We start from the raw sequence: 57,671 nt of genomic DNA on the forward strand, positions 1-57,671 counted from the left end.
TTAGCCGCTCATGCGGTGGAACAATGGCAAAAAAACTAACGCTGTAAATTAAGCTGTTTTGGTTGCATTTTTTCAAGACCTTGGTTATTATGTTCCTTTGCTGAAAATAAATAGCTCAGGAGGAACAGATCATGCCAGTTGTTTACCTCAAGAAAGTTCAACTAGAGCAATTAGATCAAGTGATTGAAATTATTGAAGAAGCGAAAACAGTTTTAAAACAACGCGATATTAATCTGTGGCAAGATGGCTATCCTGATCGGGATGTTTTAGTGAGTGATATTAAACGAGGTATTGCTTACTTTTTAATCAAAGACGGTGACATTGCCGGTGTAGCTGCTATTGAAGACCAGGGTGAAAAGTTTTATGAAGAATTGATTGAAGGAAGCTGGGCCCCTGAGTCTCAGCCGCATTATGCCATTATTCATCGGGTAGCTATTAGTCAACGTCATCAGGGTGAAGGCTTAGCGTCTGTTTTTATTCAACATTTACTCTCGATAGCTGCTTCCAAAGGTTTGACAGATATCCGGATTGATACGCACGTGGATAATGTACCGATGCAACATGTGATTTTAAAAAATGGCTTTGTTCAATGTGGTAAATTATTCAATGCCAGTCATACTCCCTGTGTAGCTTTTCAAAGATTTATTTAAGTTCTTTCTTGCTGAGTGTCCACTAGTAGGAGCTCAGCTTTTTAATAGGAAGAGGAGGGGATCAAGATGCTGCAGCAGTGGCCTTTTCGTCATTTCAAACAGCCCGGTCTTTATACGATGACGTTTTTGCAACAACCTTATACTTTACAGGTGAGTGCGAAATCCCAAATTCTCTGGCCACATGTTGGCGATCGGTTTTACTATCGCCTAGCATCCAGATCCTGCTGGCAGACTATCAATTTAGCACCCCGCTCATTTGTCCAAGCTTACTTGCAGCAATGGACTACCAGGGTGCAAGCTTTGTTACCGCCACAGTCGGTTACTCTGGGCTTAATTACTGACACGCACATGAAATTTGTTAATAGCCGTAGTTACTATGGTTTAAATGGTTTGCAGCATCTGATTGAATGGCTGGAGTTACCACAACTGCTTCCTTTAGATTTGATCGCACATTTAGGTGATATTGTGGATGGTAGCGATGAACCTTTAACTGATCAACAGCTGCTTTGGCAAGCTTCTCGGCGCTTGGAAAAACAAGCGTGCCCTTATTTTATTGTGAAAGGGAATCATGATGACCATGATAAATATGATGAGCATACGGCCCAGCATTTACCAACCTTTCAAGCCCAGACTTTTTCAAAAACGATGTGGCAACCCATGCAACAACAAACCGCGATAACCACTACGGCAATGGCAGGTGTCGGTTATTTTGATAAGGGCTTAGTACGTTTGATTTTTTTGAATACTTCCGATGTTTCTTTTCAAACCGATGCGCACGGCCGGCGCCGCTATGATCATAAAAAAGTACTCGCATTGAGACAACAACAGTTGCAAGCGTTAGTGGATCTGTTAACCGCCACGACAGCCCCTTTGGTTATTATTTTGGGTCATGCCAACTTGGTGAATTCCCGGGGGCAAAATGCTTTGCAGTATAACGGCAAAGTGGCGCACGATCTGATGAAAGCCTACAACCAAGGCCTCAAGGGCCAGGTGAAAGCACATTATGCCGATAGTGAGTTTAATGTGGATCTAGCTTTTGATTTTCGACAGCACCCAACCAGCCGCATTGGTGCGTACTTGTGCGGTCACCAGCATGTGGAAACCCAATATTTAGTAGATGGGATTCAATATATTTTGTTGAACGTGTCAGCCCTAATGGGTAAAAAGCATTTTTTAACCACGAAGTACAATCGAGCTTGGGAGCGGCAGTATGGCACTTTGCAAGAATTTGCCGGGTATGTATTAAACATTGATCCCCAAAAGCGGTTGCTCAATCTGTGGGGATATGGCGCAGCAAGTCCGTGGCGCCAGTTTAAAATTTGATTTACTTTATAAAAACTTAACTAATATTTGACAAACTTTTGATATAATAGCTTAGAAGAGTAAGGAAAATCGATTATAGATTAATAATGCAAAGGAACGTGAATTATTATCGCTAATCAAAATTTACCTCAATTTACGCCCATTCTCTTAGGAAGCGACATTAATGCCTATGGTTTTGCGCGTTCATTTTATGAAATTACGCACCAGCCAGTGGAAGCCTATGCGGAGGTGCCTTTGGCTGCAACTCGCTATTCCAAAATTATTAATATGAATTTTTACAAGGGTTTTACCGCAGATCCGGTATTTATTGAAACCATGCGATCCGTGGCTCAAAAATATGCCCACCAGTCCCAACCATTGGTTTTACTAGCGATGGGTGATGGTTACGCTGAGTTAATTGCCAAACACCGCGAGGAATTAGCACAGACTTTTATTTGTCCGGGAGTTGATTACGCGCTTTTACGGCGATTGAATAATAAAGAATCTTTTTACCAAGTTTGCGATCAGTATCATTTACCACATCCCAAAACCAAAATTATTACCCGAGCTATGTATGAAAAAAAGACCGATTTGACGGTTCCTTTTGAATTTCCTGTCGTGTTAAAGCCCGCGAATAGTGTGGAATGGCTGCAAATTGATTTTAAGGGCCGCAAAAAAGCCTTTACTCTTCATGCACAAGCGGATTATGAAAACATAGTGGCGCAAATTTATGATCATGGCTACCAGTCTGATTTGATTTTACAAGAATTTATCCCTGGTGATGATTCGCATATGCGGGTTTTGAATGCCTATGTGGATCAGCATCATCACGTCAAAATGATGTGTTTGGGGCATCCCTTACTCGAAGATCCTACCCCGCAGTCAATTGGGAATTATGTCGCTATTTTGCCGGAATACAATCAAAAAGTTTATGATCAATTACAAAAATTTTTAGAAGATATTGAGTATACTGGATTTGCGAACTTTGATATGAAGTTCGATGATCGGGATCAGGAGTTTAAATTATTTGAAATTAATTTACGTCCGGGGCGCAGTAGTTTTTATGTAACTTTAAATGGCTATAATTTGGCTCAATTGGTCGTTGATGATTATGTCACGCAAACTTTAGATAATCAGGATACAGTTTATGGTAATAAAAACAAAGCACAACATCAGCTCTGGTTGGGTGTTACGAATGGCGTCTTTAAAAAGTATGCTTTGGAAAACCGCTACAAAGAAGACGCTTTAGAGTTGTTGCGGCAAGATCGCGTCGGGACTACCTTATTATATAAAGGTGATTTAGGTTTGCGCCGCTGGTTGTTGGTTAATTACTTATATTATCAATATCGTGGACGCTTTAAACAATATTTTGAGGAGAATAAAGGTCAATATATTAAATCCGAAGCTAAGGAGTGATTTTATATGGCTAATAATCAAAATGACAAACAGTTACAAGATTATCACGTTAGTGAAGTTCAATATCAACGTATTTTGGTTGCCATTGACGTAGATGATTTTACTTCTTCGGATCAGGCATTCAATTTTGCCTGTAGTTTAGCAAAACTTTATGATGCTCAGATAGCAATTACCACTGTTGTGGAAAGCAAAGATATTAATATTTTTGATAGTCTATCTCCTGCCAAAATGGACGATAAACGTTTGGAAGCCTCCCATTGCCTATTGACTTATGTTAAAAAAGCGCAAGAATTTGGCTTAACCAAGGTTAAACCGATTTTATCGGAGGGGACGCCGGATAAAGCAATTTTAGAAGAGGTCATTCCAAGCTTTGAGCCGGATTTAGTTGTTTTAGGTTCTGAGGCGCAAAAAGTTACGGGCAAAACCATTGGTTCCCAGGCAGAGGGAATTATTGAAAAAGCTCCGGTGAGTGTGGCAGTGGTTCGCTAATTATTTTAGTTTAAAAAACGCAAAGATAGTTGAGTATCTATGCGTTTTTTTTGTACCATCGAGCCGGTATCAGGTCAAAGAAATCATGATATAATTGGATATAAAGAGATCGCTTTCTTCCCACCAGGCAGGGGCTTGCGAGAGTAAGATAATTTTGTGAATAACATCCTCACTCATTGAGGTGATCTGAAAATAAAGGAGCTGTTTTGCATGAAGTTAATAGGGATTGTGGGCACCAATGCGCAACATTCTTATAATCGATGGTTGTTGCAATATATTCAGCAGCATTTTGCCGCACAATTTGCCCTTGATATTTGTGAAATCAAAGCTATTCCGATGTTTAATGAAAATCATCCAGCAGCCGATCCCGACTCCGTTACGCAGTTGGCGCAAACAATTGAGGAAGCTGACGGCGTTATTTTTGCTACGCCTGAGCATAATCATTCCATTCCTTCGGCTCTGAAAAGCGTGATTGAGTGGCTCTCTTATCGCAGCCATCCTTTGGCAAATAAACCGGTCATGATTATTGGGGCTTCTTATCATCCTCAGGGGTCTTCAAGGGCCCAATTACAGTTGCGCCAGATTTTAGACTCACCGGGGGTCAATGCCCTGGTTTTACCGGGAAATGAATTTTTAATGGGTAACGCAAAAACCGCATTTGATGCTCATCGCCAAATTAAAGATCCCGCAACGATTGATTTTTTGCAGCAATGTCTAACTGAATTCTTAAAGTTTATTCAAACTAATACCCAAGCCGACACTACCAGCCAGACAGCAGCAACGGTTATCCACAATGAGCCCTTGGAGACTGCTTCTTTGCATTGGGACGCAGTGTATGACGTAGTGGTTCTAGGTTTTGGAGGTGCCGGAGCGACCGCAGCGCGATTTGCGGCTGATGAAGGAGCCCGTGTGTTATTGACGGATGCTGCGCCCCAAGGGCATGAAGGCGGCAATACCCGATACGCGCATCAATTAATTGGCTCCGGGACGGATTTGGCTCAATTAAGGGCCTATCATCAACAATTAGCCGCACCTTTACACGTAGATCCCGCGGTTTTGGAGGCCTTTTTAGAAGGCTTAGTGGGGATGCGTTCTTATCTCCAAAAATATTTAAACATAGAACCATTTAGCATTAAACAGCAGTGGACCGGATCCACAGGCGTGAAAGCAATTGCGCAAGAGTATCCGGAGTTTGCCGGTTCACAAAGTTACGATTTACTGACTGTGCATGAGGGAGTGGCAGATGCTGCTCTCTGGAAAATTCTACGACAAAAAGTCTTAGACCGAAAAAAGCAAATTGACGTTTGGTATAACGCACCGGTACGGCATTTAATTCAAGATCCCGTGACCAAAACGGTGATCGGTGTCCAAATTGAACGTGAACATGTAGTACGGCAAATTGGCGCGCAAAATGGCGTGGTGCTGGCTACTGGCGGGTTTGAAAATAATCAACAAATGATTGAGGATTATTTACAAGAACCTTATTTGGCGCCCGTAGGGACAACTTATAATCAAGGCATCGGAATTAAACTCGCACTAGAAGCAGGTGCTAATTTGAGTCATATGCGTAGTTACGAATCGTTAGGTCAATTTCATGGTTTGTCGCCGCGACTGCCGCAAGGACAACGCAGTCAACATGCCACCAACATTAACTGGCCGGCGTTATATACTGGTAGTATTTTGGTAGTTGGTGATGATGGGACCCGTTACTTTAAAGAAGATGAAATTAACCGTCATGGACATATTTTCAATCATGGTTTTTGGCGTGTTCCTTTAGCGCAGCAGCGTCCAACGTTAATTTTTGATCAGGTTCAATACGAACAAATTCACCAAGAGCAGCATAACGCCAACGGCTTCCCCGAATTACTAGCGGCGGCCACTAGTGCTTCGACTTTAGCACAATTAGCCCAACAAGTTGGCTTAGATCCACAGCGTCTGCAGACTACTGTAAAACAATTTAATCACGATGCGGCGGCAAAAGTAGATCCGGAGTTTCATCGTGCAGCGGCTACTTTGCGGCCTTTAAGCCAGCAGGGTCCTTATTATGCAGTGGTTTTACGGCAAAATCTGTTAAATACACAAGGCGGAGCTCAACGAAACGCGCGATGTGAAGTTTTAGCTCCTAATGGTCAAGTTATTGGGCACTTGTATGAAGCTGGAGAATTAGGCGCCCCTTTTGTGAATCAATATGTAGCGGGCGGAAATTTAGCTGATTGCTTAATTTCGGGAAAAATTGCCGGCCAAAATGCGGCTCAAGTAAAAACTAACTCTCAGCCTGGCACTCGCTGGATGGCCACTAAGCCAGCAGGGGCAGCGACCACCAAAGACTTAGGCAGTGATCTCGATCAAGCCACAGATTTTACTACTCAAGCCCATCAATATTTAGGACGTAGTACGGTGGGAATGGGCGATGAACTGATTGTGCGCATTACTGTCGATGCCAAACAAAACCTGCAACGGGTGGAAGTTTTGCAGCAAAATGAAAGTGCTGATGTTAGTCAGGAAGCTTTGCGAGTTTTACCTCAACAAATGGTGACTCAAAATACTTATGATGTTGATGTGATTTCAGGAGCCACGGCCACCAGCAAGGCTTTAAAAGCAGCGGTTCAAGATGCCTTGAAACAAATGAAAGCTGAGGTGAAATAATAAAATGAAATTAATGGCTATCGTGGGAACTAATGCCGATTTTTCATATAATCGTATTTTGCTGCATTATATGCAGCATATTTTCAAACCGCAAGCTGAGATTCAAATTCAAGAAATTAAAGACTTCCCCCCTTTTTGCGAAGATGATGCGTTAAATAACCATCCGGATTTACAACAATTGCAGCAAGATATTGCTACTAGTGCGGGCGTTATTTTAAGTAGTCCCGAATATGATCATGCGATTCCTGCTTGTTTAAAGAGTGTTTTGGAATGGATGTCATATGAAGTCCATCCATTTCGGGGTAAACCAGTGATGATTGTGGGAGCTTCTTATGGGCCGCAAGGTTCTGCCCGCGCCCAGTTGCAATTACGCCAAATTCTAGCTTGCCCGGAAATCGATGCTTATGCATTGCCCGGCAATGAATTTTTATTAGGTCATGTCGTTCAAATGTTTGATCAAAAAGGTAATTTAACGAACCATACCCAACAACAAACATTACAAAACTGTTTTGCCGACTTTTTGGACTATATTCATAATTTAGCGCGTTGAGGTGCCCCAACTTTCAAAGCTCTTCAGGTGTAAGCTGAAGTTGGAGAAGATGTATTTTAAGAAGAGCTAGTCCTAATTACAAGTAAGAAAATAAAAATCCAAGCTGGTTCCAGCTTGGATTTTTTAATTAGAAAAGTGTAAATGATAGTGGGGATTCAACAAGTGAATATGTTCCGGTTTCAGTTTTTGGACAATTAATTTGTGATCTTTAGTGACAAAGACCGCACCGTAGAGATCGGAACGGGACTGCCCCCAATTTTTTAAAGGACCCCCGGCAAAAAAGAGGCGGGCGGTTTCGATTTCACCGTCGATAGATTTTTTAGAGAAAACGGTGACACTAGCCAGTTGATTAGTACACGGATAGCCTGTGCGCGGGTCTAAAATATGATGATACGAATGCCCCGCAACCTCTAAATGGCGCTCATAAATACCACTTGTCACCGCCGAACAAGCTGGTAAATGGACACTAGCCAGAGCTTGTCCGCGGGGGGCTTTAGGATCTTGAATACCAATGTTCCAGCAGTGATCCGTATGCATGGGTGCTGGTCCCATTAACATTAAGTTGCCTCCTAAATCGATGGAGCCGCTGATTTTGCCGTAAGCGTGCCACAAGTCTTGAACACGATCGGCAATATAGCCCTTGGCAATGGCTCCTAAGTCTAATTCCATGCCGGGCAGATGCAGATAGATTTCACGGTTCTGATCGTTATAGGAACAATCTTTTGGATTAATTAAGGCTAAGCGGATGTTAATTTGTTGAGGAGAGGGCACTTGTGCATCGGTGAAACCAATTTTCCATAATTTGACCAAGGGCCCAATCAAAGCATTAAAGCCAAAATCTGCCCGACTAACTTCAATGGCTTGGCGGGCAATTTGATAAGTAGCATCGCTGACTGCTACCGGATGCTGGCCGGCGGCATGATTAATCGCCATGATTTCAGATTGTGGACGATTGACAGTTAATAAATTTTCATAAGTTTGAATGAGATGGGCGGCTTGATCGAGGTCAGCATTTTGTGACGAGCCAAATAAGCTGAGGGTAATGAGCGTTCCCAAACCGTAATATTGTTTACTGAGCCGATTCATATTCAAATACTAATCGATTAACGATTGACCATAGGTTGTCACGAGGGTTTGACCATCACGACGTATAACTTTGGTCAGACTAGAATTATCAGGACTAGTCCGTGCTACAAACGAACCATCACCGTATTTATTGGCAATGGATTTAATGGTATTGCCATGAGTAATTAATAGAATTTGCGCGTTATCATGAGCGACTTGATCTAAATATTGAAAGCCGGCATCAATTCTCTGCCAATATTCTTGGGCATTTTCGGCGTCATGAAAGGGATCTGCAGCCTTCATCCAGTCTTTACTTTGGTCTAAACTAAATTTTGTGCCTGCCTCACTGATTTTGCTGAAACCGTGCGGACCTAACACCAAGTACCAAGCTTCCTCACAATTCATGCCTTCAAAATAACCATAAAAGCATTCCCGAAAGGCTGTTAAAGTTTGCATTGACAACTGTTGGCGATTAATATTAGCGTCACAGATGATTTGGCACGTATTGACTGCACGACGTGCATCCGAAGCAAACGCTAAATCAAAAGGTACCGCAGCCAATTTTTGGGCTGCTAATTGGGCTACTTTTTCACCTGCGGGGGTGAGAGGTGTATCAGACCAGCCTTGCATTTTTTTGTAGCGATTATACCAAGTTTCGCCATGTCGAATCATGTAAATCGAATACTGCATTGTAAAACCTCCTGCTTTCATTTTAGCAAATTTCCGAGGGGAGATTGGAGGAATCTATAGAATTGATAGCCTAGCGTTCAAATTAGTTGTAAAGTGGGTTTAGCAATTACTGAAAAAAGCAATCAGCATAATCATGCAATAGATCAGTTCAATTTTTACACAATATTGAATAAGTCTTGTTGGTTGCTAATTTTGCTTGCTGGTTAAATTTTCTGTTTTTTCCACCCCTAAGGAACTATCCCCCCAGCTTCAGAACAGCTCAAGTCCGCCTTTGTCAGTCGAAGGTCTGTGAGCGCTCAGGCGGCACTAGTTCTTTGCAGTCAGTGCTGGCGGGGGAGATAGAAACAATTTTTATTATTGGGAGGAGCCCCAAATGAATGCGCGATATGTTTTTCAACCTACTTCTGTGCAACAATTGCGAGATCACTATGATCTAATTATTGTTGGCTCCGGTGCTGCCGGCTTAACTAGTGCTTTGCAGGCGGCGGAATTGGGACTGCAGCCTGTCATTTTAGAAAAAATGCCCCGTCTGGGTGGCAATAGCTCACGTGCTTCTTCCGGGATGAATGCCGCGGAAACTTTAGTCCAATTACAGCATCATATTGTGGATAGCTATCAGGATTTTTATCAAGATACCTGGCGCGGGGGTGGTCAGCAAAGTGATCCGGGCCTGCTCCATTATTTTACTGAACATGCGGCTGCAGCACTGACTTGGCTTTCTGCCCACGACATCAATTTGACAGATTTAACCTGGACGGGAGCAATGGCGGTCCAGCGTACCCACCGTCCGGCCTCACAGGCGCCGATTGGCAGTTTTTTAATTACGGAATTGTTAAAGCAAATTGAACAAGCTCAAATTCCAGTGTTTACTAAAAGTGTAGTTCAAAAACTGTTGATGTCCCAGCAGTGCGTAACGGGTGTGCGGGTCCAAATCGATGGCACGACCCACCAGCTGCACAGTAAAGCGGTCATTTTAGCCACGGGGGGCTTTGGCGCTAGCACGGACCTGTTACAAAAGTATCGACCGGATTTGGTAACTTTAGCTACCACGAATCAACCAGGAACAACAGGCGATGGTTTACAGTTGGCGCAACAAATTGGCGCCCAATTGGTCGATATGCAACAAGTACAGGTACACCCGACCGTAAACCAAGAGGGCTCACATCCCTATCTCATTGGTGAAGCAGTGCGGGGAGAGGGTGCGATCTTAGTCAATGCTCAAGGGCAGCGTTTTGTGAATGAATTAGCGACCCGTAAACAAGTTACGGCGGCAATCAATCAACTGCCTGGAAAAACAGCAACGCTCATTTTTGATCAGCAAGTGCGCCAACGTGTACCGGCAATTAATTTTTATGAGCAGATAGGTTTAGTGCAAACCGGCAATTCTTGGGAAGAGTTAGCACAACATTATGCTTGGCCTGTGCCGACTTTTTTACAAACTATTGCTACTTGGAATCAGGCCGTTACTAAGAAACAAGATCGGCAGTGGCAGCGGACTACTGGTTTGAGCGTTCCTTTAACCCAAAATCCGTTTTATGCGATTAAAGTAGCGCCAGCGGTGCATTATACGATGGGCGGTCTGGCGATTACTCCCCAAACGCAAGTATTAAACCAACAACAGCAAGTAATTCCCGGTTTGTTTGCGGCGGGAGAAGTGACGGGGGGATTACACGGTAATAATCGGCTGGGCGGAAATTCCATTGCAGAAACAGTAGTCTTTGGCCGCCAAGCAGCTCAGCAGGTATTTAAATATTGTCAGCACTGGGCCAAGCCCAAATAAAAAAAAAGCCCTACCCAAGACAGTGCAAGAGATCGGGTAGGGTTTACATAAAGTGGCAGGGAAATTGGAGTTTATAAAAGATAGGTGAGCCAAATGGAGTTTACAACCACAGATGGGGTGCGGTTACATTACACTGATCAAGGTTGCGGTCCGGTAGTAGTTTTATTAGCAGGGATCGGCAGTTTTAGTGTCGTATGGCAACCCACAATCGACTTTTTACTACAACAAAATTACCGGGTATTAACTTTAGATGCCCGTAATCAGGGCTTGTCGGAACATACGGCACAGGGATTAAGAATCAGTCGACATGCGATGGATGTCGCAGAATTGCTGGCATTCTTAGATATCGCCAATTTTATTGGTATCGGGCACTCAATGGGCGCGGCAACATGGTGGGCGTATGCCAGTCTTTTTGGCACCCGGCAGATGCAAGCCTTAATTGATATCGATCAAAGTCCGAAGATGATCAATGATGCACGTTGGCCTTATGGTTTTAAAAATTTAACGCAAAATAATTTTTTTACTCTCTTGCAAGCGCCTTTTGGCCGGGCAACAGTGCAAAATTTACCGGATTCGGTTTATTATCAAAATCGAGCCTTACAAGCTAGCCATCCATATGATCCCGAGCTAAACTATCCCTTTTTATTGGATCATGCTTTACAGGATTGGCGCGATGTTATTATCCATTTGCAGTGTCCATTTTTAGTGGTCAATGGCGGACAATCGCCCTTTTTTGCACCGCGCTTTGGTCCCGTCGTAGCGGCTCTAGCGCCCAAAGGCCACCATTGTGTGATTGAACATAGTGGGCATCTACCTATGACCGAATGTCCGCAAGCCTTTCAAAGGCAGTTGCAGCAGTTTTTACGACAGCTAAAATGAATTATCCCACCGCCAACACCCGCTGGGCTACAGCCTCAGTCATAATGACTTCGGTTAATAAATGTCCTCTTAGAGCCCCTAAGAGGGCATTAACTTTAAATTTACTTTGAACAATGGCTAGCCGCTGAGGAATATGTTGAATTTGGTCTATACTTGCGCCAAAAGCTTTATCATGTTGCTTATTTAAAATATGTCCTTGCGAATCATAAGGCCGTCCAAAAAGCAAGCCGGCTACTTGTTGAAAATCAACATCTGGGAAAATCTCTCTTTGATGTTGCTGCCATAAAGGCACATTGTGAAAAGAAGCAGCTGTTCCCAAGCCTGTAAATAAAAACTCAGCTTGATTTAAAGCCGCCAAAGGAGCATGCAGCGCCGGCTCTAAGGCTAATTGTTGGCGTGTAGTATCGTTGAGAAGATATAATGGAGCTGGCAAGGTATAGTATGAACTATGATACTTAGCCGCGGCTTTTTGGGAGAGGGGGGTAGCTCCGGCAAAAGATTCAGATTTGAGACTTTGGCCCATCAATGGGATAAACAAAAGGTCTTCTTGCACGTGGGTTTGAAATTTACTAATTACTTGGGCCACGGTTTCACCCCAAGTCATGGTGACCACGTGACAAGCGGCAATTTGGGTTTGAATTGTTTCCGCTGCAAAAGTGAGCAGGTTTTGCTGGCTGTCACCCAGACAATCGGCATCTTTAATAATGAAAACGTTATCTAAAGCGAATTTATGACTAATTTTTGATTCTAAGGTCCAATTACGAGCAATCGGAGCCTGAATATTAATTTGCACAATTCCTTGTTCGCGGGCCTGTTTTAAATATTTGGTGATTAAATAGCGGCTGATTTGATATTTTTGGGAGATTTGACCAAGGGTTAATTGAGCTAAGTAATAGTCCCGCGCTATTTGAGTAATAAGATCGGCTTTGGCTTTCATACTTTTGATTTCCTTCTCTCTGGCTTAAATTATGCCATGTTATGATTCGTGGTGCTAGTTTCATCGGTGGATAGTGGAGGTCTTAAATTTAAATTTTTAAAAAAATAGCGATTATTTTGAAAAATTACTAAATTGCAGTACACTGACTGTACAAAGTAATCATTCACTCAAAGGAGTACAGCCGCCATGTCAGATACAGAAAAGGATCGAATTTTCCAATTGCATGCCCATCACACAGGGGTCTTGAATATTCAATCCCAACTGGAGGTGCATAATCGTCAGGATTTGGCACGAGCTTATACGCCCGGCGTAGCATTTTTATCACAGGAAATTGCTAAAAATCCACGCTTAAAACGACAATATACTCTAAGTGGGAAATTAATTGTACTCATTACAGATGGGTCAGCCGTGTTGGGTTTAGGGAATCTGGGCCCAGCTGCCGGCTTACCGGTCATTGAAGGTAAAGCCCTTTTATATAAGGATTTGGCGAAGGTGAATGCCTTACCCTTAGCCCTGGATCAAGTCCCAGTGGATGAAGCTGTAACCACCATCAAAAATATTTCTCAAACATTTGCCGGCATTCATTTAGAAGATATTGCAGCCCCGCGCTGTTTTGAAATTGAAACCAAATTAAGCCAAGCGTTATCCATTCCGGTGTATCATGACGATCAGGAAGGAACGGCGATTGTGGTGCTGGCAGGGTTGTTGAATGCCGTGCAAGTCGTTGGCAAAGAACTGACCCAAGCACACATTGTTATTAATGGTGTCGGGGCTTCCGGCTATGCGACGGCGCGGTTATTGCATGCCATTGGTGTACAGCATTTAACCTTAGTAGATATCCATGGCGTCATTACCCCGGACGATCGACGTTACAATCGCTACCAACGCCAATTAGCTCAGGAGTTACACACGGCACCAGCACAAAAAGGGCAAACATTAACAGATGTTATCGCGCACCAGGATATTTTTATTGGCTTATCGGATCAAAATGTTTTACAACCAGCTGATGTGCAGCAGATGAACAAGCAACCGATCATTTTTGCTCTTGCCAATCCAGTACCGGAAATTGCTCCGGCAAAAGCTGTCCAAGCAGGGGCGGCGGTGGTTGCAACGGGTTCAAGTAAATATCCTAATCAAGTGAACAATGTGCTTGTCTTTCCTGGATTATTTAAAGGCTTATTGCAGAGTTCTTTGGAGCAAGTGGATTATGGTTTGCAGTTGCTGGTGGCACAAAAGCTCGCGCAGTTAACTGCCCAACCAGATGCAAAACATATTATTGCGGATGTCTTTGATCCACGCGTCGTAGCTGCAGTCAGCCAAGCAGTTGCGCAGTATGCGCAAAAAGGAAAATGAATAAAAGAAGGTGATGCGATGGCTAAAATCGTTACTTTAGATTTACAGAATCCGGATGTGTTGCCAGTTTGGCAACGACTATTACAGACGTTAGGCCTTCAGAATTTTACTCCGGCAGAAGTGGCGCATCTGGATTTTACTTTGGGATTATACGAGGATCAGCAATTAGTCGCCACGGCCTCTGCCGCGGGCAATGTAATTCAATATGTTGGTGTCAATAATGAAGATCAAGTTAGTGGTTCGCGTTTTAATACCATTATTAGCGCGGTAACTAATCGACTATTTCAAAAGCAGATTTTTCACATTTTTGTGTTTACTAAGCCCCAATATTCCCGTAGTTTTCAGCATGTTGGTTTTCATGAGTTGACTCGCTCGCCGCAGGCAGCTTTTCTGGAAACGGGGACGCCCGACGTCCATGATTATTTAGCTCAAATTCCGGCCTTTCCCGCTGCAGTCGGAGCAACCATTGCGGGCATTGTCATGAATGCTAATCCGTTTACTTGGGGCCATCGTTATCTCATCGAGCAGGCTTTGCAAGCCAGTGATGCGGTTTATGTGTTTGTTGTGAATACCGATGCATCCTTATTCACGACTGCAGAACGGCAACAGTTAGTCGAAGCCGGAACGGCTGATCTGAAAAAAGTTATCGTGGTCAATGGCGGTGACTACATGGTCAGTTATGCAACGTTTCCGGCTTATTTTTTACCATCAACTGAGGCAACAATCCAATATCAAACCACTTTAGATGCCCAAATATTTCGCGATATTATTGCTCCTGCTTGTCATATTAAGGTGCGTTTTGTCGGTACGGAGCCATTATCCAAAACAACGGGTATTTATAATCAAGTATTAGCTGAAATATTGCCTCCCCAAGTAGCCTTGAAAGTAATTGATCGTAAAAAGGATGACCAGAATCATTATGTAACGGCTACACAGGTGCGCCAACAAATTGCCGCCGGTCAATTAGACGATCTGGCATTCTTAGTGCCGCCGTCTACTTATCAATTTATTCAACGTCATGCCCAGGAATTACACCAGCGTATTCAGAAAGGACAACAAATTCATGGAAATTAAAACAACTGCAGTGGCAGGAACCGTCGAATCTTCTGATATTCAAATTATGCTTTCTGCGGGTCATCAAGGAATTCAAATTGAATTAGAATCCGATGTGGAAAAAGTTTTTGGTGCACAAATCCGCCAAACCATTACCACCACGTTGCAACAATTAGGTTTATCGCAAGTTAACGTGAAAGCGGTAGATAAAGGCGCACTGGATTGTGTCATTAAAGCCCGGACAATTACCGCGGCCCAACGTGCTTGCCAAACTACAGACACGCCCGCTTGGGAGGTGCTTTAAATGGTGGCAGAACAAGAACGGCTGCGTCGAACAATGATGTTTGTACCAGGCAATAATCCATCGATGGTTAAAGACGCTGGTATTTATGGGGCAGATTCTATTATGTTTGATTTAGAAGATGCGGTGTCCCTGGCGGAAAAAGATGCTGCCCGAAATTTGGTTTATGAAGCACTTCAAACCCAAGATTATGGCACGGCCGAATTAGTAGTCCGGATTAATGGTGCGGATACAAATTTTTATACGAATGACATTAAAGCCATGGTTAAAGCCGGAATTGATGTCATTCGCTTGCCGAAAACTGAATCAGCCGCCATGATTCAACAACTGGAACAAGATGTACTAGCAGCCGAAAAAGAATTTGGCCGCCCGATAGGGTCCACACATTTGATGGCGGCAATTGAAAGTGCCAAGGGAGTTTTAAATGCACCGGCGATTGCTGCTGCGTCTTCACGAATGATTGGCATTGCTTTATCGGCGGAAGATTATACGACAGATATGAAGACTCATCGCTATCCGGATGGCGCCGAATTAGAATTTGCCCGCAATATGGTTTTGCATGCGGCTCGGGCAGCGGGGATTGCCGCTTTTGATACGGTCTTCACGGATATGAACGATACCGAAGGTTTCTATCGCGAAACCCGTTATATTCATCAATTAGGTTTTGATGGTAAATCGCTAGTTAATCCGCGTCAAATACCTATGGTCAATCAAGTGTATGCGCCCACACATTCGGAAATTGATCATGCTAAAAGTGTTTTGCAAGCTATTCAACAAGCCCATGCTCAAGGTTCGGGGGTAGCGGCTTTAGATGGTCAAATGATCGATCGACCGGTGGCTTTGCGGGCACAACGAGTTATGAAATTAGCACAAGCATCACATATTGTGGATGAGGAGGGCAATTATCTTGAAAAATAATGTGAATCGCGAGTTGCCGGAGAAGTGGATGCAAAAATGGGATTACCAAGGATATCAAAGCTCCCAAACTGGTAATCCCGTGATCCAACGAGTGGCTCCCAAAGTGCACGTTTCCACTGGCGATGGTAAAGTAGTTGATTCTTTGGAACAATTAGTTCCCAAGCTGGTTCATAATGGAATGACTATTTCTTTTCATCATCATTTTCGTAATGGAGATTTTGTGTTTAATCAAGTTATGCGCGTAATTATTGACGCGGGGATTCAAGATTTAACCTTAGCCCCATCTTCATTGACTGATGTCATGAATGACATTGTCATTGAAGCCATTCAAAAGGGGACAGTGACACAAATTACGAGCTCCGGCATGCGCGGTTCTTTAGGCGACTTTGTTTCGCACGGGCACTTAAAAAATCCGGTCATTTTTCGATCCCATGGTGGCCGGGCGCGGGCGATTGAGGATGGCGATCTGCGAATTGATGTGGCTTTCTTAGGGGTACCCAATGCCGATCGCTTAGGAAATGCCAACGGTATGGCCGGACAAGCAGTTTTTGGTTCTTTGGGTTACGCTTTAATGGATGCCCAATATGCGAATCAAGTGGTGTTATTGACAGATAACCTGGTTGCTTATCCCAATACTCCTGCTTCGATTAAACAGACTCAAGTCGACTACGTTGTTCCCGTGGCGCAGGTGGGTGACCCTGATAAAATCGGTTCCGGAGCGACGCGATTTACCAAAGACCCTAAAGAACTCAAAATTGCTTCTTTGGTGAATGAAGTGATTACACATTCACCCTATTTTCAGGATGGTTTTTCCTTTCAAACGGGGTCCGGTGGAGCTGCGTTAGCCGTAACCCGCTATTTACGTCAATCGATGTTAGATCATCATTTTCAGGCAGCTTTTGCTTTAGGTGGGATTACCAAACCGACTACTGATTTGTTAAATGAAGGTCTTGTCCGTAAAATTATGGATGTCCAAGATTTTGATCGCGGGGCCGCGGAATCTATGCAAACCAATCCCAAGCAACAAGAAATTGATGCTTCGTGGTACGCGGATCCCAATAATAAAGGCGCTATGGTTGATCAATTGGACATCGCCATTTTAAGTGCCCTGGAAGTCGATACGCAGTTTAATGTCAACGTAATGTCCGGCTCGGATGGCGTCATTCGCGGAGCCATTGGTGGTCATCAGGATGCTGCTCATGCCAAATTAACGATTATTTGTGCTCCTTTGGTGCGCGGACGTATTGCCACCATCGTGCCAGCAGTCACTACAATTGTGACTCCTGGAGATTCCATTGATGTGGTGGTGACCGAATATGGCATTGCAATCAATCCGCGACGTTCCGATTTAATGGCTGCGCTGCAACAAATACCCGGAGTACCGGTTTTAAGTATCGCTGAATTACAAGCTTTAGCCCAAAAGAAAGTGGGCCAACCCCAGCCGTTAACTTTTACAGAGCAAACGGTAGCGTTAATAGAATATCGGGATGGCACCATCATTGATCAGATTAAGGCGGTACAGGATTAATTGGGTAAGACCGGAGTTAATAAAGGTAAAAGCGTGCTTAATAATGTATTTACTGCGGGCATTCCGCAAACGATTACCGCTGTTTTACAACAACGGGATTTGCGTGCGGCGACCCAAACTTATTGGTTAAATCACTGTCCGCAGGCCACCTTGATTGACGTTAAATTGAATATCCCCGGACCTATTAAAAATAATTTAGCATTAAACTTTTTATTTAATCAAGGACGGTCTCGCTGGCTACAAGGGGAGCCTGCTTTGCACTTAGTGGTGGAGTGGAATTGTCCTAGTGGCAATGAGGCTCTCTATTGGACAACGCAAGAGGCGGTCGCTGTGAAACAACGGGCCATTGTTTTTGAAGAGCAAGATACTTTAGGCCGGTTATTTGATATTGATGTTTTAAAAGCACCCGACGTACATCTCAGCCGTCAAGATTTACAGTTGCCTAGTCGACGTTGCCTAATTTGCCCGCGTCCGGCCAAACAATGTGCGCGTTCTCGCCAACATAGTATTAAGGAATTACAATTATGGATTAGTCAATTATTCCTACAAGAACAAAGTTAGGACCCAAAGGTGAAAGATCAAATAGCTCAGATTGTCACAGATGCTGTCAAAGCAATGTTGTATGAAGTCAGCGTTAATCCCAAACCCGGTTTAGTGGATCCGTTATCAGCAGGACCCCATGGCGATATGGATGTCTTTTTATTTATTGATAGTGCCGAAAGTTTGCGGCCTTACTTGCAGCAGTGTGCTCAAGCAGGCTTAACAGCACAATCTACAGCCTTACCGCAATTGTTTAATCAATTGCGAAGCTATGGTATTCAAGCGGAACAGACAATGTTGCGGCAAACCCGCGGCGTTAATACCCATAAAGGGGCGATATTTTCTCTAGGGATTGCCGTCGCCGCAAGGGCCTATTTAATTGATCGCCCGCAATCAGGTTTTTCAAAAGTTGTACAGGGCATGCTGACCGATCTATTGACCGCAGATTTTAGTCAGGTGGCTTCTTTGTCCCCCGAGCAATTAACTGCCGGTCAAAGAGAATTTCAACAGTATCATTTGACTGGGGCTCGCGGTGAAGCGGCAGCAGGTTTTCCTACGGTATTTAACTGTGGGTTACCGATGCTGCGTCAAGCCACCGGGACTTTAAATGAGCGCTTACTGGATACTTTAATGATCATTGCCGGTCATAGTCAAGATTCGAATTTAGTTCACCGTGCACAAGATCCCCAGATTCTGACTTGGATTCAAAATCAAGTGGAGCAATATTTTGTTTTAGGTGGCAGTCAAACTGCGCAAGGAAAGCAATTTCTCCAAAAGTTAAATGCTGAGTTTGATCGACGGCAGTTAAGTCTGGGTGGTAGTGCAGATTTGTTGATTGTGACGATTTTTATGGCTTTGCAGACTGGAATTCTATAGAACAACTCTGCTGATTGCAGAATTGTGACTGAAGATTTTAAGTTTTTTAAATGATAGTGGTCAAAAGAAAGCGAGCAGATAGTGGAGACTACCTGCTCGCTTTATATATATTGGAAAAGATCCATAATCAAAGACTTAACGTGGTCGTTCATCTAAATTAGCCGCTGCAGATTTTTCTGCTTGAGCTTGTTTTAAAATTTCCGGATTTACTAGGCATTCGATCACGGTTCTGGCCATAGCCTTAGCCGCACGCGTAATGGCCTTATGGGTCACCTCGGTACCTGCTAATTTTTCATATTCAGCTGTATGCAGTGATAGCCGTGTTTTATGCAAACTAAAATACGGATTTGTGGTAGGCATAACTTGACTAATATTACCGAAATCTGTGGAACCAAAATCATCAGGGAATCCGGCTAGTACCGGTTCTCCTAAATCTTCCAAAGCTGTGCGACAGATATTACCTAAAGTTTGATTATAAGTCCGGGCTCCATAGCCGCTTTTTTCCGTAATTTGAACTTCACAGCCAGTAGCTAAGGCTGCTGCTTGGGCACAATTTTTAATCTTAGTAATGAGTCCCGGCAATTCACTTTCTTCTAAACACCGTAAGCTATATTTAATCTTGGTGTAATCGGGAATTACATTAGTCACGTTACCGCCATCTACCAAAATACCGGATAAACGAACATCCGATGTTAGTTGTTGACGCAGTAGTCCGACCGCAGTGAAAAATAATGTCGCAGCATCCAGCGCATTTTTACCTTTGAAGGGCTGACTGGCAGCATGAGCACCTTGTCCATGATATTCAATGGTCATGTCGTGTGTGGCTGTGCACCGGCCGGCAATTCGGGTAGTACCAGATGTGGGATGCACCATGGTAGCCGCATCAATATCTTGAAAAGCGCCCCGATCTAATAATTTAATTTTGCCACCGCCGCCTTCTTCGGCCGGGGTGCCCATGAGAGTTACTTGTCCAGCAATGTGGTATTTTTGCATGGCTGTTTGACAGGCTAAAAAGGCTCCAATCGCTGCCGTAGCAATCACGTTATGTCCACAGCCGTGGCCAATTTTCGGCAGGGCGTCATATTCCGCTAAAATAGCAAAATTCGGATGACCTTCTCCATAAGTTGCGTGAAAAGAAGTCGGAATATCAAAAAAGTTATCCTGTCCTTGGACTCCTTGTTCTTGCAAATAAGTGAGAATTTTTTGTACTGTTTGAAATTCATGGTAGCCTAATTCCGGATGATCATGAATATCTTGACTCAGTGCAAATAATCCGGCCTTTTTTTGATCCACGGTTTGATTAATTGTCGCAATGATTTGTTCTTCCATAAAGTCTATCTTCTCTTTTCTGCAAGCCACATTTTAAAAGAGTTTTATAGCAGCACCTAGTAAGGAGCAAACTAAAACACCAATTAAGATAGTAGTATATTTTACTTTTTTCTTAGTGATTAAGTAATAAATTAAGAAAACAATTGCAATTGGTAAAAGTCCGGGAATTAATTGATCAAAGTATGATTGAATCGGTTTCACGGCTTTACCAACCTGAATTTTAGGTTTCAGTGAGAGCTTGACGTATTGGGCCGATAAGACTCCCATCATGAACATTCCTAAAACGCCGGCGGCAGTAATAAATTGATTGATTTTACCGTTTTTCAAAACTTGTAAAATACTGCGTTTCCCAAAACTGTAACCAAAATTCCACAAGTAATAACTAATAACTGTGGAAATCGTACTGCAGATGATAAAGGGTCCAATACCAGCTAACCAGCTACCGGCTGAAGCCAACGGTAAAAACAAACCCACGACAATTGGCCGGATAGTACCCCAATCAACCGTATCGCCGATACCTGCTAAGGGACCCATCATTCCGGTTTTCAAACCCGTGATCATTTCATCCGTAATTTCTGCACCTTGGGCTTTTTCTTCTTCCATGGAAATGACAACGCCCGGAATAATACTGCCCCAAATACCTTCGGTATTAAAGAAGGTTAAGTGGCGCTTTAAAGCAGCAGATAATTGCTCGCTGTCTTTATATAACTTCTTTAAAATAGGCGAGAGGCAAGCGGCAAAGGATAAACTTTGAAGTCGTTCATACGAATTAGACAATTCACAAGTACCGAGCCACAACATCCACGATTTCACTAAATCTTTTTTAGATAGTAACTTTTTGTTATTAGCGACCATTTGGGCATCTTGGGCGGCATTGGCAGCGGATTCGGTTTTGTTCTTGGTAAAAGTAATGTGTAAGAAAGCCAAAAAAGCACCAAATAAAGCCAAGGCAATCATGTTGATTTTGGAAGCATATTGGAAGAAAAAGAAACCAAAGATAAAGTAAGGAATCAAATCTTTACGACCAATAACTGAAATGGTGATGGCAAAACCTAAGGCCGGTAAAACACTACCGGTGACTTTCAAACCTTCCATGATCCAAGCAGGGACGGCTTTCATGAAAGTATTAACTGCATGCGGTCCGAGATAGACAGCTAAAGATACGGGAATGATGTAAATAAAAATTAATGAAAGCGGCGGATACAATAAATGTGCCCGCATTACACCGTTAGCATTGCCCTTTTCCGCGTAACTATCAGCCATATGTACCCAAACAGCATTAATTGTCCGGCGAATATAATCCAACAAAACGCCCAACAAACCCACGGGCACCGCAAGACTAACTGCTACAGCCGGGGACATTTTAGATAGGAGGGCTAATGGAACTGCCACAAAGGTAGCTAGCACTTCATCGGTTGGAATATTACCGCCCGGTTGAATAACCGCAATATATAAAGCTTGGATCGCAGCCCCAATAATCATTGCTCGCGGTACATCTCCTAAAACGATCCCAATAAGCAAGGCTCCAAAAAGAACAATATTTTTAGGCCATGTATAAAGAATACCCATACGACAAAAGCAAAATAAAATTCCTAAAATAATTGCTTGAAAGATTGTCATATCTTGCAACCTCCAATGTATTAACTTTTAAACTTTTTAGCGATACTTTCTAAACTGGCTTCTTTATCTTCCGGAACAGTTTGTAAGTAAATATGCTTGCCTTGGTCTTGCCAATGCTTAAGCTCTTCGTATTCCTCGGCTGTCAAGGTAATATTTTTGTAAACCACAGTCCGGTTATTACCGCCACCAATGCCGCCAATTTGGACATCGGTGAAGGGCAGCCCTAATTGAAAGGCTTTGATGAGTGACGGAATACTGTTAAACAGAATAATCGAATTTTTTAAGGAACTAGTGCCTAAAAATTGAATACTCTCAGCGTCGATCGGTTTGACAATTAACTCAACGCCTTCCGGTGCCGCCATTTTGAAAACTTCGATCATAAAATCGTCTTGGGCAAGGTTATCATCTAAAATGATCACTTGCTGCGCCTCAACTTGTTTGATCCAGCGGGTAACTACTTGTCCATGTAACAAGCGGCTGTCGACTCTGATCAAGCCTACTTCTTCATTCATGATGTTCCTCCAGTGATGTGCGCAATATACTATGTCGCAACGAATTAATATTTTCTAACAGTTGATAACTATAAAAATTAACATTATGCTATCTTCTATCAGGATGATATCTAAATTAAATATATTAAAATTTTTTAGTTTGTCAATATGAATAATTGAAATTTTTTAATTAAAGGATACGAAAACGATGTCAAATGAACTGAAAGTTAAAATCAATTCTAAATTAGCTTCCCTGAGTGCCAAAAAGAAACGAGTAGCCTATTATTTACTCGAACATACTGAACAAGCTAAAAAAGAAACCATTTCGGAAATTGCCGAGAAATGTCAGGTTTCTGTGGGCACCATTTCCTTGTTTGCCCAAGATTTAGGTTTAAGTGGTTTTAAAGAACTGTCGGTCTTATTAAGTAATTCCAATCAAAATTTTTCGACGGTCATTAATGACCATAGCCGCATGGAAGATATTGTCCAACAAACAATTCAAGATAATATTAATAACATTCAAAGTACCTACCAAAATTTAGATCTCCAAAAACTGAATCAAGCGGCCCAGTTGATTTTTAAGTCGCGGGAATTAGTCTTTTTTGGCTTAGGTGGTTCGGCAGGGGTAGCTTATCAAGCTTTTAATAATTTTTTAAAGACCCCGATCAGTGTAAAATTCAATCCGGACTTCCATTTACAATTAGTTATGGCTGGCAAAATGACCTCGCAAGATTGTGCCATCATTATTTCACATAGCGGAATTAATCAAGATATTCAAAGAATTGTCAACATAATCAAAGAAACACAAGCAAAGATTGTGACCATTACAAGTTTTGATGATACGCCGCTGACTCAGGCTTCTGATTATTACTTTTTGTCGTTGACTGATGAGTTTGAATATAATGATGTCCCGGTATATTCCCGTCGAATAACGCAGATTCTCTTGATTGATCTGCTATTTACGTTAGTTATGTATCAGGATAGTAAAGTTACTTTGCCTAATTTAAAAGTTTTGCGTAATGCTTTAAAATATACCAATACGACCGAATTATAAGTCATGATTATTAGCCCATTGGATGGTCTCAACTGATAAAAACCCCCCTCGTTGACTGCAACGGGGGGGAGCTTTTGGGGATTAATCCTTAAAGGTGCCATTTTCAACATCAGAAATAAATTGTTTCAGATGTTCAAAGTAAACAGGAGCGTTATCGATCATATGATGATGGCCGCCGTTTGGAGTGGTTACTAAACGGGCATGTGGAATTTTGGCTTCCATTATTTTGGCAGTCTCTAGAGGCATAGTTTCATGTTCGCCAAAGGTTAATAAAGTAGGCACTGTAATTTCCTGTAAGTGCTCACGAAAATGCCAATCTTTGAGTTTGCCGGTAATCACAAATTCGTTGTCCCCTTGAAAAACGTTATAAACATCAGTCGCCATCGTGGGAACTAAGTGGCGAATAGCTTCGGGTTGTTTGCGATCAACGTATTCTTGATTCAATTGTTCCACATAACTTTGATAGGTGGGGTCGGCTAATTGATTGGTGGCTTCAATTTTTTGCATATAAGCGACTTTATCAGGACCGAGAGTTTGAAGGCGGCATTGATTAACATGTTTGACGTAATCGTCAATTTCATCCACCATACTCGAGATGATGGCACCTTTTAAATGTTGTCCATACTTGGCAGCGTAAAGTTGAACCAGGACCCCACCCCAAGATTGACCAATTAAATAAAAATTATCCAAACCTAATTTTTGGCGTACTTCTTCGACTTCACTTAAAAAGTAGTCGTAAGTTAAATACTTTTTAGCAATCTCGGGATCTTGATAGTTCGGTTGATCGGAGTAAAAAGAGCCCAGTTGATCATACATAGAAACTTGGACACCTAAATCGGCCAGTTCGTCCCCAAAATTTTCCCAATATTCATGAGTTCCGCCAGGGCCACCGTGTAGACATAATAAGTGGATATCTCCAGTCCCAACGGTACGGGTCCATAAATGATAGCCGTTGTCTAAAGTAATAATCGTCGTTCCTTGTTTCATAATCATCCTCCTTTTCTTACTTCCTATCATACCAAAAGTTGCGTCGGCACATGGCGTTGAATAAGACCATTCTCAAATGAGAAGCACTCAGACTATAATAGAGGTAGAAATTTTGTATTCCGCATTCAGTTTAGCAATAAATTTAAAAACCATCTTGCTACCCGCTGAGGGTAGGATTAGTTTTTTACGTAGGCCACAAAAAAAGCACTCTTCTGGCGAGTTGTTTTCAAAAAGAGTGCTTTTTTGTTAGCAAGAGTGTTTTCAACCTAAAGCGGCTGAACTACTGACCAGCATGCACCCTATCGGGCGCTCGGTTTAGTTTACTTTGTCAAGTAAGCTCTTGTATAATCATCTAAGCCCACCGGATGGCGAACAACGCCTTTAAAGTGGGGATTCACTAGATGACTTTCTACCATTTGGTAGAGGGGAATATTCGGAACCGTTTCGTTCAGCCGCTGTTCCATTTGCCGTAATAAAGCCCAGTATTGAGTCGGGTTGGTAGCATTAGTATTGGCTTGTTGATAGAGCTGATCAAAAGTCGGATCTTGGTAATGACCGTCATTTTTAGTGCTGTTGCTGGTGGCCGTCCCCATAAAACTGATTGGATCGGAAAAGTCCGCTAACCATAAAGTTTGATGGGCATCAAAGTTGCCTTGACGGACAGCTGTCGTAACGGTTTTGTCGGGAACATTTTTCATAGTTACTTTTAATTTGGGCAAAGCTTTTTGCAGATCTGACTGTAAAAATTCGGCTACGTGTTTGGTGATCGCATCATCATTGCCGCTGAGTTCTAAGTGGACAGTACCTTGTAAATGAGCCTCTTGACGTCCTTGATTCCACAATTTTTTGGCAAGGGTGACGTTATGTTTTTCTGTCGGTTGCGTTTCACTGCCAAAATCTTTTTTCGTGATCGGATCACGGGCAACATTTTTGGAGGTATAAGTGTAAGCAGGTACCGAGCCATCTGCGAGAATATCTTTCGTTAAGCTGCGACGATCAATCGCTAAACTCAGTGCTTGGCGCATTTTGGTATTCGCTAATGGGCGACCATTACGCAGATTAGCTCGTAAAATGTAAGTTCCACCCTTGTGGACATTGGTCAAGTTTTTATTACCTTGTAAGCCTTTGGCAACAACGCCATTGATTTTGGCGTCGTCCAGTTTATTTTGTTCAAATAATTCGTGGGCCGTATTGGAATCTTTAATCACTAAGCATTTGATCGCGGCTAGTTTAATATCTTGGCGATCATAGTAATATTTGTTTTTTCGGAAAACCCAGCTGTTGCTGGCGCCGTCCCAATCCGTGATTTTAAAAGGACCATTAAAGTATAGATATTGTGATTTAGTACCATAGCGTGCCCCAAATTTTTGTAAGGCGCTATGGCTTTCAGGGAAGAACGCTGGTAGCGCCATTAGTTTATTAAAGTAGGGCATAGGATGATCTAATTTAACTTGGAGTTTATGAGCTCCTAAAGCCGTAACCCCTAGATCACGGGGTTTTTTTTGACCAGCTAAAATGGCATCCGCATTTTGAATTCCTGAAAATATGTAACTATAACCTGATTTAGCTGTGGGTTGGACGGAACGTCTCCAAGCAGCTACAAAATCGTTAGCGGTCACAGGGTCGCCATTACTCCATTTGGCATCGGGCCGCAAGTTGAAAGTATAGGTTTGTTGATTATCGGTTGGCTGAACAATTTTGGTAGCGATCGCCGGCACTGGTTGTTGCCGGTGGTCAATTTTATAAAGTCCCTCCATGCTATTATTCAAAGCCTCCCAAGTGGTTCCACCACCATTAGAAATATCTAATGACATTAGATCCATATTGACCATAATGGCGGCTTGTTGATTATCTTTATTCTGAGTTTGTTTGGAATTGGAACAGCTTGATAACACTAACGCCATTCCAATCACTAACAGCGAGCTCAAAGTTTTAGTTCGTGACATAAGCGCCTCCTGAAAATAATAAAAATCACCATCAAAATTAATTTCTTTAATAATTTTCTAATCATATTAACGGGGCTTTCATTAATTGTCAACCGTTATAAAATTTTTTTTGACTTTTCCTGCTCTAGTGTTATAGTAGGGTAGTGCACAGATAGGGGGTATTGAACGTGAAATTTAAGGATAATATTCCGATTTATTTGCAAATAAAGACATTCATTAACCGTAAAATTATTTCAGGTGAATATCCGCTAGGTACCAAAATTCCGTCCGTGAGAGATTTATCCTTACAGTTAGAAGTTAATATTAATACTATTCAAAAAGCATTAAATGAATTAGTGCAAGAGCAAATAATTTTTACCAAACGTGGTCGGGGTAATTTTGTGACTACTGATGCACATTTAGTGGCTCAACTCAAAGCACAACTTATTCATCAAACCCTGGAAAATATGGATGAGAGCTTACAAGCTATGGGCTTAAGTAACCAAGAAATTGCTCACTATCTGAAACTATATACTCAAGAAAGGATGGGTTTGGATGACCAAAATTTTACAAATTAATGATTTGACATATCGTAAAAATAATCAAACGATTTTAAAAAATGTTAATTTGAGCTTGGATAAGGGCCATTTTGTGGGCTTGGCTGGCGCTAACGGTGCCGGCAAAACTACCTTAATGCGACTGATTGTGGGTGTCGCCAAAGGTTATCAAGGGGGAATTGTGGTCAACGGTCAGCCGGCTGATGTAGCCCGAAAAAGTTTTGTCAGTTATTCGGATGAATTACGAGGCTTTAAAGATTCAACCTCGATTAAAGATATTCAACTTTTTTATCGACTGGTATATCCCGATTTTGATTCCGAGCGTTACCAAGAATTAGCCGAGTTTTTGAATTTAACGGGCACGAAACGCTTGGGCAGTTTATCAAAAGGGATGCGCGAGCGTTTAATGATTGCGTTAACGTTGGCGCGCAAGGCTCCTTTGTATTTATTAGATGAGCCGTTTAGTGGCATTGATGTAATGAGCCGCAAAAAAATTGTGCGCGGTATGCTTAATTGGGTCGACCAATCCTCGACGGTGATTATCAGCAGCCATCATTTAGAAGAAATTACAAACATTTTGGATACTTTAGTGATTATTAAGGATCAAACTATTTTTGATTGCCGCTCCACTGATGAATTAGTCGAGCAAGAACATTGCTCTGTTGAAGAGTATTTTGAAAGCATTTATGATACTCTTCCTGAAGACGATGTCCAAAAATGAGCAGCTCTGCACCAGCCGCTTTATTCATCATGATTAAGAGGTGGCCTAGGCTGTACGAATTGAGGCTAAGTTTTTTAAAGCTGGAGGTTAAATTCTTCAATTTGGCTGGGTAATAGCGGTAATGGCTGATCAGTTGCAAGCAGTTCGGTGAAGGCTTGGTTTAGCCTGAGTGCTAATGAGGAGGTTATGATTCTTGACAAATTTTCAACAAATGTTTAAAGTCAATTTTTTGCATCAGTTTAAATTAGTTAATCAGCTCATCTTTTTTGATTTTTTAGGCATTATTATTTCTTTTGTGATGACGCTAATCCTATCCAGCTATGTCCGGTCTCGTTGGACGGTAGTCTTAGCGGGCTTGGTGGCCTTAGTCGGTTTTATCACGATTATATCTTGCGTTGCCATGTTGGCTGTAACGACTAAAAATCAAATGCACGCCAATCGCTTTCGCCTTGTGCCCATCACGGAAGCACGTTTATACACAACGATTATTTTAAATAGCATAACAGTATTATTTTACTTAATCATAGTGCAATTGGTTCTAGGGATAATTGTTTGTGGTTTAGCTTGGCTTTATTCCGATTTTCGGTTTAGTGGTATTTCCACGTTTAACTTTTGGATCGATTTATTACAAGGGCTCGTAGCCGGAATTTTTAACTTTTTGTTGTCAGCACTAGCCTTTATTCTGATTGTCCATTTGATTGATTTTGTTAGCACCGTCATTTTAGATTATGTTCCCGGCGGCCGGCAACGGATAGTCAAATTGGTAGTCTATTTGGTGGCTATTTTCGCAGTAGTTTATTTAGTCGGCGGACTCTTGCGGCTCTTCAAGATTGCGAGTTTCCAATTAGCCGGAGTGAGTGTCGATCGGGTTTATTTATGGCTTAACGTTTTCTTTTTATTAATTTTGACAACGCTGATGGGTGTAGCGAATGTATTTTTAACTAAATTTTTAGAAACTGACCGCTAATTTTTGAAAAATCTACCAGAAAAACTAAGATATTCTTTCCAATATCTTAGTTTTTTATGATTCTGAGTCTAAAATATGCTAAAATTATTGATTAATATTTTTAAAAGATTCGGAGACAGACTTATGACTGACACTCAGACAAGGCAGCAAGAACAGCGGCACTTAACTGAAGTGATTCAACAAATTAAACAAGCAGAGCAAAAATTACAAACCAGCATTGCAACAGCAAAGTCAGATATGCAAAATATTGATCAAACTTTCGGCGACGATGTCCATGTCGGCTTAGGTGATGACGGCATTTCAATGGCGGGGGCTTTATCTATTCATCAACAGCAACAAATGCTGGCTGAACGCAATAATGCTTGGCAACGCTCGCAGCAACAATTAAATGTCTTAAAAAAACTAGAAGACAATCCCTATTTTGCCCGAATCGATTTTCGTGAACTCCCCGCGGGAAAAGAAGAAACCATCTATATCGGACTGGGATCTTTTACGGATCAACACGACCATTTCTTAGTCTATGATTGGCGGGCACCAATTTCTTCGATTTATTATGACGGCGATTTGGGCCGAATAACCTATCAAACTCCCGATGGCGAGCAAGCCGTGGATGTGTTTTTAAAACGTCAGTTTATTATCAAGCACGGCCAGATTCAGACTTTATATGATACACAAGAAACTATTGGGGATCAGATGCTGCTGGAAGTTTTAAATGAAAAATCCAGTACGAAAATGAAAAGCATCGTAACCACCATTCAACAAGAACAAAACCAAATTATTCGGGATACAGATTCGGATTTATTATTCGTACAAGGAGCGGCCGGCTCAGGAAAAACTTCGGCCATTATGCAGCGGGTAGCCTATTTGTTATATCGTTACCGCAAGAAGTTGACCTCCGGACAAGTATTATTATTTTCACCTAATATGTTGTTTAACGATTATGTAAGTCAAGTGTTACCGGAAATGGGCGAACAAAACATGGTGCAGATGACTTATAGCCAGTATGTGGCGCGTCGGTTGCCCCACTTGCAATTAGAGAGTTTGCAAGCCCAATTTGAGACCGTGCTGGATCATCAACAAGCCCAGGTTTTGCATTTAGTTATCGGCTTAACCTTTTTTCAATTGGAAACCCAGTATGCCAAAATTTTAGCTACCGGCGGAGTTTTTTTCCGGGATATCTCTTTTCGCCAGCGGGTACTCATTTCGAAGAGTAAAATTGCCGAAATTTATTATAGTTTTGGCCCACAATACAAGTTGGGTAATCGCATTGATGCTACCCAAAATGCATTATTGAAGCTGTTAAATCAGCGGATCAATTCCGAAATGCGGAAAAAATGGGTCCAAGAAACCATTCAAAGTTTGAGTCAGGAACAATTACAAGCTTTATATGATCATCCTGATCAAGAATTCAAAAGCGGAGCCGCCGAAGAAAAGTTTTTGGCCCGCAAAATTGTCGTGGCGGCCCTGCAGCCGGTAGCCCGCAAAATTCATCGTTATAATTTTATTAATATTTCGGCTTCCTATCGCCAATTTTTAAAAGCGATCCCGCAACTAGTAGATTTAAAGCAGTTTGCGATAACAGAGCAACAATGGCAGGCTTACGTGCAACAATTTGAACAGCAGTTAGCCCAAAAGCAAATTAGTCTAGCTAATATTTCACCTTATTTATATTTGTACGATTTAATTACCGGCCATCACGGTGACTTAAGTATGAAATTTGTGTTTGTGGACGAAATTCAAGATTATACGCCATTTCAATTGGCTTATCTCAAGTATAATTTTCCACGGGCCCGCTATACATTATTAGGTGATTTAAATCAAGCTATTTTAGTCAAGGATAATGCGCCCTCGTTGTTGCACGAAATTGCGCGTCTCTTTGCGGCAGAGAAGACGCGGGTAGTTCAATTGACCCATTCTTATCGATCCACTAAACAAATTACAGAATTTACCAAGCATTTATTGGTTAGTGGAGAAAAGATTGTGCCTTTTAATCGGCCTGGAGAACTACCAACCATCCAAATCACTGCTTCTTCTTCGCAGCTGCTGGCAGCGGTGATTCAACAGTTGAAAGTTAATAAACAAAGTTCTTATGCGAGTGCCATTATTACGCGCGATTTAGTAGCAGCCCAACAAGTACAGCAACAGTTACAGCAACAATCAGTGCCGACGACCTTAATTAAATCGGAAAATCAACGCTTAGCAGCCGGGGATTTAGTCATTCCCGCTTATCTGGCTAAGGGTTTGGAATTTGATGCTGTAATTATGTGGGACGCCAGTGCCGGGGTTTTTGACTCTCAAGAACGTCAATTGATTTATACCATGGCCTCCCGGGCGATGCATCGCTTGTCAATTTTTGCATTGCGCCAATTGGATCCGATTATTGCGCAAGTCCCGGCACAGTATTCGCGTCGAATTGAATAGAGTCAGCTGGGATTTACGACCGCACTTTTCAAAAAGTGCGGTTTTTTTCAATTCTGGAAAGATTTGGGTACTAAAAAGATGAGGCAAATTTCAAGGTGAGTTTCAGAAAAAAACCGCCGATTTTTATTTTTTTTGGCCAAGACCTTGCCTAGGTAGAATAATTGTGCTTAAAATTGACTGTTACTTCCTTTTTTATTAGGAAAAAAGCATAAAATTTTTGGGTAACATAGAAAAGAGTAGAAACATTGAAAAAGAAAGAATATTATTGGCTTGCTGCCGGAATCTTACTTATTGCTGCTAATTTACGTTTGCCGATTACTATGATGCCGCCTATTTTGCCGTGGTTGCAGTCACAATTAGGTTTTGCCACCAGTATGAGTGGCTTGTTGACAACCATTCCTTTAATTATGTTTGCGCTGCTGTCACCGGTCATTGCCCAGTGGAGTAGGCGTTGGGGTAATTTACGTGTCCTCTTAGTCAGTTTAATTATTTTGACTATTGGCTGTTATTTGCGTAGTCTGACCCAAACAGGTTGGCTATTAGCCGGAACTGTGTTGATTGGTGTCGGTATTGCCGGTGGTAATGTATTGTTACCAGCTGTTATTCAACAGTTTTTTCCCCGAAAAACGACCATTTTAACAAGTTTATATACTTTTATCATGGGACTGATTGCTTCTTTAGGAACTGGGATTTCAGCTCCCCTAGTCAAAGCCACCAATTTGTCTGTGGGCATTAGTGTGATCTCGCTGCTTAGTTTAACTGCTTTATTAGTTTGGATTCGGGTCTTTTGGGGTTGGTCCAAACAAGATGCGGTGATGCAAAATGTTCCAGAGCATTCGCAAAAATCGCCGTGGCGACTTTATCGGTTTAAATTAACTTGGCTAATTACTTTCTTTTTTGGGGCCCAATCACTACTTTATTATTCCTTGTTAACTTGGCTGCCGGTTTATTGGACTCAGGCGGGTTTTTCTGCGGCCACTAGTGGGATGTTTGCAACTTTATTTCAACTATGTGGTATGCCCTTAGCCTTGTTAACTCCCGTAGTTGCACGAAAAAAATCCGGCATGGCGGCTATTTCCACTTTAATTGGTGGCGGAATTGCCTTAGGTCTGACATTATTATTGGTTTCTCAGCATAATTTATGGTTTAACACGTTATTGGCCATTTTAATGGGCATTGCTTCTGGAGCTTCTTTCAGCCTAGCAGTGGTTTTCTTCCAGCGTAAAACCAGTACGATTTGGCAAACTGCGGAAATGTCCGGCTTGGCCCAGTCAGTGGGTTATTTATTGGCAGCGGTGGGCCCAGCATTATCGGGAGTCGTCCGCAGTGCTACGCACTCATGGTTTTTAGTGTTTGGGGCCTATATTGTGATAGCAATTTTATTGTGGTTAGCCGGGGTCATCATCACTGTGCAACGCCCAATTGACGCGTCAGAATAATAAAAAAATTATTTGTAGAACCAATTTCAGCCAAAATGAAATTGGTTTTTTTTTTGAACTGGGGGGCGCCTACCAGTGCTAGTCGGGAAGTAGTCATGGCCGCCTTGGCGTAAAGAGTCAAAATAAATGATAATTTCTGCTAGTTAGTGATTTAACGATCAAGGATTGTGAAACACGATTAAATCTAGCGCGGAGAGTCTATTAAATTACAGAAAAAACTTTTTCACAAAGAGGTGGAAAACAAGATTGTTATTTAAACGTTTGCAGCCTATAATTAAGTTAGAACCAGTGTTCAGCAGAAGAGATATTTCAGAGGATCACAAAGGAGACTGCTAATGGCTTATAAAACGATTTATCCTTATAACAATAAAGTTTTAAAAGAATATGACAATGCAAGTGATGCTGATTTGGAAGCAGCTTTAAAGACGGGTCATCAATTATATTTGCAATGGCGGCAAGAAGAACCGCAAACCCGCAGTGTGCTTTTGCAAAAAATTGCTGCGGCCATGAAAGATAAACGAGAACAATTGGCGGAAGCAATGACTTACGATATGGGCAAATTATTGGTAGAAGCCCAAGGGGAAGTTGATTTATGTATTTGGATTATGCAGTATTATGCCGAGCATGGCGCGGAGTTACTGCAGCCAGTTCCTTTAACAACCAAATTAAAACATGGTTACTATTTAAAGCAAGCCACCGGTGTCTTAGTGGCAGTCGAGCCATGGAATTTCCCATTATATCAAGTCGTGCGGGTTTTGGCTCCGAACATGATGGTGGGTAACCCAATGATTTTAAAGTCGGCTTCTATTTGTCCTACTTCGGTTCAAATGTTTGCTGATTTGGTGCAATCCGCCGGAGCACCTGCCGGAGCCTTGACGAATTTATTTATCAGTTATGATCAAGTAGCCAAGGCGATTGCGGATCCACGAGTAGCGGGTGTTTGTGTAACTGGTTCGGAAAGAGCGGGTGCTTCGATTGCCGCCACCGCTGGCCAAAACTTAAAGAAATCCACTTTGGAATTAGGGGGAAATGATGCTTTTCTTATTCTCGAAGATGCAAAGTGGTCGCAACTAGAACAAGTCGTGCCTCAAGCACGGTTATATAATGCCGGGCAAGTATGCACTTCTTCCAAGCGGTTTATTGTCCCAGCAAGTATGTATGATCAATTTTTAGAAATGTTAAAAACGGCCTTTAGTCAGGTTAAAATGGGCGATCCCATGGCTAAAACAACCACTTTAGCACCTTTATCATCCCAGTCAGCAAAAACTAAACTCCAACAACAAGTTGCTACAGCGGTGGCGGGTGGCGCCAAAGTTTACTATGGTAATGAGCCAGTAGATTTACCGGGACAATTCTTTGCCCCAACCATTTTAACGGATATTCAACCGGATAATCCAATTTTTGATCAGGAATTATTTGGGCCCGTGGCGTCCGTTTATCGCGTAGCCAATGAGGAAGAAGCGATTGCTTTAGCAAATAATTCCAGTTATGGCCTGGGCGGCACAGTCTTTTCCGGTGATGTGGAACATGCAGCTCAAGTGGCAGCCAAAGTAGAAACCGGCATGTCCTTTATTAACGACGGCTGGTCCTCCACTCCGGATATGCCATTTGGCGGTGTTAAAAATTCCGGTTATGGTCGCGAGCTCAGTGCATTAGGGTTGGAAGCGTTTGTCAATCAGCATCTGGTGCTTAAACCCTAAGCTGAGCTTTTAGACATTAATCCGAGCTGAAGCAGTCATGAATAGTTCTGAAAGTGGCGTTATCCGCTTTTCAGAACTTTTTTTATAAAAAGTTCCAGTTACCCGCGAAGACCAGTACTCAATGAAGCGCTACTTATCCGCCCGTGGGCGCGAGCAATGGAGCGTCAATCGGCTGCAGGAGCCTGACTTGCTCGAAAGAAGAACAATTCTTAAGCACCAATATCAGCAGCTGAACGCTGAAATTAAGCTGCCTTATCAAAGATTTCCAAAACGCATCGTACTGCTTGGCAATAATGCTGCTATCAAAGCAATACAGCCTTGGTTCCGGAAAATTTGCACCCTGATCCAATCTTGCTTGGTTAGAACAAGCGATACAGTCTGATTTTTGAAAAAACAGTGTTAAGGTATGCAATAGGTTATTGATAATTCATCAAAAGGAGGGCTTTCATTCATGCACTTACCGAAAATTTTAATTACGGGTCCGATTCCCGCAGCAGGAGTAGAGCGTTTACGGCAGCATTTTGCAGTCACCTATGATCCGGAGTTGACTACGCGAACTTGGGTCTTACAGCATTTGGCGGCTTATGAGGGATTGTTATTAACCGGTTTACAAGCTGATCGCGAACTAATTGCCGCCGGAGCCAATTTAAAAATTATTACCACCAATGGTGTGGGATTTGATCATGTCGATGTAGACTATGCCCGCAATCAAGGGATTGTAGTTACCAATTGTCCGCAAAGCGTCCGCCAACCCACAGCGGAAATGACCCTGGCTTTATTGTTGGCGACTGTGCGGCGTTTACATTTTTATGATCACAACTTGCGTATGGGCAAATGGCCCGATGTTGATCAACAAACCAATATGGGCATGAGTTTAGCCGGCAAAGTCTTAGGGATTTACGGCATGGGACGGATCGGGACAACGGTCGCGCAGTTAGCACAAGCTTTCGGGATGCGGATTTGTTATCACAATCGCCAGCGGTTAGCTCAATCCCAAGAACAGCAATTGAATGTCCAGTATGTGGATTTTGATACTCTGGTTCAAACGGCGGATGTTTTAACTTTGCATGCACCGGCTACTCCTGCCACTACGGGCGTTTTTAATGCCGCCGTTTTTGCCCAAATGAAACGAACTGCTTATTTGATTAATGTGGCGCGCGGAGCCTTAGTGCAACAAGATGATTTAATTACAGCTTTACAAACGGGTGCTATTGCTGGAGCTGGTCTGGATGTTTATGCCACGGAGCCTCAAGTGCCGGCAGCTTTATTACAATTAGATAATGTAATTTTAACTCCGCATGCGGGTACCGGAACTGTGGAAGCCCGGACCGCGATGGCTTTGGAAGCCGCACGCAATTTGGAGGATTTTTTCCAAAAACAACAAGCACCTAATCAAGTTAATCCAAGCGCTTAACTGAACAGATGGTTGTACTGGGCATTGGAGGGGATTCACCCGGACTGGAAGGGGACTTTTGGAGACTCGTCCAGGCTGAATAGCGCAAGTGGGCATGCGTGAGGAATTAATTATCCGTAAAATTATCAAGAATCATATTAATTGATAATTATTCCGGCTATAATAATTAAATGAGGGGGGTACAACCATGGGCTTACAGCAAAATTATCAAATTAATCAAAAACAATTGCATAGTTTGGCTTTAACACAAAGTATGAAGCAATCGCTTTTTATGTTACAAACCAACTTAGCAGATTTGATAACGTATGTGCAAGAGCAAAGCATGGCCAATCCTTTGTTTGATGTCAATCCCACGATTTCGAAGCAAGAAGTGGAATTGGCGACGGTGTTTAATAATCAGGACACCGAACAGCCGACTTTAGAAGCGTATTTGTTGGAGCAAATCCGTTTAACCATGCGTCCCTTACCCTTGCGGGAATTAGTTTTACAACTGATTGCCCATTTAGATGAACATGGTTATTTATTGTTATCAGATCAACAGTTGTTAGACCAATTACAAGTGACACCAGTGGCTTTGGCGGATGCCAAAGAACTACTATATAATTTAGATCCACCCGGTGTCGGGGCCCAATCTTTACAAGAGTGTTTAATTTTACAAATGCAACTAAAAGCTGCTACGCCAACGCATCAGTTAGCCCTAGCTATTTTAGAACATGACTTTGACCAATTAATTGCCCATGACTGGTCAGCCATTGCGCAACACTGGCAGGTGCAGCGCGCACAGGTACAAGCAGCATTTGCGGCGATTCAAACACTGACTCCGTATCCGTATGTGGCCACGCCGAGACATACGGCTTATGTGGTTCCTGAATTGCTGGTGCAGCGGCAGGCGGATCGATTGTCTTTAGAAGTGACTAAATGGGGTTATCCCCAGATTGTTTTTGCCCAAGAGACCTATGATCAGCTGCGCGTAAGTACAGATCAAGCAACAAAAAGCTATGTGCAGCGCAAGTATCAAGAATACCAAACTCTGCAAAAAAATTTAGCGCGGCGCCTAACCACGCTGGCTTTAATTGGACGTTGTATTGTGAGTGCCCAGGCACCGTTTTTCCTCCAAAAAACTACTACTTTAAAAACCCTTTTATTGCGAGATGTTGCGCAAAAATTAAGTCTCAGCGAATCGACCGTAAGTCGAACCATCAACGATAAATATCTGCAAACCACTTTTGGCATTTTTGAACTCAAAGATTTCTTTACGAAGCGCAGTAATCCGAATTCAGAATTATCGGTGAATGAAGTACAAGCCCAGTTGCGCCAGTTAATTGCTCAAGAAGATCCCCAACATCCAATCAGTGATCAGCAATTGATGCACCTCCTACAGGCTCAAGGGATTACAATTGCTCGGCGAACAGTATCTAAATATCGCCAACAATTGGGCATTGCCAATGCACGTCGACGCAAACACCTAGTCTTAGGCAAGTAACTGAAATCAAGAGTATGGAAACTTGGTGTTTGCCAACTCTCGTTTTGAAAGCAGCTGATGGCTAACGATGAGTCTGTGCTGCCTTCTTGGGAAACGAAAGCATCCAGGATTTAGCGTCTGAAGATTCTTTAATTTGTAAATAACTTTCGCTGCGGCTCAAAATTGCGGCCAAATCACAAAAGATCCTTAAAATGTGCCCCTAAAGTTGGTATGATTAAGATGGCTTTTAATTCTAAAACTGGGAGAAGGTTCACTCATGTCCGATGCCACTGAACAAATAACGACAATTGCTTTAGATCTGGATAATACTTTACTTAATTCCCAAAAAAACATTTCCGCTGCCAATACGGCGGTTTTAAAGCAACTACATCAACAAGGCAAACGCATTGTTTTATGTACCGGTCGCGCCTTAACACTGATTAAACCGTGGTTACAACAATTAGATTTAACGCAACCGACGGATTACTCGATTACATACAATGGCGGTTTAATTCAAAATAATGTGACGAATGAAATTCTCAGCCAAACCGTGCTGACCAAAACCGATATTGCCATTTTATATCGTGATGCCCGCAAATTAGATTTTCCATTAGATGTCTTGGGAATTGATGGGGTTTATTCCTTAATGGAACTGGGAAAATCCGATTATGAAAACTATTTAAAACATCAATTACCTTTTAAAAATCTGACTTTTGAGCAATTGCCTGAGCATGAAGTTTACGGCAAGGCTGTTTGTGCCACGACGGAAGCTGTCGTTCAAAGGATTCGCTACCAGTTATCTCCTGCCACCCAAGAAAAGTTTCAAATCGTGCCATCCCGACGGGAAATGTTAGAATTTATGCCTGCTGGCGTTAATAAAGCGGCTGGCTTAAAACAATTACTAGCACATTTTGGCGATGATTTCAGTAACTTGATGGCTTTTGGTGATGAAGAAAACGATTTGGAAATGATCCAAGCTGCGGGTATCGGTGTGGCCATGGAAAATGCTATTCCTCAAGTTAAGGCTGTCGCACAAGCAGTGACCAAAAATAATGATGCTGACGGCGTGGCTTATTATTTGCGGCAATACTTTCAATTGTAAGAAAAACCAGACAGGTTTTTCATACGAAAAGGTTAAATAAAAAACCTCGTAACGAAGACGAGGTTTTTGTTTGAGTTTTAAGTAAAAGAACTGGAGTTTACTGGTTAGTCTGGTGCTGCAAACAACCGCCAATGCGACACTTGGGATCCCAATTATCAAGCGCTGTGGTTCAGTCGTCGATAAATTAGGGTCAAAAACAAAGCCTAAGTGCTCGTGCTTGTTAACGCTACTGCAGTCGATTTATCGGTAAATTCATTAATGGACGAAGGTTTGATAATAATGCTGCGCTTGTTGAGAATCATATTCTTTTTCAGATTGGCCGATAATTAGGGCAGCCAGCGAATTGCCCACGACATTGACGGCCGTACGTCCCATATCTACCAAGCGATCAACGCCGGCAATTAAGGTGAGACCCGAAGGAGGAATACCGATGGTAGACATAGTGGCTAATAAAACAACCAAAGAAGCGCCCGGGACACCAGCCATTCCTTTAGAAGTAATCATCAGGACGATTAATAAAGTGATTTGCTGTCCAATACTTAAATGAATTTGATAGGCTTGAGCCAAAAAGAGTGCTGCTAAAGATTGGTAAATAGCGGATCCGTCTAAATTAAAAGTGTAGCCAGTGGGAATCACGAATGAAACGATCCCTTGACTAACACCAAGTTTATCCATTTTGTCAATAATCCGTGGCAAAGCAGCTTCCGAACTGGCAGTGGAAAAAGCTAAAATAGCTTCTTCTTTAATCACGCGCAAGAGATGAAAAATATTTAAATGAAATAAATGGGCCACAGCACCCATGACTCCAATAATGAATATTAACATCGTCAAATAGGCCAGGATAATAAAATAACCTAACGGTAGTAGAGCATTTAAACCAATTTGGGCAATAGTGGCGCCAATGAGCGCACAGACGCCAATTGGCGCGGTACGCATAATCCAGTTAGTAACGCGAAACATGACTTGTGAAACGGCTTCTAAAAATTGGATAATAATCTGCCCTTGTTTGCCAATGGCCGCCGTACCTAAGCCAAAGAAAACACAGAAAAAAATTACGGGCAACATATTACCCTTGCTCAAAGCCGCAAAAAAATTCGTCGGAATTAATCCCATAATAATGGCCCATAATCCACTGTGATTTTGGGCTTGCTTGGCGGATTGTAAATATTGACTAATATCACTGGTGTGTAAGTTATGTACATCAATACCTTGGCCGGGTTGAAACACATTACCGACAATTAAGCCTAAAATAATCGCTAAAGTGGTCATAATTTCAAAATAAATCAGCGTTTTGGCACCGACGCGGCCTAATTGTTTCATGTCGCCCATATTAGCGATACCGACGGTTAAACAAGAAATAACAATCGGCAGCACAATCATTTGAATGAGACTAATGAACATGGAACCGATATTTTGCATCGCCGTGATCGCGGTCTTATTTTGATAAAATACACACCCTAACACAATTCCTAAAACTAAACCAATCATAATTTGCCAGCCTAAAGTTAGGCGCGACAAATGATATTTTTTCATAATTCAAACCTCACTGTCTGTCATTCATTCCACAATGGAAGGGAAGCCTTTTATTTAAACTACAACATTTTAGTATACTCTAAAAACGGGGAAGTGCTAGTTCAGAGCTAAAATCAACCCGCGAGACTAGTCAAACAATTAAAAAATTCCATATAATTACAAAATACTTTACAGTTTTTTTCAGTAATTGTTTTGCTTTTAGCTTAGGATTTAGGTAGAATGTAGGTCATTAAGATTAAAAAGGGAAGTGGATTTAATGAGAGAAAACCAAGAAAAGTCATTAAATAAATCGCTCTCCTCAAGTCAAATGCAATGGATTGCGTTGGGCGGAACTATTGGGGTCGGTTTATTCATGGGCTCCGCCTCAACTATCAAGTGGACGGGCCCCTCGGTTATGTTGGCATATGCGTTTGCCGGTTTTGTGTTATATCTGGTGATGCGGGCTTTAGGTGAGATGTTATATGTTCAGCCGATCACTGGTTCTTTTGCCGACTTTGCCACAGAGTACGTCCATCCATTAGCTGGTTATTTAACAGCTTGGAGTAATGTGTTTCAATTTCTATTGGTCGGAATTAGCGAAGTTATTGCCATCGGTAGTTATTTACAATTTTGGTGGCCGCATTTTCCGACCTGGATTGCCGGCATTATTGTAGTGATCACTTTGTGTTTGGCCAATTTGGCCTCAGTGAAAGCTTATGGGAGTTTGGAAACTTGGTTTTCTTTAATTAAAGTTTTGACCATTATTTTCATGATTATCATTGGCTTACTGGTGATTATCTTTGGCTTTGGTAATCATGGTCATCCGGTGGGGATTAGTAATTTATGGAAAAATGGCGGCTTCTTTACCGGCGGTTTTACCGGTTTTATGTTTGCTTTATCGATCGTGGTGGGTTCTTATCAAGGTGTCGAAATCGTGGGGATTACGGCTGGAGAAGCTGCTAATCCGCAAGAAAGTATTGTCAAATCTATCAAATCGATTGTGTTACGGATTTTAATTTTCTACATTGGCGCTATTTTTGTAATTGTATCGATTTATCCTTGGAATAAATTGGGAAGCATTGGTTCACCATTCGTGCAAACTTTTGCCAAAGTTGGGATTACTTTTGCGGCCGAAATTATTAACTTCGTGGTCTTAACGGCTGCCCTTTCTGGTTGCAATTCGGGCATTTTCAGTGCTAGCCGGATGTTATTTACCTTAGGGCAGCATGGCAATTTGCCGCCGGCTTTTACTAAAATTTCTAAGCACAAAGTCCCTTATTGGCCAGTTTTGGTGATGGGGATTGGGATTTTATTAGGAGTGTTATTGAACGATATTTTACCATTGTTTATCCATTCAGCATCGAGTGCTTTTGTTGTCGTGTATGGTGCGAGTGTTTTACCAGGGATGATTCCATGGTTTGTGATTTTGTTAAGTCACTTAAGCTTTCGAAAACGCAATGCGGGCAAGTTGGAGAATCATCCCTTCAAGATGCCAGGCAGCCCGGTGAGTGACTACTTTGCCTTTATCTCTTTATTAGTGATTTTGTTGTTTATGTTTGTGAATCCGGATACGCGGGTTTCGATTATCATTGGTGTAGTTTTTGAAGTCTTTATGTCTATGGTTTATTACTGGCAACAACATCATAAACGCGTGGCAATGAGTTAAGATCATTAATAAAAAAAAAGCCCCCTAATTGGGGGCTTTTTTCAAAACGCTAGCGGATGGTGTGCGTTGCAGACAATTGTTAATTAACGGTACTAATAAATGCGTTAAAAAATCATACCCCCGTGCATTGAAAGTCAAGCCATCTTCTTGTAAATATTGTTGCGGGTGTTGTTGGGCCTGCATAGCTTTTAATAAATTAATATAAGGTAACTGATACTTACGTGCCATATGTTCACTGGCTAACTCAAATTGTAACTGGCGCGGCCAACTACGGGCCGGCTGTTTATGATAATCAATATAAGGAGGCGATACCAGAATAATTTGGGCAGGACTGAGTGCGGCAAACAAATGCGCCAAATTATTCGTAAAAATGCCAGGTTTAATCTCATTAACTGGTAAAATATCATTAGTGCCAAAAAAAAGAACTACGACGGCTGGGTCTAAAGCACTCACATCGCGTTGAACATGAGTTAGTGCATCGGTGGTGCGATGTCCAGGTAAAGCACGATTAATGACGGTTGTTTGCGGGAAAGCTTTTTGTAAGCGTTGAGTCATTTGCGCAGTGACTTTACCATGTTCAAAACCCGCTAAAATATCATCACCGTATAAGATAATTTTTTGCATATTATATGTCCTTTGGGGCCCACAAACGGGGCCGCAGCTTTTCATTTACTATCTTTATCATAACATTTTCTGGGGGAAGTAAAATGCCGGAGTTGATGAATTATAATTGTTATTCGCGCGAGGAGTGGTCGCATTTTCACGGGCAATATTTTCATAACATTACAGACGCCGATTTGGAACAGATTAAATCCGTTGATGATGAGGTTTCTTTAACGGATGTGCAACAGATTTATTCACCCATTCGACATCTATTGCATTTGTATTTATTGAATTATCAACAATTATCACAAGCCAAGGCCCAGTTTCTCGGGCAAAAGCCGCATAAAATACCCTTTATTATTGGCATTAGTGGCAGTGTAGCGGTGGGTAAGAGTACAACTGCCCGGCTGTTGAAAGTGATGTTGCAACGGACTTATCCACAATATAAAATAGAACAAATTACCACCGATGGTTTTTTGTATCCCAATCAGGAATTACAGCGCCGGGGAATTTTGCAGGAAAAGGGGTTTCCTTGGAGTTATGATAATCAAAAATTATTGCAATTTTTAGAAGATGTTAAGGCCAATCGTCACCCCGTAGCGTATCCCAGTTATTCGCATGAAAACTATGACATTGTGGCCAATCAAACAAACCTAATTGATGATCCGGACATTTTAATTATGGAGGGAATTAATGTTTTACAACTCCCCCAAAATCAACAGATTTATGTGAGTGATTATTTTGATTTTGCCATTTATGTAGATGCTGATCCGCAGTTAATTGAACAATGGTATATTCATCGGTTTAAAGGCTTTTTGAAGGCACAACAAAAGCATCCCGATCCGCAAAACTATTATTATCAATATCTCCAACGGCCGCCCCAAGATGTGATGGCGATGGCGCATCGGGTCTGGCGTGAAGTGAATTACAAAAACTTAGTCGAATACATTGCCCCGACAATGAGTCGGGCGGATTTGATTTTGCATAAAACCACCGGGCATGTCATTGATCAAGTATTATTAAAAAAATACTGAGATGACCTAGCCCACCAGTGGGAGTTCACGCGGCAATGACCACTGGACTAGGAGTGATTTTCACAGCTGAGGCTGGGACCTGGAACCAAATTGGAACTCCAGCAGAGATTCCAATCGATAGACAGTAAAACGAGATTAGTAAGTGGTATACACTGCGAAAATTTTTTTGTACAATAAGAGTTAATTTGATAAAGGAGTGTGGCAAGTGCAAGCTGATAGCATCATTGTCTTAGATTATGGCAGTCAATATAACCAATTAATTACCCGAAGAATTCGAGATCTTGGAATCTATTCTGAACTGTTACCGCATACTACTACGGCTGCGCAAATTAAGACTATGGCACCTAAAGGAATTATTTTGTCTGGTGGTCCCAATAGTGTATATGATGCCGCAGCTTTTAAAATTGATCCCGCCATTTGGCAATTAGGCATCCCCATTCTGGGAATTTGTTATGGAATGCAATTAATGATGATGGAATTGGGCGGCCAAGTGGAAGCGGCTGGTGAGCCTGAGTATGGACATGCCGACATTCAGATTACCAAACCAGATTCGTTATTGTTCCACAATCTGCCGTCACAGCAATTTGTGTGGATGAGTCATGGCGATCGGGTTACAGCTTTGCCGGCTGATTTTGAGACAGTGGCGATCAGTGCGAATACGCCTTATGCTGTAGTGGAAAATGCCAAACAGCGCTTATATGGGATTCAATTTCATGCTGAAGTCCGGAATACGGAATATGGTTTAGATATTTTAAAGAATTTTGCTTTTCAGATCTGCAAGGCGCAGGCTAATTGGAGTATGCAGGATTTCATTCAACAACAAATTGACCAAATTCGTCAGACCGTTGGGAAACGGAAAGTTTTATTAGGCTTGTCTGGTGGCGTGGACTCTTCGGTCGTCGGTGTTTTATTGCATAAAGCAATCGGCAATCAGTTAACTAGTATCTTTGTGGATCATGGTTTATTGCGCAAAGGTGAAGCCAAACAGGTCATGGATAGCTTGGAAGGTAAATTTGGGCTCAATATTATTAAAGTTGACGCTCAAGAACGCTTTTTGAGTAAGCTTAAAGGCATCAGTGATCCGGAACAAAAACGCAAAATTATTGGTAACGAATTTATTCAAGTATTTAATGATGAAGCCCAGAAGTTAGAGGGCATTGATTTCTTAGCGCAAGGTACCTTATATACTGATGTAATCGAAAGCGGCACCAGTACCGCCCAAACCATTAAATCCCATCATAACGTGGGAGGCTTGCCGAAGGATATGCATTTTCAATTAATCGAGCCCTTGCGGACTTTGTTTAAAGATGAAGTGCGTGAGTTAGGCGAGCGCTTGGGCATGCCGCATGATTTAGTTTGGCGCCAACCTTTTCCAGGCCCGGGCTTAGGTATTCGCGTGATTGGTGAAGTTACTCCCGAAAAATTAAAAATGGTCCGGGATAGTGATTATATTTTACGGGAAGAAATTAAAAACGCAGGCTTAGAAAAAGAAATTTGGCAGTATTTCACCGTTTTGCCTGGTATGCGCAGTGTAGGCGTCATGGGTGATGGGCGCACGTATGATTATACTATTGGGATTCGGGCTGTCACCTCTATTGACGGGATGACCGCGGACTTTGCCCAAATACCGTGGCAAGTATTGGCTAAAATTTCTACGCGGATTACCAATGAAGTCGATCACGTTAACCGGGTAGTCTATGATATTACTTCCAAGCCGCCCGCAACGATCGAATGGGAATAAGTGGGCAATATAACTGGAATGGTAAACCTTAATTTATAAGCATTGGAAGGAACCGAAATAACTCTAAAACCATAAAAAAGATAAAGTTGTATGCCAAATATTACAAGGAATACATGGTAGAACCTTAGTAATGTCAATGATTGAAGAATATGATATTTGATTCCAAGGAATATCATGTTTGCCCAAGTATGCCAAATTAAGAAGCTCTTAGTTTAACTAAGGGCTTTTTTATGTGGAAAAATTTAATGTTGAAAATCTAGCTGTTTATGATCTGATCCTTACCACTTATTTGAAATTTGAAAACATATTTCTACTAGTTACGTATCATAGTCAGTGTATTACAAGAGGAGATTTTTAATATGCTGATAGAAACTTATGATTTAACAAAAAAATATGGTAAAAAATTAGCCTTAAATGCGGTTAATTTAAAAATCGACAAAGGACAGCTTGTTGCCTATCTAGGTACAAACGGGGCTGGTAAAACCACGACTATCAATCTTTTGACCGGATTATTAAAACCAACTTCAGGTGCCATAACTTATGCCGATAGCCTTAGGATGGGCATTGTATTTCAAAATAGTGTCCTAGATAACAACTTAACAGTAAAAGATAATTTGTATTTAAAAGCAAGAATGTATAAGAACTATTCAAATGAATGGTTGAATCACTTAGTTGATTTAATTGGTATTAGAAAATATTTGAAACAAAAATATGGTACTTTATCTGGTGGTCAAAGACGTAGAGTGGATATTGCCAGAGCGTTAATTAATAAACCCAATTTATTATTTTTAGATGAACCTACAACTGGGTTGGATTTACAGACAAGATTAGTACTTTGGCATCTTTTACAAAAACTACAACAAGAACAAGGTTTGACCATTTTTTTAACAACACATTATCTTGAAGAAGCAGAAAATGCTGATCAAATGTATATTTTGGAAAATGGAAATATTTTAGCTAGTGGTCCTGCTGCCAAAATTGAACAGAAGTATGCACCCACAAAGTTGTTGGTCAATGTAAGAGATATTAAATTGCTCAAGACATCTCAAAAATATCAAGTGATTAATCCCAAGCTAATAGAAATGATGTCATTGACAGCTAGTGAAACAATTGATTTCCTCAGTCTTAATCATAATGTAATTACTAATTTTGAATACTATCAAGGCTCAATAAATGATGCCTTTATTAAGATTACAGGAAAGGAATTGCAGTAAAATGTTTGCTTTGTTACTGAGAAACATCAAAATCTACTTTTCTAATCTTTCTGGAGTAATTATGTCTTGTTTAGGGGCATTAATCTCATTCTTTATTTATATTGGTTTCTTACAGAAAAATCTTAAAAGTTCCTGGAGCCATACTTCTAATGCTACTGAAATGTTAGATCTCTGGATGATTGCTGGTATAGTAGCAATTGCAGGTATGACCACTTCCTTGCAAGCATTAGGACAATTGGTAAAGGATCAAGAAACTAGAACGATTGATGACATCAAGTTAACTGATGTTTCTGCTTCACAACAAGTGTTAGCATATATTTTATCAGGGGCTGTAATCGGTCTAATAATGCAAATTATAGTTTTTCTTGTGATGAGTAGTTATTTTACAGCTACTGACCATGTTTCTATTCCTACAAGTACATATTTATCTGCATTCAGTTATATCCTAGTTGCTTCTATGGCTGCAGCTTCGTTAAATGTAATTATAGTTTTCTTTATTCATTCTGCGACTACTTTTAGTAGATTATCTGCTGTGATAAGTGCGGCTGCCGGGTTTGCGGTTGCAACTTACATGCCTTATGGGACACTGTCCTCACATGCGCAAACTTTGGTAAAATTAATTCCCAGTAGTTATGAAACCGCAGCTCTAAGAAGTTTATTGTTAAACCCCATAATTAAAAATGATTTTTCACCTAACGTAAGAAAATACCTTGTTGCTTATTTAGGGATTCATTTTAAAATTAATGGATATCAATTAAATCAAATAGATAATGCTTTGATTATGCTGGGGATGACCATAGTTTTAATAACCCTAATAATGGTGTTAACATTTTGGGCTGATAGAAAGAGAAATAATTAAGGTGAAAGTCGAATTCAAAAAAGATGAATCTTTGCATGATGAAATTAGAGTAGAAGTAAAATCTGCTGAGCAAGATTCCACAATAAATAAGTTATTAGCGTATATCAGTAAATTCGATAAACAGGAGCGTAGCTTATTACCTATCAAAACCAATGATCGAATAGTAACTATTAAAATGAATACTTTGATTAAAATTGAAGTTCAAGCAACTAGTTTAACTTATTACACTACTGCAGAAGTAGTAAAAACCACAGGAAGGCTATATCAAGTTCTTGAAGTTTTAAATGATAATTTTGTTCAAGTATCACGTCACGCAATCATTAATTTAAATTACTTAGAATCAATTGAAAATGGTTTCGCGGGTAATATGATTGTTAGGCTAGCTAATAATCTAAAGACAGATGTTTCCAGAAAATATTTACCCGAATTAGAAAAGGAATTAGGACTGTAATATGAGAAAATTTGGCAAATTTGTAGATTATTTCTTTACAGGAATGGGCTTTGGAGCAATTTGTTATCTTTGTATTTTAACTTTTGCTAATCCCGGAGTACCTCCCACTGCTAAGGATGTAGTTTCTATTTTCATTCTTTCGGGATTGATTGGAATTTTATCAATGATTTTCAAGACAGATTTACCCTTACTTTCGGCAATAATTATTCATTTTATTGGATCCTTTATTCTATTTTTAACTATGAGCTTTATTAATAATTGGTTAATCGGTTGGGATTCTATATTTGTTTTTATTTTGGTATATATCATAATTTGGGTAATCATTTTGTTAGAGCAAAGAAAAACAGTTCATAAATTGAACGCTAAAATTAAACAACGTAATTTTAATAGAAAAAGTTAAAAAATTATAAAGTATCCAATATTTATTGCATATAATCTTACAAGAGTGTTTAGCTATATTAAAGTTGGCTCAATCTAATCCGGGATCACTGTATTGTGCCAACATATTATAGTGATGTTAGGTAGAGATTGTGGGGGATAAGCAGTAGAACAATGCGATCGTCACTGCAGTTCTTCTATCGAAAAATAAAGGATAATGTAACGGTACCACCGTGGGCGTCCAAGCTAGCGGATAGTTGTATGAATATTGTCGGGACCGAGGAGCCCCTTAATTACCAGTTTTTTCATCCAGACTGATCAATATCTAAGCATATAATTGCTGTAAAGCATGAACGCAGATGGTGATGTACTCCTGTCAGTTCCGTATGTTGCTTGATGATTAGCATGAACGGGATTTCTGCAAGTAAGAACCCCACTGAATTATAGATCAAAATCAGCTTTTCAACCAAGCGCTTGCGGCTTTCGTCCAAAATTCAGAAGCCCACTTGGGGCTTTATTGTCTTAATATTATAGATATTCTTTGTTGAATTCACATTTAAGGCATAAAGTAGATGGTCCGTCGAAAGATTCGGGATAGCATGTAATGAACTAAGTTTGTGTAACTATTAATGTTAACGGCTGTTTTAGAATCAAGACCGAGGTAAGTGTGAAAGTAGAAAGCACTATTCTTATGTGTTTCGAGGGTATATGATCTTGTGATTTCATGTTGAGGCACAGGGCTAAGATCATCTTGCTATTATTAATTGGAATTTTAATTCGTCTGCGTAAAGCTTAAACACTAAGAAACTTTAGTTTGAGCTAGTCATTTTTTTCGATAATGTTTTTTGATCTTGCAAGGGAATGACTTTTTAGCTCCCTTTTAATTTTTAAAAAATGATGGAAACAGGTTGGAATCCATCATTTTGTAATTATTCAGTTTCAGTCTCGTGTTCAGGCATAAGTGGTTTATTCAATATTTCCCTGTTAGATCGCTGCCACTCATGTTTGCAGATTTTGCGCTTTCTATCGAGCGTGGAGACACATTTATTACTCAATTTGCGGTTTTAATTTGACAATTTCGCCGCTGAATTTACTTAAATCCACACCAATTACTTCCGACAAAATTTCGTTAGGGAACGGCGTTCCGTATTTAAGGCCCAGTTCGTGACTTAACTCACTTGGCTCGAGGATGTTTTGTTGCATAAGCAGATCAAGCGATTGTTTGAGTAGTACAGGTGTTGATGAAGGAGTATTTAGATCAAGAGGTTCAACCTTTCGCCATTTTCTGTAACTAATTTTCTTTTGAAGCTTGATATATTCATCGGCAGTTAGTAAGTTTAGATCACGTGCACGATACAACATTGCTGCGATCGAGACGTGCCAGTAATCTTTCAGTAACACATAATTTTTTAAATCAAGTTTATCTTTACCAAGAGTTTTCTCAAAGGCTTGGGCAGGTAATAGAAATTCAGAAGCAAATTGATTTGCTTCTTTTTCCATTATTCTATAATCTTCCGCATCCAGCTCTTGAGGATTCAAAATATTAGCATGGAGCACGCGATGTCCTAATTCGTGGGCTTGAGTGGACTGTTCGCGATAAAAGGAATGACTAACTCTATCCACAAGAACGATGTAGTATGAGCGGCCATCTACTGTGTAAAAGCCACTTTGAGCGTCAATCTTGTTTGATCCAGAATCAATAACGGCGACAATTAGGCCATGCTTTTCTAACAGTCGCATCATATTTGGAATAGGTGAGTCTCCTAATCCCCATTTATTTCTAAGCTTTATAGCAGCCTGTGGGGGGGTATCATTTTCAAATTTATCATTAGTCAGTTTTGGGAAATCTATGAATTCACCAAAATAATCTCTGACAATAGCCGTTGCACGCTTGTAAGTCTCACTAGGTTGTTTTTCTGATTGAGTCGCAGTAAGTCGGCTTCGAAAGAAGGTGCCGCCATCTTGAAAATCACGTTTGTCTTCAGTAGTAAAATAGTCTAAAGGGAACTTCAAGGCCTGGATAATTTTTTGGAACACATCGAGCCCCGGCTTTGAGTTTCCGCATTCATATCTAGAAATCATTTGCTTGGTTACGGATGCTTTACTAGCTAGCTCAGCAATAGTCATATGGCGATAACGCCGTGCTTCTCGTAAACGTGAGCCATTTAATTTAAATTTCATTCTACTCCAACACCTTCATTGACTTTATTTTTTTTTCTTTCGAATTTGATTTTTTTCTTTTTCTTTTTCTTTTTCTTTTTCTTCTAGTGAGCGACGCTGCTTACGTAGCTGGACGAGAAATCCTTCTGAACGTGGTGAATTGGCTGGACTTGATTTTTCTTTTTCTTCCAGTGAGCGACGTTGCGTACGTAGTTGGGTGAGAATTTCTTCCGAATGTGGTGAATTGGCTGGATTTGCTTGAACACCACTCTGTTTCATTGGATGAATAATCTGTTCACTCAAATCAATGCTGTCAACTAAGCAATAGTTATCATCAAATTGTTGAATTGAACCGCCGATAATTTTACCATGATCATATTTACACGACGTAATGAGTACTTCTTTTACTTGGTCAACTAAATCGTTAAGCATTTTTTTTGAGTCCTTAATGCGATATTCTTGCTTGTCCTTATCACGAGTTGGAATCAGCTCTAATTGTCCGTAATCATGTTCAAGTCCTTCATTTAAATAGAGAAGAGAGTATACATAGTGAGTAGCGAAGCCTTTCGATTGAGCTTCGTGACGTCGAGCAGATAAGGTTTTCTCATTCATCATGTGGTATAGCTTGGAATCGTTCTTATCAAAAACTAAAATAGAAGTCCAGATACCGCGAGGAATGAAAATTGGCTGATAACGAGGGTTTTTATACAGTTTATCATACAAAATTTGAAATCGGCGATCCCAAGTTGCAGAGTTTTGTCCATTGTGTGTCACAGTTGAGATAGCTTGATAGTCTGGTGCAATATCTAAGTTTGTAAAACGCATTGCGGAAATTTGAGCATCGAAGATTTCTTTATTATATTCCATGTGGGTTAAGTCCTTTCATCGTTTTAATAAGTGTAGTTTAACCCTTGTGGTTGACAAAATCAATCTTTTTTACGATTAATAATCAACGTTACCGCAACTATTGCTAATTATACGTAAATTATATCCTGCTATCAAAATTATGCTCTATTTTTATTCTGACAATAATACATGTGGTCATAATAGGTGAGAGCCATTTTGCTGGCAGAAATATCAGATGTGAATCAGAAATACAATGGCTTTTTTACACGGTGCGTTTGAAGGTAAAATCTAGATAGTGATTGTGTTGGAATACTCTTCAGACAAATTTCTTTAAGACCACTGTCTAAAATATTTTTTGTACGTTGAAATTATTGTAATAATATAAGTAGTCAAATATTCCATGTACTTAGCTTATTTCATAATAGTGCAACAGATTATACATATTAAAATTTATCAATTATGTAATAACGTAGAGTGCGAACTGAAGGTAATTACTCAATAAATTTTTCAGTTGTTTTTTAAAAAGTTTAATTGTGCTTTACATTGTGTGGCTGCGTCTATATACTTTGTTTTACAAAGTAGAGGCAGTTATTTTTTATGGCAAAAATTCCGACACAAATGTTAAAAGGTATTTTGGAAAATGCTATTTTACTGATTATTGCCCAAGGTGAAACCTACGGTTACGCTTTACAGCAACAATTAGCGCAGAATGGTTTTGGGAATGTTCCTGAAGGAACGATTTATCCTTTATTATTAAAATTGCAACAACAGGGTTGGGTGCAAGGTTATAAAAAAGTTTCGAATACAGGGCCGGATCGCAAATATTATCAAATTACTCTCCAAGGCCAACAGCAATTACAAATTTTTATGCCCCAATGGCAGCAATTACAACACGCGATGGCTAGATTGATGGAGCAGCAAGGGGAAAGTTAATTATGAATGAATATTTGAAAAATAATCAACTTTTACATAAACTACACGGTTTAAATTATGTATACGCAGAAACCCTAGTTGAATATCTGCGGACCTATTGGAGTAAAGACGTACAGGCAGTAGAAGAAGCAATCACTGATGTGTTAAGCGATATGATTGAAGCCCAAAGTGACGGTCTTTCGGCGAAAGAATATTTTGGTTCTGATCCGCAAACTGCAGCCGATGCCATTATTCGTCAGTTACCCTCAGCCTCACTGCGTCAATGGCTGCTGCAATTTTGGCCGGCATTGAATATCTTAGGTGTGAGCGTCATTGTCCTCACTTTATTCTTAGGCCCGGGGCCGCAATCCCAAGGAATCGTAGTCAGTGCGCTGGCCGCCATCTTAATAGCCTGCTTTTTTCATCCTTTAAGTCAAAGTCTGAAGTTTAATCATTGGCAATCTAAAACTAAATGGCAGTTGGTGGAAATCGTCTTGTTCCTGATTGTTATTTGGGGCCTAACTTTTGAGATTTTTAAAAAGGACTTAGTTTTGCCGCTATCTCAAAAACCTTTAATTGGTTTAGCGGGGATAGTTTTATTTTTGTTGGGTAATTTAGCTTTATGTGGGCATTTTCAAAAAATGACTTTGCCCTGGATTGTTTATTGGCTAATACAAATTCCGCTCCTGGGTTTATCGCTCGTGATCGTGCTGAACGCTTGGCAGGGCCTAGCAGTAAGCTGTCTAGAGTATTTATGGGCTTTGTTGTTGGTGAGAAAGCAAAAAGATCGTTCCTATTTTTTAGAATAAGCTAAATGAAGTGGGAAATTCATCTTTTATTTAATTTCATTGATAACAGCCTTAAATTATTCGTTGCCTTGTTCCAGGGGTTACTTGCTTAGCGGCAGTAGGGATCGTAGATAAATTCTGTCAAATCCTAACAAAAAATATATGTGTTTTTACAGTAGGTCATTGAAATCTTAAATAATAATCGATATATTGATCGTAGTATAATAGATCTACTAGCCCGCTGTAATTTGTGAAAGAAGTGTATGGTTTCGGATGGATTGAGGAGGCTAGTAGAGGACAGCGGGATCGTCCAGCAAGGCGCAAACGAAATTTTTGCGAAACTTGTAGTTTGGTTTTGTGGGCGATCATTGAGTGTGGAGGTATACAAATGGAACAAGTACGCATTGGTAAGAGTGAAGTCTATACCACCAAGTTGGGTTTAGGAACTAATAAAGTGGGTGGTCATAATTTATTCAACAATTTGAATGAACAAGATGGATATGATCTCCTACGGGCCGCGTTAGACCAAGGGATTAACTTATGGGACACTGCTTATATGTACGGTTTGGGCAGATCAGAAGAAATTATTGGTGATGTTTTACAAGATTATGATCGCTCGAAAGTAATCATTGCCACGAAAGCCGCGCAAGACAAGTCGCAGGATATGGCGATCAATAATAGTGCCGCTTTTATCCGCCAAGCAGTCGATGATGCCTTGCGCCGCTTAAAAACTGATTATATTGATATCTTTTATTTACACTATCCGGATGAAACAACGCCTAAGGATGAAGCCATTGAAACCTTAGATGAAATCCGAAAAGCTGGCAAAATTCGCGCCATTGGGGTTTCCAATTTTTCTTTAAGTCAAATTAAAGAAGCTAATAAAAATGGTAAACTTGACATTGTCGAAGACCAGTATAGTTTAGTTCATCGAGCTCCGGTGCAAGCTGAATTAAAGTATTTGCAGGAACAAAATATTTCTTTTGTACCATTCTTCCCTTTGGCTTCCGGACTGTTGACGGGCAAATATGGTTTAGCTGATTGGGACAAATTTAAAAATACTGATGGGGGTCAAATGTTAGGTGACTTCAGTCAAGACCAGTATGAACAAGCCATTCGAGGAATTGACGGTGTGCGCCAAATTGCCGATCAGCATCAGGCTACAGTGACACAAACTGTTTTAGCTTGGTATATGGCTAATCCCGCCATTAGTGTGGTAATCCCCGGAGCCCGCAATGTAAAACAAGTTGAAAGTAATGCCGGGGCTTTGCAATTGAAATTATCCCCAGATGAATATCAACAAATTGATGACTTATTCAGTAACTTTTAAGCCAAAGTAGCCATAAGTGGCACAAGCTTTTTGACAAATAGCCTAAATTCAAAAACTGCTAAAGCTGAGACAGTAACTTGTCCCAGCTTTATTTTTTTGTCTCGATTAGACCCGGTTGCGTGCCCGTTTGCTAATTGTGATTCGTTTTTAGTGTGTTGGGCATCTCGGATAAGTTATGATTTGCAGTCCTGTTCGAAACGTCAGTGAGTGTGGAAAAGGTGTTTATTCATGATGGCCTAAGCGGTGTAAATAATCTGCGAAACTTTCTTTTTCTGAAGTTAGGCCGGCTTCTTTGGCTTCATACCAATTAATTTTATCGTTGAGAATTTGTAAATGATGTTGAATATCAGCGAATTGTTGTAAAAAATTATTTTTCGTGCTTTTCAATAAGGCTAAACGCTGTGGAATGGTGCAATCGCCTTGTTCGCGCCAGGAAATATATTGTTTTAAGTCGCTAATACTCATGCCGGTGCCTTTTAAATGTTTTAAGAATTTCAGCCACCGGACATCGTCTTGCGTATAATAGCGGTGTCCGTTGGAATGACGTTGCGGCTTAATTAAGCCTTCATTTTCGTAATAACGTAAGGTGGGCGCGCTTAATCCCATTTTGGTTCCAAATTCACTAATGGTGTAAGTTTTCTGATTAAGTGAGGTAGCCATGTTTATCCTCCTATTAAAGTTAACTTTAGATTACATTATAATCAACTTTGATCTTTTAACAAGATTCACTTTTTGATTGACCTCAAGTGTACTTCAAGGACTATACTGGCTTTACTTTCAGAAGTTCAAACAGAAAGGAGAAACAATTAAATGACCAAGCAACCAGTTGAACAACCAGGAGTTTTTGCCACAGGGCCGAAAAATGAGGCTTATGCCCAGTACTTTATTGGTCAAAGTTATAATAATGCTTTGGTAACTCCCGGTCCGGATGTCAGCGTTCCGGTGGCGAATGTCACCTTTGAACCCGGCTGTCGCAATAATTGGCATATTCATCATAATGGTAGTCAAATATTACTCGTTACCGGAGGTGAGGGTTGGTATCAAGAAGCCGGACAGCCGGCGCAGTTGTTAAAACCAGGAGATGTTGTGATTGCCCATGATGGGGTCAAGCACTGGCATGGAGCCACCAAAGATTCTTGGTTTAGTCATTTAGCTATCACCACTGGCACTGCAGAATGGTTAGAGCCCGTGAGCGCTGAAGAATACAATCAATTACCGCATTAAATTCAACCAGGCGAGCGGAGGAGCTTGAATGAATCGAAATAAAATAGTCGTGCAGTTAATCTTTAACAAAATGACTCATCATTAAGCAGTCTGACGTAAAAAATAAGGGGGAAAATTGGAATGACTATTTTAAAAGAAAACTATCAACTAGCTAACGGCGTGCAAATTCCTAAATTAGGATTTGGAACGTGGTTAATCGATAATCACCGCGTAACCGCAGCGGTCACCCAAGCGCTGGAGGCGGGATATCGGCACCTGGACACCGCTCAAGCCTATGGCAATGAAAAAGGCATTGGCGAAGCGTTACGGCAAACTGCGGTGCCACGCGAACAAGTTTTTGTAACTACTAAACTTGCCGCTGAAATTAAGTCCTATGACGTCGCCGCCCAAGCAATTGATCAGTCGCTAACAGATTTGGGACTGGATTATGTAGATCTGTTACTTATTCATGCTCCCCAACCGTGGGACAAGTTTCGAAATGGGGAACATTATTTTGCAGGGAATTTAGCTGCCTGGCAGGCGATGGAAGCAGCCTATGATGCCGGCAAAATCCGTGCGTTGGGGGTGGCTAACTTTGAGCAGAAAGATCTAGAGAATATTTTGACCCATGGTCGAATCAAACCTGTAGTAAATCAAATTTTATTACACATTGCCAATACACCGTTTTCACTGCTGCATTACTGTCAAGAGCACGATATTTTGGTTGAGGCCTACTCTCCGATCGCCCATGGTCAGATTCTACAAAATCCGCAAATTAAACAAATGGCGGCGAAGTACCAAGTGTCTGTGTCGCAATTAGCCATTCGATATTGCTTGGAATTAGGCACTTTACCCTTACCTAAGAGTGAAAATCCAGCGCATATTGTCGAAAATGGCGCTGTGGATTTTCAGATTGCGCCCGCAGATTTAAAAGCATTAGAAGACTTACCGCAGATTACCAACTATGGTGACGCGAGTTCTTTTCCAGTGTTTCATCAACAATAAAGTTTAACTTGAAAGTACGGAACTTGGTTACAAAGTTTTGTACTTTTTCTTTGCCATGATTTCTTGTCAGCGGGGTAGTTTAATAATTGGAACTTGTGATAGTGCAGTAGGTGGCCGAAATTGCGTTTCAGACAGATTAGATTCAAAGAAATGAAAAAAGCTACGTGACCACCCAAGCCTGGACATCAGTTATTCTGCCATCAAACGAAGACAATTGGGCAGATGAAGATCTAATTCTAGATAAAATTAATTGGTTATTTGACTCCTGCTAATGTAGTTATCTATGAGGAGGTTAAATAAAGGGTTTGCCCCAAAATAATTAAAATATAAAGCATCTCTCAAGCAGCAGTTATAACGATATCGAGGCTTTTATTTAACGATTATTAATAAAAATTTTTTCGCCATCATTTTAAAAAAGTTCAGTACATTTTAAAAAATACCTGTTGATTATAAAATGTTTAGCGTATAGTAATGAATACCAAAGCAATTAAATAAGACAATTGTTAGGTTTATGAACTGAAAAAAATATGAGAAGGAGTTTTTATTAATGCACAAGTTTAAAGGATTCGATCGACTCAATTATTATCTGGCACTAGTTTTTGCCGGTTTAATTTACCCGCTGATCAACTTATTGCTGGCGCTGGTTTTAAAAAGATTAATCGACGCCGGGGTAGCCCGCGATCTGAGTGCTTTAAAGCAGGCCAGCGGGGGTATGTTTACTAGTCTGTATCTTTTTAGCGCTGGCAGTTTTTGGCAGTGAACGGACTAAAAATAAATTTGTGAAGCACTTTAGGCAACAATATCGGCCAAAAGTCTTTAATCAGATTCTGACCAGTGATTTACAAGCTTTCAATAAGCATAGCCTAGGTGATTTTTTGACAACCATGACCACGACGCTTTCGACTATTGAGGAAAAATATCTGACAGCCTATTTTAATATTGTGTCTAATGTCTCGCTGTTGCTTTTTTCGGTGCTGGGGATGTTGTTCATTAATTGGCAACTCGCCATAGCCGTGCTCATCATCAGTTTAATTCCTCTGTTGAGTATGAGTGGCTTAAGTGGCAAAATGCAAGCGCAACAAAAAGCAGTTTTGAAGTGTCAAAATGATTATGTTTCAAAAGTCAAAGATGCTTTGGCCGGTTTTTTAGTAATTAAGAGTTTTAATATTGAAAAACAGCTGAACCAAGAATTCCAAAGTAAAAATAATCAGCAAGCAGCTAGTGAATTTGCGCTGGTCGAGCTCAATAATCGGGCCATATCCCTTTCTAATTGTGCGGGATATTTAGTTTTTCTGGTAGCGTATGGTCTCGGCATGTTAATGGTCATTCATGGGAGGACCAGTATCGGGGGCGTGACCGCTATTGTTCAATTAGTTAACTTCGTGGTGTTGCCGTTGAACAAATTGGGTTTGGAAATGAACAATAAAAAAGCCGGTTTAGCAGCAATGGCAACTTTGCAGCAATTGTTGGATCAAATACATAAGCCCCTCGCAGTTCGCCAGGACGACTTAGAAATAACGCAATTTACCGCGAATATTAAATTCACACATGTTAATTTTGCTTATCCGCAACAAGGCAACATAAGGCAAAAGGTACTGTCCAACATTAATTTACAAATCAATAAAGGCCAAAAATATGCGCTGGTGGGGATTTCTGGCAGTGGCAAAACCACCCTATTAAAATTATTAATGCGATATTACCAGTTGGATACAAATGGCAGCATTAGCCTAGATAATGTAAACCTCAATCAAATTAGTTTAGCGTCATTGTATCAACTAATAAATATTATTCAGCAGGATGTTTATAT

The 57,671-nt window shown here is 41.0% G+C and carries 52 protein-coding genes (1 of these 52 only partly in view); 39 read left to right on the top strand and 13 right to left on the bottom strand.

Translation table 11 applies throughout. The features are described 5' to 3' along the window. Positions 1-131: 131 nt before the first annotated feature. The 6 genes from JG30_RS00920 (at position 132) to JG30_RS00945 (ending at position 7,053) form a co-directional block, all read left to right on the top strand. A complete protein-coding gene (locus JG30_RS00920) occupies positions 132-650 on the top strand; it encodes a GNAT family N-acetyltransferase (protein ID WP_046315390.1) in 519 nt (172 codons plus the stop codon). A 66-nt stretch (positions 651-716) separates the two neighbouring features. Beyond that, complete coding sequence (locus tag JG30_RS00925; protein ID WP_052725146.1) at positions 717-1,973, top strand: metallophosphoesterase family protein; 1,257 nt, start codon at positions 717-719, stop codon at positions 1,971-1,973. A 102-nt stretch (positions 1,974-2,075) separates the two neighbouring features. Further along, positions 2,076-3,368 (top strand): carboxylate--amine ligase, encoded by a 1,293-nt coding sequence (locus JG30_RS00930; RefSeq protein ID WP_046315392.1) that lies wholly within the window; start codon positions 2,076-2,078, stop codon positions 3,366-3,368. Positions 3,369-3,374: 6 nt separating this feature from the next. After that, positions 3,375-3,857, top strand: coding sequence for a universal stress protein (locus JG30_RS00935; RefSeq protein WP_046315394.1), 483 nt, complete (start codon positions 3,375-3,377; stop codon positions 3,855-3,857). Positions 3,858-4,067: 210 nt separating this feature from the next. After that, positions 4,068-6,503 (top strand): NAD(P)H-dependent oxidoreductase, encoded by a 2,436-nt coding sequence (locus JG30_RS00940; RefSeq protein WP_046315396.1) that lies wholly within the window; start codon positions 4,068-4,070, stop codon positions 6,501-6,503. A gap of 4 nt (positions 6,504-6,507) precedes the next feature. Beyond that, positions 6,508-7,053 (top strand): NADPH-dependent FMN reductase, encoded by a 546-nt coding sequence (locus tag JG30_RS00945; protein WP_046315398.1) that lies wholly within the window; start codon positions 6,508-6,510, stop codon positions 7,051-7,053. A 123-nt stretch (positions 7,054-7,176) separates the two neighbouring features. On the opposite strand, the gene JG30_RS08930 is transcribed toward JG30_RS00945, so the two are convergent. Continuing rightward, entirely contained in the window at positions 7,177-8,139 is a 963-nt protein-coding gene (locus tag JG30_RS08930; protein ID WP_143443871.1) for an FAD:protein FMN transferase, read from the bottom strand. A 9-nt stretch (positions 8,140-8,148) separates the two neighbouring features. Continuing rightward, complete coding sequence (locus JG30_RS08935) at positions 8,149-8,808, bottom strand: histidine phosphatase family protein (protein ID WP_046315400.1); 660 nt, start codon at positions 8,806-8,808, stop codon at positions 8,149-8,151. A gap of 373 nt (positions 8,809-9,181) precedes the next feature. Between JG30_RS08935 and JG30_RS00960 the strand changes: the two genes are divergently transcribed. Next, positions 9,182-10,588, top strand: a complete 1,407-nt coding sequence (locus JG30_RS00960; RefSeq protein ID WP_046315402.1) for a flavocytochrome c — start codon at positions 9,182-9,184, stop codon at positions 10,586-10,588. Positions 10,589-10,681: 93 nt separating this feature from the next. Then, positions 10,682-11,467: an alpha/beta fold hydrolase gene (locus tag JG30_RS00965; RefSeq protein ID WP_046315403.1), complete on the top strand. Its 786-nt coding sequence runs from the start codon at positions 10,682-10,684 to the stop codon at positions 11,465-11,467. Position 11,468: 1 nt separating this feature from the next. On the opposite strand, the gene JG30_RS00970 is transcribed toward JG30_RS00965, so the two are convergent. Continuing rightward, the gene (locus JG30_RS00970) at positions 11,469-12,404 is read right to left on the bottom strand and encodes a sugar-binding transcriptional regulator (RefSeq protein ID WP_046315404.1); all 936 of its coding nucleotides are present in this window, start codon (positions 12,402-12,404) and stop codon (positions 11,469-11,471) included. A gap of 186 nt (positions 12,405-12,590) precedes the next feature. Between JG30_RS00970 and JG30_RS00975 the strand changes: the two genes are divergently transcribed. The 7 genes from JG30_RS00975 to JG30_RS01005 are packed head-to-tail and all read left to right on the top strand — an operon-like array spanning position 12,591 to position 18,973. Further along, the gene (locus tag JG30_RS00975; protein ID WP_046315405.1) at positions 12,591-13,757 is read left to right on the top strand and encodes an NAD(P)-dependent malic enzyme; all 1,167 of its coding nucleotides are present in this window, start codon (positions 12,591-12,593) and stop codon (positions 13,755-13,757) included. An 18-nt stretch (positions 13,758-13,775) separates the two neighbouring features. Beyond that, positions 13,776-14,831, top strand: a complete 1,056-nt coding sequence (gene citC, locus JG30_RS00980; RefSeq protein WP_046315407.1) for a [citrate (pro-3S)-lyase] ligase — start codon at positions 13,776-13,778, stop codon at positions 14,829-14,831. Continuing rightward, complete coding sequence (citD, locus tag JG30_RS00985; RefSeq protein WP_046315409.1) at positions 14,821-15,114, top strand: citrate lyase acyl carrier protein; 294 nt, start codon at positions 14,821-14,823, stop codon at positions 15,112-15,114. Before citC ends, citD begins: the two co-directional genes overlap by 11 nt. Continuing rightward, the gene (gene citE / locus JG30_RS00990) at positions 15,115-16,029 is read left to right on the top strand and encodes a citrate (pro-3S)-lyase subunit beta (protein ID WP_046315412.1); all 915 of its coding nucleotides are present in this window, start codon (positions 15,115-15,117) and stop codon (positions 16,027-16,029) included. Next, positions 16,019-17,557, top strand: a complete 1,539-nt coding sequence (gene citF / locus JG30_RS00995; protein ID WP_046315414.1) for a citrate lyase subunit alpha — start codon at positions 16,019-16,021, stop codon at positions 17,555-17,557. The genes citE and citF overlap by 11 nt, the downstream gene beginning before the upstream one ends. A 33-nt stretch (positions 17,558-17,590) precedes the next feature. Further along, on the top strand, positions 17,591-18,118 hold the full coding sequence (citX, locus tag JG30_RS01000; RefSeq protein ID WP_046317106.1) for a citrate lyase holo-[acyl-carrier protein] synthase: 528 nt from the start codon (positions 17,591-17,593) through the stop codon (positions 18,116-18,118). A 9-nt stretch (positions 18,119-18,127) separates the two neighbouring features. Next, on the top strand, positions 18,128-18,973 hold the full coding sequence (locus JG30_RS01005; protein ID WP_084616618.1) for a triphosphoribosyl-dephospho-CoA synthase: 846 nt from the start codon (positions 18,128-18,130) through the stop codon (positions 18,971-18,973). A 135-nt stretch (positions 18,974-19,108) separates the two neighbouring features. On the opposite strand, the gene JG30_RS01010 is transcribed toward JG30_RS01005, so the two are convergent. The 3 genes from JG30_RS01010 to JG30_RS01020 are packed head-to-tail and all read right to left on the bottom strand — an operon-like array spanning position 19,109 to position 22,434. After that, the gene (locus tag JG30_RS01010; RefSeq protein WP_052725148.1) at positions 19,109-20,302 is read right to left on the bottom strand and encodes a M20 family metallopeptidase; all 1,194 of its coding nucleotides are present in this window, start codon (positions 20,300-20,302) and stop codon (positions 19,109-19,111) included. Positions 20,303-20,335: 33 nt separating this feature from the next. Beyond that, positions 20,336-21,922, bottom strand: a complete 1,587-nt coding sequence (locus JG30_RS09185) for a PTS system mannose/fructose/sorbose family transporter subunit IID (RefSeq protein WP_046315417.1) — start codon at positions 21,920-21,922, stop codon at positions 20,336-20,338. A 20-nt stretch (positions 21,923-21,942) separates the two neighbouring features. After that, positions 21,943-22,434, bottom strand: coding sequence for a PTS sugar transporter subunit IIB (locus JG30_RS01020; RefSeq protein ID WP_046315419.1), 492 nt, complete (start codon positions 22,432-22,434; stop codon positions 21,943-21,945). A 187-nt stretch (positions 22,435-22,621) separates the two neighbouring features. On the opposite strand from JG30_RS01020, the gene JG30_RS01025 reads away from it, so the two are divergent. Further along, entirely contained in the window at positions 22,622-23,467 is an 846-nt protein-coding gene (locus tag JG30_RS01025; protein ID WP_046315421.1) for a MurR/RpiR family transcriptional regulator, read from the top strand. An 81-nt stretch (positions 23,468-23,548) separates the two neighbouring features. On the opposite strand, the gene JG30_RS01030 is transcribed toward JG30_RS01025, so the two are convergent. Both JG30_RS01030 and JG30_RS01035 read right to left on the bottom strand, forming a co-directional pair. Next, entirely contained in the window at positions 23,549-24,454 is a 906-nt protein-coding gene (locus tag JG30_RS01030) for a proline-specific peptidase family protein (protein ID WP_046315423.1), read from the bottom strand. A gap of 320 nt (positions 24,455-24,774) precedes the next feature. Beyond that, the gene (locus JG30_RS01035) at positions 24,775-26,400 is read right to left on the bottom strand and encodes a peptide ABC transporter substrate-binding protein (protein WP_046315425.1); all 1,626 of its coding nucleotides are present in this window, start codon (positions 26,398-26,400) and stop codon (positions 24,775-24,777) included. A 167-nt stretch (positions 26,401-26,567) separates the two neighbouring features. Between JG30_RS01035 and JG30_RS01040 the strand changes: the two genes are divergently transcribed. From JG30_RS01040 to JG30_RS01085, 9 genes are all read left to right on the top strand, one after another. Further along, complete coding sequence (locus tag JG30_RS01040; protein WP_046315427.1) at positions 26,568-26,957, top strand: GntR family transcriptional regulator; 390 nt, start codon at positions 26,568-26,570, stop codon at positions 26,955-26,957. Beyond that, positions 26,935-27,657: an ATP-binding cassette domain-containing protein gene (locus JG30_RS01045; protein WP_046315429.1), complete on the top strand. Its 723-nt coding sequence runs from the start codon at positions 26,935-26,937 to the stop codon at positions 27,655-27,657. The genes JG30_RS01040 and JG30_RS01045 overlap by 23 nt, the downstream gene beginning before the upstream one ends. 193 nt (positions 27,658-27,850) lie before the next feature. Beyond that, positions 27,851-28,624 (top strand): hypothetical protein, encoded by a 774-nt coding sequence (locus JG30_RS01050; protein WP_046315431.1) that lies wholly within the window; start codon positions 27,851-27,853, stop codon positions 28,622-28,624. Positions 28,625-28,747: 123 nt separating this feature from the next. Further along, positions 28,748-31,045, top strand: a complete 2,298-nt coding sequence (gene helD, locus JG30_RS01055) for an RNA polymerase recycling motor HelD (protein ID WP_046315433.1) — start codon at positions 28,748-28,750, stop codon at positions 31,043-31,045. Positions 31,046-31,290: 245 nt separating this feature from the next. Beyond that, positions 31,291-32,484: an MFS transporter gene (locus JG30_RS01060; RefSeq protein ID WP_046315435.1), complete on the top strand. Its 1,194-nt coding sequence runs from the start codon at positions 31,291-31,293 to the stop codon at positions 32,482-32,484. A 335-nt stretch (positions 32,485-32,819) separates the two neighbouring features. Next, positions 32,820-34,184 carry an NAD-dependent succinate-semialdehyde dehydrogenase gene (locus JG30_RS01065; RefSeq protein ID WP_046315438.1) on the top strand — a complete coding sequence of 455 codons (1,365 nt, stop codon included), beginning with the start codon at positions 32,820-32,822 and terminating at the stop codon, positions 34,182-34,184. 451 nt (positions 34,185-34,635) lie between these two features. Beyond that, positions 34,636-35,598 carry an NAD(P)-dependent oxidoreductase gene (locus tag JG30_RS01075; RefSeq protein ID WP_046315442.1) on the top strand — a complete coding sequence of 321 codons (963 nt, stop codon included), beginning with the start codon at positions 34,636-34,638 and terminating at the stop codon, positions 35,596-35,598. 187 nt (positions 35,599-35,785) lie between these two features. After that, positions 35,786-37,081 (top strand): RNA polymerase factor sigma-54, encoded by a 1,296-nt coding sequence (gene rpoN, locus JG30_RS01080; RefSeq protein WP_046315444.1) that lies wholly within the window; start codon positions 35,786-35,788, stop codon positions 37,079-37,081. A 256-nt stretch (positions 37,082-37,337) separates the two neighbouring features. Further along, positions 37,338-38,162 (top strand): Cof-type HAD-IIB family hydrolase, encoded by an 825-nt coding sequence (locus tag JG30_RS01085; protein WP_046315447.1) that lies wholly within the window; start codon positions 37,338-37,340, stop codon positions 38,160-38,162. 255 nt (positions 38,163-38,417) lie between these two features. Here the strand turns inward: JG30_RS01085 and JG30_RS01090 are convergent, their stop codons facing one another. Then, positions 38,418-39,695, bottom strand: a complete 1,278-nt coding sequence (locus JG30_RS01090) for a cation:dicarboxylate symporter family transporter (protein ID WP_046315449.1) — start codon at positions 39,693-39,695, stop codon at positions 38,418-38,420. 256 nt (positions 39,696-39,951) lie between these two features. On the opposite strand from JG30_RS01090, the gene JG30_RS01095 reads away from it, so the two are divergent. Continuing rightward, positions 39,952-41,340, top strand: coding sequence for an amino acid permease (locus tag JG30_RS01095; protein WP_046315451.1), 1,389 nt, complete (start codon positions 39,952-39,954; stop codon positions 41,338-41,340). A gap of 24 nt (positions 41,341-41,364) precedes the next feature. Here JG30_RS01095 and JG30_RS01100 read toward each other — a convergent pair whose 3' ends face one another. After that, positions 41,365-41,964, bottom strand: a complete 600-nt coding sequence (locus JG30_RS01100; protein WP_046315452.1) for an SGNH/GDSL hydrolase family protein — start codon at positions 41,962-41,964, stop codon at positions 41,365-41,367. Positions 41,965-42,047: 83 nt separating this feature from the next. Between JG30_RS01100 and coaA the strand changes: the two genes are divergently transcribed. From coaA to JG30_RS01130, 6 genes are all read left to right on the top strand, one after another. Then, positions 42,048-42,977, top strand: coding sequence for a type I pantothenate kinase (coaA, locus tag JG30_RS01105; RefSeq protein WP_046315455.1), 930 nt, complete (start codon positions 42,048-42,050; stop codon positions 42,975-42,977). A 205-nt stretch (positions 42,978-43,182) separates the two neighbouring features. Continuing rightward, positions 43,183-44,718, top strand: a complete 1,536-nt coding sequence (gene guaA, locus JG30_RS01110) for a glutamine-hydrolyzing GMP synthase (protein ID WP_376856475.1) — start codon at positions 43,183-43,185, stop codon at positions 44,716-44,718. A gap of 359 nt (positions 44,719-45,077) precedes the next feature. Next, on the top strand, positions 45,078-45,932 hold the full coding sequence (locus JG30_RS01115) for an ABC transporter ATP-binding protein (protein ID WP_046315459.1): 855 nt from the start codon (positions 45,078-45,080) through the stop codon (positions 45,930-45,932). A 1-nt stretch (position 45,933) separates the two neighbouring features. After that, positions 45,934-46,791: an ABC transporter permease gene (locus JG30_RS01120; protein ID WP_046315462.1), complete on the top strand. Its 858-nt coding sequence runs from the start codon at positions 45,934-45,936 to the stop codon at positions 46,789-46,791. A gap of 1 nt (position 46,792) precedes the next feature. Then, positions 46,793-47,242 carry a LytTR family DNA-binding domain-containing protein gene (locus JG30_RS01125; protein ID WP_046315464.1) on the top strand — a complete coding sequence of 150 codons (450 nt, stop codon included), beginning with the start codon at positions 46,793-46,795 and terminating at the stop codon, positions 47,240-47,242. A gap of 1 nt (position 47,243) precedes the next feature. After that, the gene (locus JG30_RS01130; RefSeq protein ID WP_046315466.1) at positions 47,244-47,642 is read left to right on the top strand and encodes a DUF3021 domain-containing protein; all 399 of its coding nucleotides are present in this window, start codon (positions 47,244-47,246) and stop codon (positions 47,640-47,642) included. Positions 47,643-48,667: 1,025 nt separating this feature from the next. On the opposite strand, the gene JG30_RS01135 is transcribed toward JG30_RS01130, so the two are convergent. Both JG30_RS01135 and JG30_RS01140 read right to left on the bottom strand, forming a co-directional pair. Beyond that, a complete protein-coding gene (locus JG30_RS01135) occupies positions 48,668-49,801 on the bottom strand; it encodes a helix-turn-helix domain-containing protein (protein ID WP_046315468.1) in 1,134 nt (377 codons plus the stop codon). Positions 49,802-49,825: 24 nt separating this feature from the next. Continuing rightward, positions 49,826-50,647 carry a DUF5986 family protein gene (locus tag JG30_RS01140; RefSeq protein ID WP_046315470.1) on the bottom strand — a complete coding sequence of 274 codons (822 nt, stop codon included), beginning with the start codon at positions 50,645-50,647 and terminating at the stop codon, positions 49,826-49,828. Between the two features lie 576 nt (positions 50,648-51,223). Between JG30_RS01140 and JG30_RS01145 the strand changes: the two genes are divergently transcribed. The 3 genes from JG30_RS01145 to JG30_RS01155 all read left to right on the top strand — a co-directional run bounded on the left by JG30_RS01145 (position 51,224) and on the right by JG30_RS01155 (position 53,656). Further along, positions 51,224-51,559 carry a PadR family transcriptional regulator gene (locus tag JG30_RS01145; RefSeq protein WP_046315472.1) on the top strand — a complete coding sequence of 112 codons (336 nt, stop codon included), beginning with the start codon at positions 51,224-51,226 and terminating at the stop codon, positions 51,557-51,559. Positions 51,560-51,561: 2 nt separating this feature from the next. Beyond that, the gene (locus JG30_RS01150) at positions 51,562-52,347 is read left to right on the top strand and encodes a DUF1129 domain-containing protein (RefSeq protein ID WP_046315474.1); all 786 of its coding nucleotides are present in this window, start codon (positions 51,562-51,564) and stop codon (positions 52,345-52,347) included. Positions 52,348-52,714: 367 nt separating this feature from the next. After that, positions 52,715-53,656 (top strand): aldo/keto reductase, encoded by a 942-nt coding sequence (locus tag JG30_RS01155; protein WP_046315476.1) that lies wholly within the window; start codon positions 52,715-52,717, stop codon positions 53,654-53,656. 222 nt (positions 53,657-53,878) lie between these two features. Here the strand turns inward: JG30_RS01155 and JG30_RS01160 are convergent, their stop codons facing one another. After that, positions 53,879-54,316: a MerR family transcriptional regulator gene (locus JG30_RS01160; RefSeq protein WP_046315478.1), complete on the bottom strand. Its 438-nt coding sequence runs from the start codon at positions 54,314-54,316 to the stop codon at positions 53,879-53,881. Positions 54,317-54,466: 150 nt separating this feature from the next. Here JG30_RS01160 and JG30_RS01165 point away from each other — a divergent pair, with 150 nt between their 5' ends. The 4 genes from JG30_RS01165 to JG30_RS01175 form a co-directional block, all read left to right on the top strand. Then, positions 54,467-54,880, top strand: coding sequence for a cupin domain-containing protein (locus tag JG30_RS01165; RefSeq protein ID WP_046315479.1), 414 nt, complete (start codon positions 54,467-54,469; stop codon positions 54,878-54,880). 120 nt (positions 54,881-55,000) lie between these two features. Then, entirely contained in the window at positions 55,001-55,864 is an 864-nt protein-coding gene (locus tag JG30_RS01170) for an aldo/keto reductase (protein ID WP_046315481.1), read from the top strand. Positions 55,865-56,411: 547 nt separating this feature from the next. Beyond that, entirely contained in the window at positions 56,412-56,624 is a 213-nt protein-coding gene (locus JG30_RS08560) for a hypothetical protein (RefSeq protein WP_052725149.1), read from the top strand. After that, positions 56,605-57,671, top strand: the 5' portion of a protein-coding gene (locus JG30_RS01175) for an ABC transporter ATP-binding protein (RefSeq protein ID WP_245626299.1). Its footprint extends 463 nt past the window's final position; 1,067 of the gene's 1,530 nt are visible here — the first part of the coding sequence; the start codon lies at positions 56,605-56,607; the stop codon falls past the right edge of the window. The genes JG30_RS08560 and JG30_RS01175 overlap by 20 nt, the downstream gene beginning before the upstream one ends.

Origin of the sequence: Bombilactobacillus mellifer, from assembly GCF_000970795.1 — a bacterium.
Classification (GTDB): Bacteria; Bacillota; Bacilli; order Lactobacillales; family Lactobacillaceae; genus Bombilactobacillus; species Bombilactobacillus mellifer.

Coding starts and splice junctions, on each gene's coding strand:
- rpoN (WP_046315444.1), top strand. CDS start 35,786: ATGGGCTTACAGCAAAATTATCAAATTAATCAAAAACAATTGCATAGT.
- JG30_RS01150 (WP_046315474.1), top strand. CDS start 51,562: ATGAATGAATATTTGAAAAATAATCAACTTTTACATAAACTACACGGT.
- citD (WP_046315409.1), top strand. CDS start 14,821: ATGGAAATTAAAACAACTGCAGTGGCAGGAACCGTCGAATCTTCTGAT.
- coaA (WP_046315455.1), top strand. CDS start 42,048: ATGCCGGAGTTGATGAATTATAATTGTTATTCGCGCGAGGAGTGGTCG.
- JG30_RS01065 (WP_046315438.1), top strand. CDS start 32,820: ATGGCTTATAAAACGATTTATCCTTATAACAATAAAGTTTTAAAAGAA.
- JG30_RS08935 (WP_046315400.1), bottom strand. CDS start 8,808: ATGCAGTATTCGATTTACATGATTCGACATGGCGAAACTTGGTATAAT.
- JG30_RS00960 (WP_046315402.1), top strand. CDS start 9,182: ATGAATGCGCGATATGTTTTTCAACCTACTTCTGTGCAACAATTGCGA.
- JG30_RS01090 (WP_046315449.1), bottom strand. CDS start 39,695: ATGAAAAAATATCATTTGTCGCGCCTAACTTTAGGCTGGCAAATTATG.
- JG30_RS01035 (WP_046315425.1), bottom strand. CDS start 26,400: ATGTCACGAACTAAAACTTTGAGCTCGCTGTTAGTGATTGGAATGGCG.
- JG30_RS00965 (WP_046315403.1), top strand. CDS start 10,682: ATGGAGTTTACAACCACAGATGGGGTGCGGTTACATTACACTGATCAA.
- JG30_RS09185 (WP_046315417.1), bottom strand. CDS start 21,922: ATGACAATCTTTCAAGCAATTATTTTAGGAATTTTATTTTGCTTTTGT.
- JG30_RS00920 (WP_046315390.1), top strand. CDS start 132: ATGCCAGTTGTTTACCTCAAGAAAGTTCAACTAGAGCAATTAGATCAA.
- JG30_RS01140 (WP_046315470.1), bottom strand. CDS start 50,647: ATGGAATATAATAAAGAAATCTTCGATGCTCAAATTTCCGCAATGCGT.
- JG30_RS08930 (WP_143443871.1), bottom strand. CDS start 8,139: ATGAATCGGCTCAGTAAACAATATTACGGTTTGGGAACGCTCATTACC.
- JG30_RS01030 (WP_046315423.1), bottom strand. CDS start 24,454: ATGAAACAAGGAACGACGATTATTACTTTAGACAACGGCTATCATTTA.
- citE (WP_046315412.1), top strand. CDS start 15,115: ATGGTGGCAGAACAAGAACGGCTGCGTCGAACAATGATGTTTGTACCA.
- JG30_RS01025 (WP_046315421.1), top strand. CDS start 22,622: ATGTCAAATGAACTGAAAGTTAAAATCAATTCTAAATTAGCTTCCCTG.
- JG30_RS01010 (WP_052725148.1), bottom strand. CDS start 20,302: ATGGAAGAACAAATCATTGCGACAATTAATCAAACCGTGGATCAAAAA.
- JG30_RS00945 (WP_046315398.1), top strand. CDS start 6,508: ATGAAATTAATGGCTATCGTGGGAACTAATGCCGATTTTTCATATAAT.
- JG30_RS01120 (WP_046315462.1), top strand. CDS start 45,934: ATGTTTGCTTTGTTACTGAGAAACATCAAAATCTACTTTTCTAATCTT.
- JG30_RS01075 (WP_046315442.1), top strand. CDS start 34,636: ATGCACTTACCGAAAATTTTAATTACGGGTCCGATTCCCGCAGCAGGA.
- JG30_RS01145 (WP_046315472.1), top strand. CDS start 51,224: ATGGCAAAAATTCCGACACAAATGTTAAAAGGTATTTTGGAAAATGCT.
- JG30_RS01165 (WP_046315479.1), top strand. CDS start 54,467: ATGACCAAGCAACCAGTTGAACAACCAGGAGTTTTTGCCACAGGGCCG.
- JG30_RS01135 (WP_046315468.1), bottom strand. CDS start 49,801: ATGAAATTTAAATTAAATGGCTCACGTTTACGAGAAGCACGGCGTTAT.
- citC (WP_046315407.1), top strand. CDS start 13,776: ATGGCTAAAATCGTTACTTTAGATTTACAGAATCCGGATGTGTTGCCA.
- JG30_RS01155 (WP_046315476.1), top strand. CDS start 52,715: ATGGAACAAGTACGCATTGGTAAGAGTGAAGTCTATACCACCAAGTTG.
- JG30_RS00935 (WP_046315394.1), top strand. CDS start 3,375: ATGGCTAATAATCAAAATGACAAACAGTTACAAGATTATCACGTTAGT.
- JG30_RS01100 (WP_046315452.1), bottom strand. CDS start 41,964: ATGCAAAAAATTATCTTATACGGTGATGATATTTTAGCGGGTTTTGAA.
- helD (WP_046315433.1), top strand. CDS start 28,748: ATGACTGACACTCAGACAAGGCAGCAAGAACAGCGGCACTTAACTGAA.
- JG30_RS00975 (WP_046315405.1), top strand. CDS start 12,591: ATGTCAGATACAGAAAAGGATCGAATTTTCCAATTGCATGCCCATCAC.
- JG30_RS08560 (WP_052725149.1), top strand. CDS start 56,412: ATGCACAAGTTTAAAGGATTCGATCGACTCAATTATTATCTGGCACTA.
- JG30_RS01045 (WP_046315429.1), top strand. CDS start 26,935: ATGACCAAAATTTTACAAATTAATGATTTGACATATCGTAAAAATAAT.
- JG30_RS00925 (WP_052725146.1), top strand. CDS start 717: ATGCTGCAGCAGTGGCCTTTTCGTCATTTCAAACAGCCCGGTCTTTAT.
- JG30_RS00970 (WP_046315404.1), bottom strand. CDS start 12,404: ATGAAAGCCAAAGCCGATCTTATTACTCAAATAGCGCGGGACTATTAC.
- JG30_RS01085 (WP_046315447.1), top strand. CDS start 37,338: ATGTCCGATGCCACTGAACAAATAACGACAATTGCTTTAGATCTGGAT.
- JG30_RS01115 (WP_046315459.1), top strand. CDS start 45,078: ATGCTGATAGAAACTTATGATTTAACAAAAAAATATGGTAAAAAATTA.
- JG30_RS01170 (WP_046315481.1), top strand. CDS start 55,001: ATGACTATTTTAAAAGAAAACTATCAACTAGCTAACGGCGTGCAAATT.
- JG30_RS00940 (WP_046315396.1), top strand. CDS start 4,068: ATGAAGTTAATAGGGATTGTGGGCACCAATGCGCAACATTCTTATAAT.
- JG30_RS01095 (WP_046315451.1), top strand. CDS start 39,952: ATGAGAGAAAACCAAGAAAAGTCATTAAATAAATCGCTCTCCTCAAGT.
- JG30_RS01160 (WP_046315478.1), bottom strand. CDS start 54,316: ATGGCTACCTCACTTAATCAGAAAACTTACACCATTAGTGAATTTGGA.
- JG30_RS01130 (WP_046315466.1), top strand. CDS start 47,244: ATGAGAAAATTTGGCAAATTTGTAGATTATTTCTTTACAGGAATGGGC.
- JG30_RS01020 (WP_046315419.1), bottom strand. CDS start 22,434: ATGAATGAAGAAGTAGGCTTGATCAGAGTCGACAGCCGCTTGTTACAT.